Below are 55,700 nucleotides of genomic sequence, written 5' to 3' on the forward strand. Positions count from 1 at the left end.
GCCGGTGTGGCCAGGGCCGGGTGCAGCCGGGCCAGGCAGGCCACGATCACGCCGTCGTAGCCGTAGCCCACGGCCACGCCTTGTTGCAGGCGGTAGTGGATGCCCGTGACCTCGGCCATGCCCGCAAGCCCGGCGATGGCCCCGGAGAACAGGAGCACCCAGAAGCCCCGGCGCGCGGCGTTCATGCCAGCGTAGGAGGCCGCCTTGGGGCCAAGGCCCATGACGGTCAGCTCGTAGCCCCAGCGGGTCTTGGCCAGGGCCCAGGCCAGCAGGACCGCGCCAGCGATGCCGGCCAGCAGGCCCGGATGCACGCGGGTGCCCGTCAGGCGCGGCAGCCGGGCGGCCTCGGCGAACATGGCCGTGCCGGGGAAGCCGAAGCCAGCCGGGTCGCGCCAGACGCCGAAATAGAGGTGCTCCATGAGCGCAATGGCCACGTAGTTGAGCAGGAGCGTGGTGATGATCTCGCTCACGCCCAGGCGGGAGCGCAGCCAGGCCGGGCCCGAGGCCCACACCGCCCCCCCGGCCATGCCGCACAGTGCCGCGCAGGGCAGCATCAGGGCGGGGGGCAGGGTGTCGCCCAGGTTCAGGGCGGCGGCCGTGGCGAACACCGCGCCCATGACCAGCTGGCCCTCGCAGCCGATGTTCCAGAGGTTCATGCGCGCCGCCAGGATCACGGCCAGGCCCGTGAGCGAGAGCGCCGAAGCCTTGACCAGCACCTCCGAGAAGCGCCCCCAGGAGCCGAAGGCCCCCTGGAACATCACGGAGTAGGCGGCCAGCGGGTCCGCGCCCATGACGGCGAAGACGGCGGCCCCGGCCAGCAGGGGCACGGCCAGGGCGAAGGCCCACAGGGCGATGGCCCGAGAATTCATGGCCCGCTGCCAGCTCATTGGCGCACCCCCGCCATCATGGGGCTGATGCGGGCCACCTGGTCCGGGTCGGAGACGTCGGCCACGCCGAGTATCCGCCCTGCGAAGATCACGGCCACCCGGTCCGCCAGGGTCAGGGCCTCGGTGAGGTCGCCTGTGACGAGCAGCACCCCGGCGTGCTCGCGGGCCTCCAACAGGCTCTTCCAGACGTCCTCGGACGCGCCGATGTCCAGGCCCTGGGTGGGCTGCTGCACCACGAGCACGCTCGGCAGGCGGCTCAGTTCGCGCGCCAGCAGGAGCTTCTGCAGATTGCCGCCGGAGAGTTCGCCGGAGGGCTGTTGCGGCCCCTCGGCCTTGATGGCGAAGCGCTCGATGGCCTTCCGCGTGGCCTCGGCCCCCCCGGTCCAGTCCAGGAGCAGGCCGCGCGTGAACGCCGAGAGCCGGGTCAGCAGGAAATTGTGGGTCATGGAGAGCTCGGGCACGCTGCCCTCGTGGTGGCGGTCCTCGGGCACGTAGGCCAGGGAGTCTTTCGGGGCGTCGGTCCAGGCTTTGGCCTCGTGGCGCGCGCCATCGAAGGCGACGCTCCCGGCCGTGAGCGGAGCCAGCCCGGCCAGGGCTTCCGCCAGCTCGGTCTGGCCGTTGCCCGCCACGCCCACCACGGCCAGCACCTCGCCGCGCCTTAGCGTCAGGTCAACGCCCGAGAAGGCCGGGCGGGCGGGATCGCTGCCGCCGCCGGTGAGGCCATCCAGGCGCAGCACCTCGGGGCCGGGCTCCACAGGGGGCTTGTCGATGGCGAAGATCACCTCGCGGCCCACCATCATGCGCGCCAGATTGCGCTTGCCTCCCGCTTCGGCGGGAGTCGTATGGGCCACCAGCCTGCCCCTGCGCAGGATGGAGATGCGGTCGGAAAGCTCCAGGGCCTCCTCCAGCTTGTGGGTGATGAAGACGATGGCCCGGCCCTCCTGGCGCAGGGTCTTGAGCACCTGGCAGAAACGCTCGATCTCGGTTGGGGTCAGCACGGAGGTGGGCTCGTCGAAGATGAGCACGCGCGCGCCCTGGCGCAGGAGCTTCAGGATCTCCACGCGCTGGCGCTCGCCCATGGAGAGGGTGTGCACCGGGCGGTCCGGGTCGGCGTCCAGGCCGAAGCGGTCGGAGAGCTCGCGGATGCGCGCGGCCTCGGCCTTGAGGTCCAGCATGGCGGAGCCCCCGGCGGCCAGGCAGACGTTCTCGGCCACGGTGAAGGCGTCCACCAGCATGAAGCGCTGGTGCACCATGCCCACGCCCCTGGCCAGGGCGTGCGCGGGGGAGGTGAAGCGCACCGGCTCCCCGGAGAGGCGTATCTCGCCCTCGTCGGGCTGGTAGCGCCCCGAGAGGATGGACATCAGCGTGGACTTGCCCGCCCCGTTCTCGCCCAGCAGGGCGTGGATCTCCCCGCCGTGGGCGGTGAGGCTCACGTGGTCGTTGGCCAGGGTGGGCCCGAAGCGCTTGGTGATGTTCACCAGTTCCAGGTTCAGGCTCATGAGGCCTCGCGCTTCACGGGGGTGGGCAGGCTGGTCAGGTAGACCAGGGGACGCAGGGCGGGCGTGCCTTCAACGGCAGCGCAGGCCATGGCCAGGATGGGCGGGGCCTGCTCCAGGCGGGCGAAGCGGGCGGCCTGCTCCACCAGGGCCTGCATGGCCAGCATGGTGGAGCCGGTGGATATCACGTCATCGAAGAGGATGATGCCGTCCACGGCCTCGGTGACGATGGAGAGCGAGCGCTCGTAGAGGGCCAGGAACTTGTCCCCGCTGGTGATGGAGTCCGCGCCCACCTGGATCACGGGGCGCTTGCCAGGCTCCATGTGCGGCTTCACGCGGTTGTGGGCCACGGCGATCTCGTCCAGGCCCAGCTCCTGTGCGGTGACCTGGGCCAGCTGCAGTGCCTTCTCCACGGCGGCGAGGATGGCCACTTTCTTGCCGCCTGCCAGCAGGGGGCGCAGCTTGGCGGCCAGCAGGCGGCCCATGTCCTGGTTGAGGCGGGTCTGGCCCACCAGGTCCAGCGAGGCGATGCGCACCTCGCCGCCGTCGGCGGGCAGCCAGACGTAGGGCAGCAGAATGTCGTAATCCAGGCCTTCCACGCGCAGCGTGTACTTCTCGCCGGATTCGCGCACGGGGCGTTCGTAGTGCATACGGGCCTCTCTCGATGATCGCGTGCTTGAGGGCCGGGCGCGCGGGGGCGCGCAAGGTCCTGCCGGGTCCTATGAAACGGCGGGGAGGATGTAAAGGGGATAGGGGACGCTGGGGGCGGGCTGGCGAGAAAATTTTGGGCGGCGGGGGGGAGTCGGCGCGAGAGGGCGCGCTCGGGATGGCTGCCCTGGCTGAGAGTGTTGTGGCTGTTGCTATAAATTATGCAAAACGGTATAGGCGAAATCGAACTGCGCGTTGCCGCGCAGCCAGCTCCGGCCTCCCGTCCGGGGCTTGGAAGGCAAGGCTTATTCTGTGAGTCGTGAGGTGAGCAATGAACCGTCGCGCTTTGTGCCACGCGTTGGCTATTGAAGGGGTGAAGCTGCTGATCGCCAATGCGCCGATCGCAGTCGTGTATGCATTAATCAAATGGAGGTTTGGTTGAAATGCATAAGTGGTTGATGTACACGGATGACGAAGTGGATGTATACTGTCAGAAAATATCACGTATTGTCAAAAATACAATGTGGGTTGTGTTGCTTTGTATCTGGTATATTTATCCAAAATGTTAATGTTGCATTGATAGTGAATGGAGGTGAAGCGTGAGCCGGAAAGAAATGTCCCCGGTAGGCAGGTTTTGGTACGACACGTCTGTTTATTTTTTGGTTTCTGTAGTGCTTTGGCTTGCTATACCGATATTGATCAGTGGTAAGTGCAAGTGAAGGGGGGCATGTTCTGCCATGCCCCCATGCTTCTGGCTGCATTAGTCCCAGTAGGGTTTGTTGTTCTCCTCCCGGATTGAATCCACCCGGGAGTTGTTCGCAATTCTCTCTTGCTCGGAGCGTTGCAAGTCCGATCTGCGGATATAGAAATCCTTCGGTGTATCCATGTATTTCAGCAGCAACGGCGCGGCAACATCCTCGACTACAAACTGGGCTACTCCGCCGTTACTGATGCTTCCCCTCCCGACTGACGTCAGGGCATTCGCCCACAACCCCGCGTGAGCGGCCCCTCGGGCGATCTCCTGAGGAGTGTTGGGGCGCCATTCGACTTCAGCAGTGCCTCCGACAATTTTGATGACTTCTGGCTAGGGGCTGCCAGTTGTTGCAATGAATTATGTACAATGGTATAAGTGTAATCGAACTGCGCGTTCCCGCGCAGCCAGTTCCGGCCACCGTCCGGGGCTTGGTAGGGCAAGGCTTATCCTGTGAGTCGTGAGGTGAGCAATGAACCGTCGCGCTTTGTGCCACGCGTTGGCTATTGAAGGGGTGAAGCTGCTGATCGCCAATGCGGTGATTGCGGCAGTCTACATAACATTAAAAGTGTAGGTGGGTTGTCATGTTTAAGTGGTTGATTTCTCCCGAGGAAGACGTGGAGAAACAGTGTCGTATAATAAGGGAAACCATAGGGTGTATCATGGGGTTAACTTTTCTTTTTGTGGGGCTTGTGTATCCTGGCTGTTTTATTCCGTAATATGTTTATTTGAGGTATCCTGTGAACAGAAAAGAACTGACTCCTGGCAAGAGATTCTGGTATGATGTATTTACGTATTTATGGATGTCCACGGTATTCTGGGGCAGCGTCAACATGCTGATTAATGGTAAGTGCAAGTAAAATGAGGGCATGTTCTGCCATGCCCCCATGCTTTTGGCTGCACTAGTCCCAGTAGGGCTTGTTGTTCTCCTCCCGGATTGAATCCACCCGGGAATTGTTCGCAATTCTGTCCTGCTCGGATCGTTGCAAGTCCGATCTGCGGATATAGAAATCCTTCGGTGTCTCTGTGTGTTTCAACACCCACGGTGCGGTAAGGTCTTCGACTACAAACTGGGCTACTCCGCCGTTACTGATGCTGCCGGTCCCGGCAGTTGTCAGGGCATTTGTCCACAACCCCGCGTGAGCGGCCCCTCGGGCGATCTCCTGGGGCGTGTTGGGGCGCCATTCGACTTCAGCATTGCTTCCGACAATTTTGATGTCTCCTAGCAGAGGGCTGTCAGTTGTTGCAATGAATTATGTGTAATGGTATAAGCATCATCGAACTGCGCGTTGCCGCGCAGCCACTTTCGGCCTTCCGGCCGGGGCTTGGTAGGGCAAGGCTTATCCTGTGAGTCGTGAGGTGAGCAATGAACCGTCGTGCTTTGTGCCACGCGTTGGCTATTGAAGGGGTGAAGCTGCTGATCGCCAATGCGCCGATCGCAGTCGTGTATGCATTATTTAAGTGGGGGTTTGGGTGGCATGTATAAGTGGTTGATGTACCCGGATGATGAAGTAAAGCGGTATGCCCACTGGATCCATCAAGCGATTGAGGGAGTCCTGGCCGCGATCATACTCTATATGTTCTTTTTCCTGCCCAGATGTTAACTCCCACTGTTCTGCAGATGCTTTTTTGGAGTTGTTATGCCCGAGAAAATTAAGAGCGGACCAGATAAATTTTGGCGCGATGTGAGGTGGTATTTTTTGCTGAGTGCTGCTGCATGGGGTGCGATTCCTCGAATACTTGAAGGGCGTTGTTGGTGAAAGAGGGCGTTGCTTCATTGCAATGCCCTCTCTGAGATTACAGCTAGTCCCAATAGGGCTTGTTATTCTCATCCCTAAAAGATTCAGCGGCCTTCCCGTAATCAGCCAAGCCCTGCTCAAACTTTTGTATGTCCCCCCTGCGGATGTAGAGGTTTTTGGGAGTCTCGGTTCTCTCCAGCAAAGGTCTGGCGAGGACCTCGCCAGCAACCCATCCTGCAGTGCTGCCTGAGCCTATATTTTGAGTTTGAATTGCAGTCGGAATTGCGGTTGCCAAAGCAACAGATCCAACTCCTTGTTCAACTTCCTGGGGGGATCGGGACCGCCACTCAACCTCATCCTTTGTATCAATGATTTTGACACCGAGCGGGGAGGCATCCGTCGGCTGTGTTGTTGCCGCTTTGTACCATTTGCCATAGGTGTCTGCGGCCTTGGCGACCCCCCCTAGTTGAAAGGCCGTCTGTACTTTATTCTCCTTCATCTTCTCCCACGCCTCCCCCACCTTGTCCTTGATCGCCCCCATGTCCAATCCGTTCTGCTGTCCTGCCTGTCCACCAAGCAGCGCCATCCCGAACATGGCCTGGTCCGGCGTGAAGCCTTTGCCTGCGCCTTCGCCATTCTGTTGTCCGGGAGGGGCATTCTGCTCCGGCTGCTGATTCGGCGCGACCGGCTGCGGCGTCTTCCCGTCCTGTGGGTCGGGGGTGGCGCTCTGCGTTCCCTCCAGCGTGAAAGGGTTCTTGAATTCAATGGCGTCCGCCATTTTGTTCAGTTCAGGGTTCCAATCGTCTGACATGGTTACCTCCCATGTATATTGCGGTGAGTGTTGCGTGTGCCGCCCGGCGGGTTTTCCCGCCGGGCGGAATCCAAACCAAGGACGCAGGCGCTTACACCTGACGGCTATGTGCCCATCATCAGCTCGATGTAGCGCAGCAGGTCGCCGTCGCGGGCCTTGCCCGACCTGGCGCGCGCCTTGAGCTCGGCCAGTTCGCCTCCGCGCGTGGCGGCAGGCTGGCGGTCGTCGATGCTGCCCGCGCTTTCCAGGTGCGGCGGACTGGGGCGTGAGGCGCTGTCGGGCCGGAACATGCGGCCGGAACCCGCCCCCGTGGGCGAGGCCACCCTGTGGGCGCAAGCCAGCCCGGCGGTTTCGGCGAAGTCGCGGATGTGCTCGTAGAGCTCCAGGAACATGCCCGGGTGCGTGTCCGCGGCGGCGAGCATGTGTTGAGCGAGCATGCCGGGAAGGTGGCGGATGTACTCCTTGACGAGCGGGTACACGCGTTCGAACAGCGGGTCGGTGGCGGCCAGAGTGCTCAGGAGCGTGGCATTCTTCCTGCGAACACGATGCGCACGCGCGGCGGGATGCTGCCCACGACCGTTCAACGGCGGCTGGCTGAACCCGATGAAGGGGGCTCCTGGCTGGGGAACGAAGAGATCCGGCTGGCCATCGTCGTCCAGGTCGATGCCGCAAAGGTGCTCAGCCATACCGGGCATGGTCATGATTCCTTGCTTGATGGCCTTGAAGCTCTGCCGGGGTCTTCCGGCGTCGGGTGATACGGAATGAAGCATTCGAGGGTCCTCCTGTGAGGGTGGTTTATTTCCTGGCGTCCCGCGCCAAGATTCCCCGAATTGTATGCAGGTAGTTTTAAATTTCACCCCACATAGGGCTATGTGGGAAGAAAGTTAAAAAAAAGGGAGCCCCCGGCGGGGCTCCCCTGTGAACAGTCCTCTCTCGGGCTCTAGTCAGGCAGCTTGCCGTTCACGCCCTTGGTCAGCCAGCGCATGGTCAGCAGTTCCTTGTCCGTGGCCCTCTGGCCTTCGGGAATCATCACCTTGCCTTGCTGGTCCGTGACCGGTCCCAGGAAGGAGTCGTCCACGCCCTTCTTCATCTTCTCCAACTCGGCCAGCACCTTCTCCCGCACGGAGGCGGGCACCTTGGCGTTGAACTCGGAGAGGCGCAGGGCGTCCTGCTCGAACCCGCCGTACCACTCCTGGGGCTTCCAGGTGCCGTCCAGCTTGGCCTGTATCGACTTCTCGTAGAATCCGCTCCAGTTCCACAGGGTGGAGACCAGCACGCAGGAGGCCCCGAAACGGGCGGCGTCCGCGCCGTAGCCGATGGCGGGCACGCCCTTGGCGCAGGCGGCCAGGGAGCTGTCGGGCGTGTCGGCCATCTGGCGGATCAGGGTGGAGCCGCGCTGGGCCAGGGTTTCGGCCAGGGTGGTCTCGCCCACGGGGTCGCGCCAGCTCTTGAGCCAGGCCACGGTGTTCACCTTGGAGGGGTCGAACGCGGTGCCTGATTCCTTGAGGCCCTTGAGCAGGCCCAGGGTGAAGGCGTTGATGCCGCGGATGGGCTCCGGGATGGGGTTGGTGGCCACGGTGCCCACCTTGGCGTAGCCCATGAGCCCGGCCATGTAGCCAGCCAGGTAGTCGGCCTGCTCCATGCGCCCCATGTAGTTGCCCATGTTGGGGGCGGTCTTGTAGCCGGAGCAGTGCTCGAAGGAGACGTCGGGGAAGTCCTTGGCGACCTGGAGCATGGGGTCCATGTGCTCGAAGGTGGTGCCGTAGATGAGCTTGTAGCCGTCCTGGGCGTACTGGCGGAGCACGCGCTCGGCGTCGCCAGCGCCCACGTTCTCGGTGTAGCTGACCTCAATCTTGTTGCCGAATTGCTTTTTGATCTTCTCGATGGCTTCGTAGTGGGCGTAGTTCCAGCCCTGGTCGTTGACGGTGCCGAGCAGGGCGAAGGCGACCTTCAGCCCTGCGGCCCTGGCCGGGGACGCAAGCAAGGCGAGCAGCGCCAAGCAGGCGAGGATGCGCGGGAAGGGTGTGCTCATGGAGCCTCCTGAGGGGGGGACGCCTGGGTGTATGGTCCCTTCTGGTTGCAGCATTTGGCGTCGCTTGTAAACGGCGGCCCGATACGGGCGGGCCTGGCCGAAAAAAAGGGAGGCCCCGGAGGGCCTCCCTTGGAAGTCGCGAGCATAAAGCAGGCGGCCGTTATTCCGGCAGCTTGCCGTTCACGCCCTTGGAGAGCCAGCGCATGGTGTAGAGTTCCTTGTCCGTGGCGCGCTGCCCGGCGGGGATCATCACCTTGCCCTCCTGGTCGGTCATGGGGCCCAGGAAGGAATCGTCCACGCCCTTTTTCATCTTCTCCATCTCGGCCAGCACCTTCTCGCGCACGGGGGCGGGCACCTTCTCGTTGAAGGCGGAGAGGCGCAGGGCGTCCTGGTCGAAGCCGGCGTACCACTCCTGGGGCTTCCAGGTGCCGTCCAGCTTGGCCTTCACGGCCTTCTCGTAATAGACGCCCCAGTTCCAGATGGTGGAGACCAGCACGCACTTGGCCCCGAACTCCACGGCGTCCGCGCCGTAGCCGATGGCGGGCACGCCCTTGGCGCAGGCGGCCAGGGAGGCGTCAGGGGTGTCGGCCATCTGGCGGATCAGGGTGGAGCCGCGCTGCACCAGGGCCTCGCTCATGGCGGTCTCGCCGATGGGGTCGCGCCAGCTCTTGAGCCAGACAACGGTGTTCAGGGTGGCCGGGTCGTACTTGGTGCCGGATTCGTCCAGCCCGCGCATCAGGCCGTGGGTGAAGGCGTTGATGCCGCGGATGGGCTCGGGGATGGGGTTGGTGGCCACGGTGCCCACCTTGGTATAGCCCATCAGGCCCGCCATGTAGCCCACCAGGTACTCGCCCTGCTCGATGCGGGCCATGTAGTTGCCCAGGTTGGGGGCGGTCTTGTAGCCGGAGCAGTGCTCGAAGGAGACGTCGGGGAAGTCCTTGGCGACCTGGAGCATGGGGTCCATGTGCTCGAAGGTGGTGCCGAAGATCAGTTTGTAGCCGTCCTGGGCGTACTGGCGGAACACGCGCTCGCCGTCGGCAGCGCCCACGTTCTCGGTGTAGCTGACCTCGATCTGGTCGCCGAACTGCTTCTTGAGCTTCTCGATGCCCACGTAATGGGCATAGTTCCAGCCCTGGTCGTTGACGGTGCCGACCAGCGCGAACGCCACCTTCAGCTTGGCGGCCATGGCCGTGCCGGGCAGCACGGCGAGAACCGCCAGACAGCAAAGAACACTCAGAAAACGCCTGCTCATGGAGCCTCCTCGAACGTGAATGTCGGATTGTTGCAAACCAGCACTGGATGCCGGATTTCCACGGGGTTGTAAATCCCGCACGGGGGAATCACTACCTCTCCAGCACCTCGTCGAACGCCTCCTGCAACTTGAACTCGTTGTAGTAGGCGCACTCCACGTCGGAGAGGATCTCCATCACCTTGGCGGCCTGGGCTTCGCAGCCGGGGGCCGGGTTCTCTTTGAAGTGCGCGCCGAGCGCGGCGCGCAGGGCATCGAAGATGTGGGCAGTGGAGGTCTTCACCACTTCCTTGGCCACGAACTGGGCGTACTGCCTGGAGTAGGACTCGCAACTGTTCTCTGTCATGTGTCTAGGCGTCCAGCCGGAGGGGGTTCCCGGCGTAGAAGGTTTGGGGTTCCAGGGGAAGCTTCACGGTGCAGGCCACGTCCTGCCCTGTCTGGGCCAGGCTCACCTGCCCCCGGCATTTGCGGGCCGCCAGCAGGGCGATGGGCAGGCCGAAGCCGGTGCCCTGGGGCTTGGAGGAGTTGAAGGGCAGGAAGAGCGCATCCACCTCCTGGTCCCGCGGGAGCGCGCCCGGGCCGCTGACCACGATGCTCAGGTGCGAGGGCGTGGCGGCGTCCACGCGGGTGGCCACGCGCAGGGCCGGAGCCTCGGGCGGCATGGCCTCCAGCGCGTTGACCAGCACCTGCTTGAGGATCTCCCGCAGCAGGGACGGATCGGCCTGGAGCGTGGGGTGGGCCGGGTCCAGGCTGGTCTCGGGCGTGAGCCCTTGCGGCCACAGGGGACCGGTGCGCAGGCCCTCCAGGGCCTCGCCGATCATGGCCGAAGCGTCCAGCGTGGCGATGGAAGGCTCGGACAGGCCGATGGAGTTCAGCGTCGAGATGTCGCGCGTCATGCGCTCCAGGCGCAGGGCCTCGTCCAGGATGGCGTGCGCGCTCTCGCGTACCGCCGGGTCAGCGTTGCGGGCCAGGCGCGTGGCCATGCCGCCGATCACGGTGAGAGGGTTGCGGGTCTGGTGGAAGATGCCCTGCATCAGGGACTGGTCCACGTGGGAGCGGTGGTACACGTGGCCCTTGGAGCGCACGATCAGGCACAGGTCCAGCAGGTCGTTCACGGCCAGGACGACGGGGGCGCGCATCTCCATGGGAACCTCGTCGCGGATGGCCCGCAGGAAGAGCTGGCGGCTCTTGACCTCGCCCAGCATCACGTACTGCAGGTCGATGCCCATGCGCGCGGAGGTGACGCCCTGGCGCCAGAGCTCAGCCAGGAAGTCCTCGTCCCAGGGCCTGTCCCACAGGCGGGAGTACCAGCGGAACCAGAAATCCTGCAGGGTGCCGCCGAAATACTCGGTGATGATCTCCATCTGTGGCTTGGGGATGACCATGCGGTAGAGCTCGCCCAGATAGGATCCGGCGGCTTCGCTGTGGGCGGTCAGCATGGCGGCGTAGGGGCGGATGGCCGCCAGGCGGGATTCATCCAGCCCGATCTCGTTGCGGAAATAGTTCAGCTGGGAGAGGGGGAGGTACTCGTCCATGGGCCCTCCGGGGCGCTGAGGCGGCTGCCCGGCTTAGCTGCCTGTTGCAAAAATCGACTTTTGCAGCCTGTTCAAAAAGCCCGCAGGCAAGGCGCACGAAAAAGTCAAGGCCGATGTGTAGTTGGCATACGCGAGGGTTTGACTTTTTCGGGGCAACCCAGCCAGCGGGAATTTTTCAACAGGCTGTTAGAGGGCCTGACCGGCGGCGTAGGCCGAGGCCCAGGCCCAGTGCAGGTTGTAGCCGCCCAGGTGCCCGGTGACGTCCACGATCTCGCCGATGAAGAAGAGCCCCGGGCAGCAGAGGCTCTCCATGGTCTTGGAGGAGAGCCCCTTGGTGTTCACGCCGCCCCCGGTCACCTCGGCCTTCTTGTAGCCGTCCAGCTCCTTGGGGGTCACCTCCCAGTTGCCGATGCGCCTGGCGAGCATGGCGGCCTCCTCCTTGCGCAGCTGGGCCACGGGCTTGGCCGAAAGCTCCGGCGGCACGACGGCCGACGCCAGCCGGGAAGGCAGCAGGCGCGAGACCACCGTCTTCACCTGGGACTTGGTGGTGCGCGCCGCGGCCAGGGCCTCGTCCACGGGGTTGCCCGGGGAGAGGTCGACGCTGATGGGCTTGCCGGGCTGCCAGTAGTTGGAAATCTGCAGGATGGCCGGGCCGGAGAGCCCCTTGTGCGTGAACAGCATGGCCTCCTCGAAGGACTGGGCGCCGCAGCTGACCCGCACCGGCAGGGAGAGGCCCGACAGGGAGGAGAGCGCCCAGCTGGGGCCCATGGTCAACGGCGTGAGCGCGGGGCGCGGCTCCACCAGCTGGAGCCCGAAGTTCTCGGCCACGCCGTAGCCGAAGCAGGAGGAGCCCACCTGCGGCCAGGCCAGGCCGCCCGCCGCCACCACCAGCTTCTTGCCGGGGATGGTGCCGCCGGGGTGCGTGACGCGGAAGTCCCCGTTGCGCTCGATGTTCTTGATGCGCACGCCCATGAAGAAGCAGACGCCCGCCGCGCGGCAGAGCCTCTCCAGCAGGTCGGCCACGGCCACCGCGCCCTCGCGGCAGAACATCTGGCCGTGGTCCTCCTCCACGGAGTGCAGGCCGTTGTCCTCCAGGAATTCCTTGAAGGCCAGGGGGCCGAAGCGGCTGATGGCGGAGACGCAGAAGTGCGGATTCTCGCTGATGAAGTTCTCAGGGCCCACCCGGGTGTTGCCGAAGTTGCAGCGGCCGCCGCCGGTGACCTTGAGCTTCTTCCCGGATTGGTTGTTGTGGTCGATGACGGCCACGGACAAGCCCTTGCGGGCCGCGGTGAGGGCGCAGAACAGACCCGAGGCCCCTGCGCCGATGATGACGACGTCGTATCCGAGCATCTGGCCTTGATACGCCATCGCCGCCCGGCGGGCAAGGGGAGGGGTGGGCGGAGAGGCCCGGGGAAAGGCGGGATCAGATCACCCGGCGCGCCCCGGCGAACTGGTTCTTCCAGACCGGCTCGTCCAGGGAGCTCACCCTGACGCTCTTGCCCGAGGAGGCCGAGTGGATGAACCGGCCGTCCTCCAGGTAGATGCCCACGTGGTGAACGCCCTTCTTCCCGAAGAACACCAGGTCGCCCTTGCGCAAATCCTCCCGGTTCACGGGCTGGCCGTGGCGGAACTGCTCGCGGGAGCTGCGGGGCAGCTCCACGCCGTCCTTACCGTAGACGTAGCTTGTCAGGCCCGAGCAGTCGAAGCCGCGCTTGGGGCTCTCGCCGCCCACGGCGTAGCGTTTGCCGATCTGGGCGGAGGCGGTTTCGGCCAGGCTCTCGGGGCTGGCGTTCATAGCCCGGGCCACCTGGGAGGGCGGGTCGGAGAGCGCCAGTTCGTTGACGCCTTTGACGCCCGTGGGCAGGGGGCGGTCCTGGGTTTGGCGCTGGGCGCGGGGCTTCACCCGCTGGGAGGCGCTCCAGGCCGAGAGGGCGGCCTCGTCGGACTCGGTGAACTGGGCGGCGGTCTGCGGGGCCGGGGGCTTGCGCTCGATGACGGTGCGCACCTCGGTGCTCTGGATGCGCGTGGTGACAGTGGGGGACGCGAGCGGGGCGACGGCTGCGGCCTGCTCCGGCGCGGGAGTCGCGCTGCCGGGCAGGTGCCTGGGCATGGGGGCTTGGAGCAACAGGGGCGCCGGCGGGGGGCTGGACTGACCCACGCTCCCGGCTGCCTGGGCCTGGGGAGCTGCCTGATGGATGCTCTCCTCCAGGGCCTGGGCGAAGCCGCGCACCGCCACGGGCCTGGGCTGCAGCCTGGGCTGGAAGGGTGCGTGGGGCGCCTGGGTCTTTTCAACTGCCATGCCGGGTCCTCCGCATGGCAGTAAGCAAACCCCGTGCCTAGACGTCCAGCTCCAGGCCCACGGGGCAGTGGTCCGAGCCCATGACCCCGTCGTCGATCCAGGCCCGCTTCACCAGGGGGCGCAGCTCCTCGGAGACGAAGAAGTAGTCGATACGCCAGCCCACGTTGCGGCTGCGGGCCTGGAAGCGGTAGTCCCACCAGGTGTAGTGGCCGCCGCCCTGCTCGAAGAGGCGGAAGGTGTCCACGTAGCCCGCCGCGATGAAGCGGTCCAGCCAGGCGCGTTCCTCGGGCAGGAAGCCGGAGGTCTTCTCGTTGGATTTGGCGTTCTTGAGGTCCAGTTCGGTGTGGGCGGTGTTGAAGTCCCCGCAGGCCACCACGGGCTTGCTGGCGCGCAGGGCCTGGGCGTGGGCCAGGAAGGCCTCGTAGTAGCCCATCTTGAACTCCAGGCGGCCCGGGCCGTTCTGCCCGTTGGGGAAGTAGACGTTGAGGAAGTGGAAATCCGGGTATTCCAGGTGCAGCAGCCGCCCCTCGGCGTTGAACTGCGGGTCCGGCAGCTCCGCGTTGACGGCCAGGTGCCCGCCCCGGTGGAACACGCCCACCCCGGAGTAGCCCTTGCGCGTGGTGCAGGAGGAGAACACGCCCTGGTACCCGTTCAGCGTGGCGAAGTCCGCCTCGTGCCCGGCCTGGATCTTGGTCTCCTGCAGGCCCACCACGTCCGCGCGGCTGGCCTCCAGCCAGTCGGCGAAACCCTTGCCGGAAACGGCCCGCAACCCGTTGACGTTCCAGGAATACAGGATCACGGGCGCCCCCCGCCTATGGTTTTCAGCTCCGCCGTGAAGCCGTCCGCTCCCAGGCGCAGGAGCACGTAGCCCCCGGCGGCCAGCTCGCCGGGGTTGACGATCACGGTGCGGCCCAGGCGGTCCGTGCAGCGGGCCTCGTGGATGTGGCCCGTGACGCAGACCTCGGGCTGCACCCGCTCGATGAACTCGCGCACCGCCGGGGAGCCGACATGCGCGCCGCTCCCGATCACGTCCGCCAGGGTGCCGTAGGGAGGCGTGTGGGAGATGAGCGCCAGGTGCCCGAAGCCCCTGGCCTGATCGTAGGCCTCCACCAGCCACTGCGCGATCTGCGTTTCCGGGGCTTCGGCCGGAGTGCCGAAGGGCGTCGGCGGCGACCAGCCCACCCCCATGATTCCCGCGCCAGGGGCCAGTTCCACGGCGCGGGCGTGAATGCCCTGGCCGCGTCCGTCCAGCCAGGTCTGCACCGGGGGCTTGTCCATGTTGCCGATCTGGGCCAGCACGCGCGGGTTGATGGCGGCCACGGCGTCCAGCACGGCGCTGGCCTCGGGCACGCCGCCGCGTATGGTCATGTCTCCGGTGACGATGACGCCCGCCGCGCCGGGCAGTTCCGGTATGGAGGCCAGGGGGGCGGTGTGGCCGTGGATGTCGCCGACGGCGATCCAGTAGGGGGCGTGTGCGCTCATAGGGTGTGACTCCGGCGGGGGATTCTTTGCTCCCGTCGGGTTTCATGCTAGCACGGTTCGCCATGCCCGACAACGCGAACGCCCAGATACACACCCCGGCAGGGGACAAGCCCGCCCTGCGCGCGGCCATGCTGGCCCGGCGCAAGGCCCTGGCCCCGGCTGCCGTGCTTCAGGCCGGGCGGTCCGCAAACGCCTTGCTGGACACGGTGCCGCGCTGGCGCGAGGCCCGCGAGGTGCTGGTGTACCTCGATTTCGGCGGCGAGGTGGCCACCCGCCCCGTGATCGAGGCCTTGCTGGAGCGCGGCGTGCGCGTGCTGGCTCCGCGCTGCCGCCCCGGCGAGGCCGGGGTGTTGGACGTGGCCTGCCTGAGCTGCCTCTCGGAACTCTCGCCCGGGGCCTACGGCATCCTCGAGCCGGACCCGGCGCGCTGCCCGGCCCTGGAGTGCGTCCGCCCCGACGCCGCCCTGATCCCGGCCGTGGCCTTCGACCTGCGCGGCGGCAGGCTGGGCTTCGGCCAGGGCTACTACGACCGGCTGCTGGCCTCCCCCGGCTTCGAGCACACCTTCCTGGCCGGGCTGGCCCACGCCTTCCAGGTGGTGGCGGCCCTGCCCCTTGACCCCTGGGACAGGCCCGTGCACGCCGTGGTCACCGAAAAGGAAATCCTATGGCCCATCCCATAATACACACCACGATCCCCTTCGCCTTCCCCGGCCTGCCTCAGGTGGGCGTGGCCTTCACCACGGCGCTCACCGGCAACATCTCGCATGCCGTGGGCGACGACCCGGAGGGGGTGGACGCCGCGCGCGAGGCCCTCGGCGAGGCCCTGGGCTTCGACAGCTGGCACTCCCTCAAGCAGGTGCACGGCGTGGACATGGCCTTCGACGCGCCAGAGTCCCCCACGGGCGAGCCCTCGGCCGTGGTGGCCGACGGCCAGGCCACGGACCGGCCCGGGCGCGCCCTGGTGGTCAAGACGGCGGATTGCCAGCCCATCCTGCTGGCCCACGAGAGCGGCAGGTTCGTGGCCGGGCTGCACGTGGGCTGGCGCGGCAACGTGCAGGAATTCCCCCAGGCGGGCGTGCACGCCTTCTGCGAACGCTACGGCCTGCGCCCGCAGGAGCTTCTGGCCGTGCGCGGCCCGAGCCTTGGCCCCGGCGCATCGGAGTTCACCAATTTCGAGATGGAGTTCGGCGACCGTTTCCGCCCCTTCCACGACCCGGCCACCAGCAGGGTGAACCTCTGGCGGCTGGTGGCGGCGCAACTCGAGGAGGCGGGCCTGCTGCCCGAACGCATCTTCGGGCTGGACCTGTGCACCTTTGACCTGCCGCTGTTCTTCTCCTACCGCAGGGAAAAGAACCTGGGCCGGCAGGCCAGCCTGATCTGGATCAGAAAGCAACCCTGAAGCGCTTGCCCAGCGGGCGGGAAAGCTGCATAAGGCCATTATGAACACCACACGCCGCTCCACCCACTCCGCGATGCTCTTGGTCGCCGCGTTTCTTACGGCCTCCGTGCTCATCCCGGCCACTGGCGGGCTCGCCCAGACGGGGTCGTCCTCCACCTCCGGCCCGGTGCTCACCCTGGAGCAGCAGGTCGCCATATGGGACCCCGTGCTGCAGGACGTGCAGTCCGGCAAGACGCCCACCGCCGCCCAGATCATCTCCCTGGTGCCGCAGTACGGCAACTGGTGCGGGCTGCAGCCCACAGCCGCCGGGACCATCCCCGTGGACTGCCTGGACGGGGCCTGCATGCAGCACGACCTCTCCCCGGGCTACAGCCTGAAGAACCCCACGCTTGAGCAGGTGGTGGCGGCGGACCGCAATTTCATCTGGCAGCTCAGCAATATACACGCCTCCACACCCTATGGCGAACTCTTCAGGATCGAGGCCATCGACCTCTTCACCTCCAAGACGAACTACGAGCAGGCCAACAGCACCACCCTGATCACCGGCTGCTCGGACTGCCTCAAGACGCCGTAACAGTCCTTTCGCTTGTCAAGAGGCATTTCGGTCCGTATGGAGGTGCTCCCAATTCATCAAGAGAGCACCCGTATGACCACCAAGATCAACGAGAACATACGCAACATCGCCATCATCGCCCACGTCGACCACGGCAAGACCACCCTGGTGGACGCCCTGTTCCGTCAGTCCGGCCTGTATCGCGACAACCAGGCCATGGACGACCGCGTGATGGACTCCATGGACCTCGAACGCGAGCGCGGCATCACCATCGCGGCCAAGAACTGCGCGGTGAGCTACGGCTCCGTGAAGATCAACATCATCGACACCCCTGGCCACGCCGACTTCGGCGGCGAGGTTGAGCGCTCCCTGGCCATGGCCGACGGCGCGGTCCTGCTGGTGGACGCCTCCGAAGGCCCGCTGCCGCAGACCCGTTTCGTGCTGAAGAAGGCCCTGGACCGCGAGCTGACCATCATCGTGGTGGTCAACAAGATCGACCGCAAGGACGCCCGCACCCAGGAAGTTCTCAACGAGGTCTACGACCTCTTCATCGACCTGGACGCCACCGAAAAGCAGCTGGACTTCCCCGTGCTTTACGCCATCGGCCGCGAGGGCATCGCCAAGACCGAGTTGGACGGCGAAGGCACGGACCTCAAGCCCCTGTTCGAGGCCCTGGTCAACAACATCCCGGCCCCCAAGTTCAACCCCGACGAGCCCTTCCAGATGCTCGTGGCGGACCTGGGCTACTCCGACTTCCTGGGCCGTCTGGCCATCGGGCGCATCATGGCCGGGCAGGCCAAGCAGAACGACTCCCTGGTCTGCCTGGGCGAGGGCGGCAGCGTCACGACGCTTCGCGTCTCCCGCCTGCAGACCTACCGCGGCCCCTCGCTCATCGACGCCGCCGAGGCCAACGCGGGCGACATCATCGTGCTGGCGGGCATCGAGGACGTGAAGATCGGCGACACCATCTGCACCAAGGACGCCCCCAAGGCCCTGCCGCGCATCACCGTGGACGAGCCCACCGTGGCCATGAAGTTCGGCATCAACACCTCCCCCCTGGCCGGGCGCGAAGGCAAGCTGGTGCAGTCCCGCAAGATTCTTGAGCGCCTGGAGAAGGAAATGCTCTCCAACGTGGCCATCAAGGTGGAGCCGAGCACCGAAGGCGAGAGCTTCGTGGTCAAGGGGCGCGGCGAGTTCCAGATGGCCATCCTGGTGGAAACCATGCGCCGCGAAGGCTTCGAGCTCTCTATCGGCCGCCCCGAGGTCATCCTCAAGAAGGGCGCGGACGGGCAGCGCCTTGAGCCCATCGAGCGCGTCTTCGTGGACTGCGACGAAGCCTTCATGGGCGTGGTCACGGAGAAGCTCTCCGTGCGCAAGGGCCGCATGGTGAACATGGTCAACAACGGCAAGGGCCGCGTGCGCCTTGAATTCTCCGTGCCCTCGCGCGGGCTCATCGGCTACCGCGACGAGTTCCTGACCGACACCAAGGGCACCGGCATCCTGAACGCCTACCTGGAGGGCTACGAGCCCTTCCGGGGCGAGATCCCCAGCCGCTTCACCGGCTCCCTGGTGGCGGACCGCGCCGGCGTGGGCGTGGCCTACGGCATCTACAACCTGGAGCCGCGCGGCGAGATGTTCATCAAGGCGGGCGACCCGGTGTATGAAGGCATGATCATCGGCGAGCACAACCGCGACAATGACCTGGACGTGAACCCCGCCAAGGAGAAGAAGCTCACCAACATGCGCGCCTCCGGCAAGGACGAGGCCACCACCCTGACCCCCATCCGGCCCATGACGCTGGAGAGGGCCATCCACTTCGTGCGCGAAGACGAACTGGTGGAGGTCACGCCGCTTTCCATCCGCCTGCGTAAGGCCGAGCTTTCCGCCACCAAGCGCCACCTGCTGCACGGGCAGAAGAAGCGCGCCAAGGCCGAATAGCCAGCGCTTCGCATTGAACGATTGATAAGCCCCCGGCCGCGATTACGCGCGGTCGGGGGCTTTTGGTTGGGGTCAGGGAGGTGCTCCAGCCCGGGCAATTGCATCGCCCGATGCGATTGATCGGCTCAGCCGGTTCGGATACGAGGGGCGCAGGCCCGGAGATGCCGCCGTCGATGACTGGGCCTTCACGCGGCTCCCGAGCGCCGCTTCGGCGTGACAACATCTGGATATGGAGACACTCCCAGTGCCTATGAGGCAGATCATACTCACAGTGATGTTCCTCCTCGCTGCCGCCCCGGCCTCAGCGGCCGACCTGACCTCAAAGGCGGACCAGCTCCTGGGCATCCCCTACCGCCCGGACGGCGTGCGCGACCCCTCCGGCCGCTGGACCACCTTCGAGCACCCGGAGCAATCCTTCGCCACGCCCGGCCTCAACTGCTCCGGGCTGGACTTCACCCTCATGCGCCTCCTTGGCGCCACCACGGCCGACCCCCGCCAGGCCGCGCGCGACCGCCTGGGCGACTCCGGCCCCGGCGCGCCCAACGGTCAGGACTGGGACTTCGGCTTCGACATCATCCTGAACCTAACGGACCAGCTCCCCAGGCGCTGGCTGCTGCCACAGGCCAGGGCCGTGTCCCCGCCGGACACCGGCGAGACCATGCGCGGCTTCCCCGTGGACGACCGCGCCGCCTGGAAGAGCGCGCTCAACCAGATCGCTCCCAATCAGGCCGCGCCCAGCCAGGCGGCCTTGGTCAGCTTCAGCCAGCCTGGGCGGCGCAAGGGCTACGGCCTCCAGCACTACCACGTGGGCCTGATACTGCCGGACGCTACGGGCGGGCGCTGGCTCTACCAGGCCACCCCAAAGTCCGGCGCGCACAAGCTGAACCTGGCCTCGCCCGAGGGCATGGAGCGCTTCCAGCGCTTCTTCGCCGGGCCGGACAGGCGTGCCTTGCTGCTGGGCGTCACGCTACCCTAGGGCGTTGCCCCCGGAGCGCAAACAGGCTACATCCCCCGCCACCGCAATCCGCCGCAAGGAGCATCCCGTGGGCAAGGAAAACATGAGCCTGGACAAGATCCAGACCCAACCCGAGTTCGACCTGGAATACTACATGGAAATCAGCGGGCTCATGCGCATCGAGCATGAGCTGGCCGAACTGCTGGAGAAGTACTGGACCACCTGGGAGAAGGAGCTGAAGGCCTTCCGCATGGAGCCCACCAAGGCCGACGCGGACGACGGCTTCCTGCTGGTCTACCTGGACGAGGACACCGAGAACGCGGTGCAGCGCGCCTTCGAGGAGAACACCAAGTTCGGCTTCGCCTTCCACAACCTGGCCATCACCCTGGTGATGAGCGCCGCCCAGAGCGTGATGCCCGAACTCATCGGGGCCTGCGTGCCCCTGCCCACCCCCTCGCGCGAGGCCAAGAAGAAGTTCAAGAAGCTCGGCCTGGAATGGGACGACTCGGGCAAGATGAACCGCAACTACGCCGTGTTCACGCCCTATCCCTACAAGGGCGGCTGCGAGGTCTGCCACTCCTGCGACACCTGCCCCTCCAGCCAGATGAGGGAAATCGGCAAGACCCCCGAATAAAACTCCCGCCCCCAAGCTGTTTCTTCAGGCCCGCGCGGCGTCCCCTTGGGGAGCCGCGCGGGCTTTTTGTCATTCGCGGCCGTCCGGGCATGTCAGGGACGGCAATTCGTCTATCGGTCTCATTTGTTCTCATGATAACAAACGATTTGTCCTTTCCCCGCGCATGGATTCCAATGCCCGATCATTACGACGGGGGGCCTCCGGGCCGGACAGGGCGGAGAAGACCATGCGCGCCGACATACCATCAAGCTGGGCTTTCGACGACGAGTTCGACGGCGGCGAGGAGACTTGCGGCCGGGTGATCATCAACCTGCACACGTACGTGCGGGGGCTGGCTCCGGGCACGAGGATAGTGCTGATATCGGAAGATCCGGCCGCGCCAGTGGAGTTTCCGGCCTGGTGCCGCATGACCAGGAACGCCCTGCTGGACATGGCCCACCCTTACTATCTGGTTGAGCTCAAACCCCATCTCGTCCCGGATGGCGACAAGGAGACCCGACATGGCTGATACGTTCTGCGTGACCATCACCCACTGCCGCACCGACGGCGACAAGGCGACCCTGGGCTTCGTGGTGGCCAACGCCGCCCTGGGCAGCGAGAAGGACACCATGATCTTCCTGAGCACCGACGGCGTGTACTGCGCCGTGAAGGGCGAGGCGGAGAAGATCGACGAGGGCGCGCCCTTCGCACCCCTGAAGGAGCTCATCAACAAGTTCGTGGCCGCCGGCGGCAAGATCTACGTCTGCACGCCGTGCCTGAAGAAGCGCGGCCTCTCCGAGACGGACCTCATCGAGGGCGCGACCCCGGCGGGCGGCGCGGTGCTGGTGGAGTGGCTGAGCAACGGCTCCCCTTGCGTGGCGTATTAGCGGCGGGGTGGCATGTGACCGCTGGGGGGGGGAAGGCCTCCGGCGGCCAAGGGGCTTCGCCCCTTGGAATCCCTTCCCGGTCTAGGGCGGTGGCAGCTGGCGCGGGACCGGCGCACAGGCAGATGAAAAGTGAGAATAAAGCCCCATGAGCGCGACTGAAACAACGTTGGCGGCCCTTCGGCCCGACCGGGTGTTCGACGGCGGCGACCTGGACTGCGGCTCCGGCCTGGCCCTGATGATCCGCGAGCACATGCTGGCCGTGCCTCCGGGCGGCGTGCTGGAGATGCTCAGCCGAGAGCCCACCGTGGCCGACGACCTGCCGCCCTGGTGCAGGCTCTCGGGCCACCAGTACCTGGGCAGCCTGCCCGGGGAGGGCCGCACCCGCTACTTCATGCGCCGGGGCGAGGCCGCCGGGTCGGCGAACGCCGCGGATGCGGAGCGCAAGGCCCTGGAGGAGGACAAGCGCCGCGCCAAGGCCTACGAGTGGCGTCTGCGCGTTCGCGCCGGGGCCAACCTCTCCAGCACCGCCTACTGCCGCAACTTCTCCTGGAAGCTCGGCCAGCCCGCCAGCTTCGAGGAGCGCGACGAGCACCCGAGCGCCGTGGAGGCCCTGCTGGGCGCGCTCGGCGGCGCGCTGGCCACGGGCTACGCCACGGAGTGCTCTCGGGACGGCCTGGAGATGGACGACATCGAGATCACCGTCAAAGGCAGGCTGGGCAACATCCTGGCCCACCTGGGCCTGGAGGAGGGCGACCCTTCCTTCAGCGGCATCGAGGTGCGCTGCTTCGCCTCCACCTTGGATGATGAAACAAAGGCCCGCGCCGCCTGGGACCGGGCCGTGGCCCGCTCCCCCCTGGCGGCCACCCTGGCCAAAGCGCTGGACCTGAAAACGAGCTTCACCACCGTATGACCACCTTCACCACCACCCAAGTGGGCAGCTGGCCCCGCTCCAAGAGGATGCTGCGCGCCCTGCGCGACCGCCGCACCGGCGCCATGAACCGCGCGGCCTTCGATGCCGTGGCCGAGGACGAGATCCGCCGCACCGTGCGCATCCAGGAGCGGGCCGGGCTGGACGTGCTCGTGGACGGCGAGCACCGCCGAGACAATTTCTACTCCTTCATCACGGACAAGGTGGAAGGGACGCGGCTCATGTCCCTGGCCGAGATGCTCGACGAGATGGAGGACAAGTCCGGCTTCGAGGAGATGCTCACCACCCTGGACGTGCCCGCCTCGGCCATACGCAACCCCACCTGCATCGGCAGGCTCGCGCGCCGTGAACCCCTGGCCGTGGACGACCTGCGCTTCATGCGCACCCTCACGGACAAGCCTGTGAAGATCACCTTGCCGGGGCCGTATCTGCTCACGCGCTCCATGTGGGTGGGGGCCTACACGCGTAAGGTCTACGCCAGCCAGCGGGAGATGGGCGACGACGTGGTGCGCCTGCTGCGCGAGGAGCTGTTGGAGCTGGCCGCCGAGGGCTGCGAGTTCGTGCAGTTCGACGAGCCCGTGCTCACCGAGGTGGTCATGAGCGGGGAGTGCGGCCGACGAACATTCATGTGAGCGACGCTCGCCACCCGCCGGGACGTGGGTGAAGAACTTGGCTACGCAGCGGAGCTTATCAACCGGGTGGTGGAGGGTGTCGAAGGCACCCGCACCGGCCTGCACATCTGCCGGGGCAACTGGAGCACCCGCGAGGAGGTGCTGCTCACGGGCGACTATCGCCCCCTGCTGCCCGCGCTGACGAAAATGCGCGTGCGACAGTTCGTGCTGGAGTACGCCACCCCGCGCGCGGGGGAGATCGAGGTGGTTGGGGCGGCCTTGTCCGGCGCGGTGCCCGGTTCGCGGACGCCCCGTGAGCTGGGGCTGGGCGTGGTCAACCCCCGCACCGTGGAAGTGGAAACCCCGGAGGAGATCGCCGCTCACGCCGAGGAGGCGCTGCGCTTCTACAGACCGGACCAGCTGTTCCTGAACACGGACTGCGGGTTCGGCTGCTTCGCTAGCCGCTGCGTCAACGTGGAGGAGGTGGCGGCGGCCAAGATCGCCTCCATCGCCCAGGCAGCCCGGCTGCTGCGGGAGCGCCACGGCTGAGACGGGCGTCAGGTTCCAGCCTGGTGGGGCGGGGGGCGCCCCACCGCCCCGATGAAGTCATTCCAGGGCGCCATCAAGCAAGCCTGGGCAGGCTCGTGAATGCTCCGCCCGGAGCGTGTGAAGCTGCCCGGGCGGAGTGCGCTCTCAGTTCAGCAGTTCCAGGGCGGGGCCACGAGTTCAGCGTCCCAGCCGTGTCCGAGCAGCCTGGCCCGGGCCTCCACGTAGCGGGAGAAGGTCTCGATGGCCTCCTTGAGTTCCGCCAGCGGTACGGCTTCCTGGCAGCACGGATGCTTGGTGATGGTCTCCAGCAGATGCACGTCGTCGAGCGAGACTTCGAACTTGCTGCCGCACTTGCATTTGATCTTCAGCAGGTGCGGAATGAGCGGGGTGGTGGTCACGAAATCTGTTTCCCTTGGCACGGACGGCATGGAGTCGGGCATGGTGGCCTCCTTGGCTTGTCGCGGGACGGACGCCCGGGACGTGGCGGGGTGGAACGCGGCCTTCGGGATCCTGCTTTGCGGCTGGGGCCGGAATGCACGGCACGCAAGGCGCGGCGAGACTCTGCGTGTGGCCAGTCCGGCCGCGCGAGCATTTGAAAGAACCAGGGCTGACCCAAGCGGCCGGGACTCAGGAGCGCTCGCTTTAGTGCGATGCGGAGCGCGAGAGCCTTCGCCGGCCGCGTGCGCTTGGTGATACAGCACGACAATATCGCACGCGACATGACTGTAATATGCAACACATTGATATTGTTATTTATCTATCATTGTCACCTTTTGTAGCATATAACGGGGGATTGTCAACGGCGTGTTGCTGAAATGGCGTGCGGGCCGTCATTGTCCAGGGTGTCGCACTTAACTGGACCAGGCAAAATAATCGCTCCCGACGCGCGTATGTTGATGTTGTGCAGGCTCATTGCATGGCGATCAATTTGATTATGTTCAGGATGCATCACCCCGTTGCGGTTGTGGCCAGGGCGGCCCGCCTCCTTCGGCCAAGGCTGGCCGAAAAAACAAGCCCCGACGGACCCGAAGGTCCGGCGGGGCTTGCCAGCGATCGAGGGAGCCGAAGCGGTTCCCTGTGAAAGCTCTTTGATAAAGAACTAGGCGGTCTTGGGGGCCTTTTTCTTTTTCTTCTTCTTGGCCATCTGCTCGATGGAGGAGCCCTTCTCGGAAGAGGTGGAGGGGGTCTCGAAAGCGAAGGCGACGGAGGTCATCAGCAGGCAGGAAGCCACAGCCATCAGGACGGCTTTCTTCATTGTAATCTCCTTGGGGTTGTTGCCATGTCGTAATGCGTTGAACTCCGCGATGCGACGCGCGTGGTGGGGACGCATCGCATCACGTGGGAAGTGGCTACGCCGTCCTGCATTACCGCTCCCTTTCGCTCGGGTTACAGAACTGTAAGACTTGCGCCGTTCTGAAACCACCGGCGCATTGACACCCGTAAGGGCGAGGACTAATTTGCCTGTCATGCGCATTCTGCTTGTCGAAGACGACCCCAAAATCGCCGCGTTCATCTCCCAGGGCCTCAAACAGAACGGCTTCGCTGTGGATCAGTGCGCCACCGGAACCGACGGCCTGCATCTGGCCCTGACGGAGTCCTACTCGGCCGCCGTGGTGGACGTGATGCTCCCCGAGCTCGACGGGCTCAAGCTCATCGAGGAGATGCGCAAGCAGCGCGTGAACACCCCGGTGATCATTCTTTCCGCCAAGCGCTCTGTGGACGACCGCGTCCGGGGCCTCCAGTCCGGCGGGGACGACTACCTCTCCAAGCCGTTCTCCTTCGCGGAGCTGCTGGCCAGGCTCCAGGCGCTCATCCGGCGCTCCACCAGCACCGCCGAGACCACCCACCTGAGCGTCGGCGCCCTGAGCATGAACCTGCTCACCCGCGACGTGACCCGCGACGGCTCGGCCATCAGCCTGCAGCCGCGCGAGTTCTCACTGCTGGAGTTCTTCATGCGCAACCCGGGCAAGGTGCTCTCCAAGACCATGATCATGGAGCACGTCTGGAACTACAACTTCGATCCCCAGACCAACGTGGTGGACGTGCTGGTCTGCCGCCTGCGCAACAAGATCGACCGCGATTTCAATCCCAAGATGCTCTCCACGCTGCGGGGGGTTGGCTATGTCCTCAAGCCTCCTCGCAACGATTAGGCGCAGCACCGGCTTTCGCCTCACAGTCCGCTACGCCGTCGTCTTCATCCTGAGCTCCCTGGTGCTCTTTGTGCTGGCCTACATGCTGCTGGCCAACGCCGTGCGCACGCAGGATCAAAAGCTCATCACTGAAAAGCTCAACGAGTACAGTTATATCGAGCGCACCAAGGGGCTCGCCGCGCTGGTGGAGCTGGTGCGGCGCGACTTGGAAGACTACGAAGAGCCGGATTCCTTCGTGCGCATCCTGGACAGCAAGGGCGCCGAACTGCTCACCCTGGCCCCGCAGACATGGCGCGGCGTGCCGGCCAAGGCCCTGGAGGACAGGCTCCACGAGGGCGGGCAGTGGCTGCTCTGGAAGTCCGAGGAGACGGGCGAGGTCTACGAGTTCGGGCTGCGTAGGCTCTCCAGCGGCGCGGCCATCATCGTGGGCGGCGACGCCCGCTCCCGCGAGGCCCTGCTGAGCGAGTTCCAGCGCATCTTCCTGGGCATCACGGTCACGGTTGTGGCGCTGGGCGTCATCGTGGGCACGGTGCTCTCCTACCGCAGCCTGGCCCCCATCCGCGACCTCATCGCCACGGTGAAGTCCATCGAGCAGGGCAGCCTTGGGGTCCGCGTGCCCACGCGCGGCACCGGCGACGAACTGGACGAGCTGGCCAGCCTGTTCAACTCCATGCTGGGGCGCATCTCCACGCTCATCCAGGGCATGCGCGACGCCCTGGACAACGTGGCGCACGACCTGCGCACCCCCTTGACCAGGGCCAAGGCCGTCATCGAGACGGCGTTGCAGGCCGACCTGAACGAGACGGGGCTGCGCGAAGCGCTTATGGACTGCGCCGAGGAGAACGAGCGCATCCGCACCACGCTCAACACCCTCATGGACATCTCCGAGGCCGAGACGGGCACCATGCGCCTGGACATCCGGCGCGAGGACCTGGCCCTGCTCATCGAGGAGAGCGCCGAGGTCTACGAGTACCTGGCCATGGAGAAGGGCGTCGCCCTCGTCACCGACGCCACGCCCGGGTTGTACGCCCTGGTGGACGGCGGGCGCGTGCGCCAGGTGCTGGCCAACCTGCTGGACAACGCCCTCAAGTACTCCAAGCCCGGCGGCAGGGTGCAGTTGCGCGGGTGGAGCGAGGGGGGGCACGTACGCGTGATGGTGAGCGACGAGGGGGAGGGCATCCCCGCCCAGGACATGCCGAGGATCTTCGAACGGCTCTACCGGGGCGACAAGAGCCGCACCCACCGGGGGCTTGGGCTCGGGCTGTCGCTGGTGCGGGCGGTGCTCAAGGCCCACGGCGGGGATGTGAGCGTGCGGAGCGTTGTGGGGAAGGGCAGCGAGTTTGAGTTCACGCTGCCGGGGGCGGCGTAGGGCCGCGCCTACTCGAACGGCCCCTTGGGCCAGTGCTCGCTGCGGTCCTTGAACACCTTCTCCAGCGCGGCGTATTCCTTCCTATCCTCTTCGGTGCGGGCGTAGCTCCTGGCCTTTTCCATCTGGAAGCGGGTCTGGCGGCGGTCGCCGGTGTAGACCGCGCTGTAGGCCAGGTTCAGGTGGGCGTGGAAGAGGTCGCCGGCCTCGCCGTAGGTGCGCCCGAGCTGCTGCCTCACGTCGGGCGATTCGGGCATGGCCATCACCACCCTGCGCATCAGGTCCAGCGACTCCTTGTAGCGGCGCTCCTGCGCCAGAATCTGCGAATACTCGGCCAGGGCCACCATGTCCCTGGGGTTGGCCTCCACGGCGCGGCGCAGCAGGTTCGAGGCCCGGTCGAACTCCCGAACCTTCAGGTAGAACTGCCCGGCTTCGCGCAGCCAGAGCGCGTCGTTGCCGCCCTCCTTGAGCGCCGCCTCGAAGGCCGCGCGGGCCTTGTCGTTCTCGTTGGTGCGGCCCAGGGCCATGGCCAGGCCCAGGCGGTCCAGCTTGGTCATGGAGGCGCCCTTCTTGCCGTAGTAGCCGATGGCCAGGGCCGGGTCGCCGTAGCGGCTGCGGATGATGGTCTGCACGCGCAGGAAGCGCTCGTCGCGGTTGGGCCGGGCGGCGATGTCCTTGCTCATGCGGGTGACCCGTTCGGTGAGGTAGCCGATGCGCTCGTTGATGTCCGGGTGCGTGGACAGGTAGGAGGGGATGGACCCGTACCCCTTGAATATCTTCATGCGCTGCATGATCTCGAAGGCGTGGGGCAGGCCGCCCGGAGGATAGCCCGCGCCAACCAGGTAGTTCATGCCCACTTCGTCGGCTTCGCGCTCGTCGTCCCGGGAGTAGTTGAGCATGGCCTGCTGGGCGGCGGCCTGGCTGCCCATCATCAGGGCCGCGCCGCCCTCCCTGGAGCCGCCCGCGGCGCCCAGGGCGAAGCCCGCCAGCACCCCCAGCATCGTGGCGATGCTCATGGCGCGACCCGTCTCGATGCGTTTGGCGATGTGGCGCTGCGTCACGTGGGCCAGTTCGTGCCCCAGCACGCCCGCCACCTCGGATTCGTGCTCCATGTTCAGGATCAGGCCGGTGAACACGAACACGTAGCCCGCGGGCGCGGCGAAGGCGTTGACGGCGTTGTCCTTGACCACGGCCACGGTGAACTTGAAAGGCTGGGGCGGCATCTGGCGCACCAGGCTGGCCACGATGTCGCGGGTGTAGTCCACCACCTCGGAGTCGTCGATCATGGGCAGCTTGGAGCGGATGAGCACGTTGAACTTGTCGCCGAGCTCCTTCTCGTCCTTGATGCCGAAGCTGAAATATCCGGCCTGGGCCTGGGGAGCGCCCAACCAGGCGGGGAAAACCGTCACCAGCGCCAGGGCGAGGGCCATGGCGCGGGCGAAAGGCCCGAAACTGCGGGAATGGGCGGAGTGCATGGGAGGTTTATAAACCCTTTGCTGGCGTTGGCAACAGCGGAGCGCAAGCGGCGGAGGCGCGGGCTCCGTCTGCTAGTCGCCCTTTGGGGGGAGAAGGTTACCGGCGCTTGCCGGTTCCCGAACGGGCGGGCTCAAGTGTGGCGTTCCAGACGTTCAAACCTTCGAACAAGCATGGATGTGCGGGGCCCAGGCTTCCCGCGCGAGAATGGTTGTGCGATTCTCCGTATGCACACACATCCGTACGCGTTACGGCGCCAGGGAGCAGACAACGAAAAATCCCCCCGGAGCGGGCTCCGGGGGGATCGAAAAGACACAAGGACGGGAGCGAACCTAGCGGTTCATCATGTCCAGGAACTCCTTGTTGCTCTTGGTGCCGCGCATCTTGTCCAGCAGGAACTCCATGGAGTCGATGGGGCTCATGGGGGCCAGGAACTTGCGCAGGATCCACACGCGGTTCAGCTGGTCCTCGGGGAGCAGCAGCTCCTCCTTGCGGGTGCCGGAGCGGTTCAGGTCGATGGCGGGGTAGACGCGCTTCTCGGAGAGGTGGCGGTCCAGGTAGAGCTCCATGTTGCCGGTGCCCTTGAACTCCTCGAAGATGACCTCGTCCATGCGCGAGCCGGTGTCGATGAGCGCGGTGGCGATGATGGTCAGGGAGCCGCCTTCCTCGATGTTGCGCGCCGCGCCGAAGAAGCGCTTGGGGCGCTGCAGGGCGTTGGCGTCCAGGCCGCCGGAGAGCACGCGGCCGGAGGAGGGGGTCACGGCGTTGTAGGCGCGGCCCAGGCGGGTGATGGAGTCCAGCAGGACCACCACGTCGCGCTTGCGCTCGACCAGGCGCTTGGCCTTCTCCATGACCATCTCGGCCACCTGCACGTGGCGCTGGGGCGGTTCGTCGAAGGTGGAGCTGACAACCTCGGCGCGCACGGTGCGTTCCATGTCGGTCACTTCCTCCGGGCGCTCGTCGATGAGCAGCACGATGAGGTAGACGTCGGGGTTGTTGGCGTTGATGGAGTTGGCGATGGTCTGCAGCAGCATGGTCTTGCCGGTGCGGGGCGGGGCCACGATCAGGCCGCGCTGCCCGTGGCCGATGGGGGCCAGAAGGTCGATCACCCGGGAGGAGTAGTTCTTGTCCCCGTTCTCCATGACCAGGCGGCGGTTGGGATAGAGCGGGGTCAGGTTGTCGAAGAGCACCAGGTTCTTGGAGGCCTCGGGGGGCTGGAAGCCGATCTCGGAGACTCGCAGCAGTGCGAAGTAGCGCTCGCCCTCTTTGGGGGGGCGGATCTGGCCCGAGACGACGTCGCCCTTGCGCAGGCCGAAGCGGCGGATCTGCGAGGGGGAGACGTAGATGTCGTCGGGGCCCGGCATGTAGCTGTACATGGGGGAGCGGAGGAAACCGAAGCCGTCAGGCAGGATTTCCAGCACGCCCTCCCCGAAGATGGAGCCGTTCTGCGAGGCGCAGTTCTGCAGGATGCCGAAGATGAGCTCCTGCTTGCGCATGCCGCTGGGGTTTTCAACATTGAATTGGATGGCCAATTCCATGAGCTCGGGCATGCTTTTCAGCTTGAGATCGGAGAGATTCATCGAGAACTCCGTGCGGATGTGATTGGAGAGCTGAAGGCCGCCGCCAGGGGCACGAGCCCGGCGGAGAGGGTGCCTGCGTCATTAATGTCGACGCAATACGACGTGGATACGATCAAAGGCATAGAGTGCGTTGATGGACGAAAGCCGCCGATTGTTGTGGGGGTATTCCACCCTTCATCATACAGAGGTGGAAATCAAGTCCTGCCTGTTCGCCTATGTGCAAGCTCCGCACATTCCGCGCCCGAAGGGGGACGCTTCGTGCGCCACAGCCCGCCATGCAGAGTACCGCATATCGCAGTGTATCTCTTAAGGTGCTGGATGCTTTATGAACGCGGTGTGAGTGAATTTATGGCTTGCCCAGGACGGTCCATATATCATTTTGAAATGGTGTCAAGGGCGGGCCGGTCTCCGTGTGAAAAAATGCTCAATTACCGCATCATTCGGGAGTCTTGGGCTTCAGCACGTCCTCAAAGAGGGCGTTGATCTCGTCTTTCACGGAATCCTGGGGGATCTCCAGCGAATAGGCGACTTCCAGGGTCAGCAGGCCGGTAGCCTGCTCCAGCAGCCTGCGCTCCCCGAAGGAGAGCTCCTTGCCGCCGCCTATGAGCAGCAGCTCCTTGAGCACGTAAGCCACATCGCCCAGGTTGCCGCTTTTGAGCTTTTCGGAATATTCGCGGTAACGCCTGTTCCAGTTCTGCCCGGTGTAGCCGGTGAAGGTGGAGCGGTCCTTGAGGGACTCCATGATGGCCCGGGCCTCATCAGGCGGGCAGACGTGGCGCAGGCCCACGTTCACGGCGTTCTTCACGGGGACCATCAGCGTGACGTTGTTGGTCAGAATCCGGACGATGTAGAAGTCAACGGCTTGGCCCCCCACGGTCTGGGACTCGATCCGCTCGACTTTGCCCACACCCTGGGCAGGGTAAACCACTAACTCGTCCAGAGAAAACACGTGGGCGAAACTCCTTGCTGTCACATGAGCCAGGGGATTGCTGAGGGATGCCCGAGGCGGATTTGCCAGACGCCGCCCCCGGTGGGAGTCACAGAAAAGGCGGCCTGTTCAAAGCGCGAGTCAGCACACATTTCTGATATCCCAACCGCCCCAAAGAGTCCAGTATTCAGAGGTTCGGGATGGCACTCTCTTCAGGTCGCGGGCTGGAATGCCCCGGCCTCGCGCATGGCGATGTCGAGGCCTTTCCCTAAATAGAGACGCAGCGCGGCTGCTGCGGCGGGCAGAACGGCGCGCACGGCGGCCTCTTCAGAGGATGAAAAGTCCTGCAGCACGTAGGCGGCCACGTCCATCTTGCCCTCGGGGCGGCCGATGCCCAGGCGCAGCCGGACGAAATCCTGCGATCCGGTTTCCGCCGCGATGGACTTGAGCCCGTTGTGCCCGGCCAGGCCCCCGCCTTTCTTCATGCGCATGCGCCCCAGGGGGAGGTCCAGTTCGTCGTGGACCACCACGAGGTCCTCCACGGTGAGCTTGTAGTAGCGCAGCGCGTGGGCCACGGCCCTGCCGGAGAGGTTCATGAAGGTCATGGGCTTGAGCACGAGCACTTCGCCCTCGACCCCGGGCAGGCGCAGGGCGTGGAGCACGCCGTCCTTGCCCATGGAGAGCTCGCGCGAGGAGCCGGACTCCAGGAGGGCGTCCACCGCCATGAACCCGAAATTGTGGCGGGTGCCGCGATATCTGGGGCCGGGGTTGCCAAGCCCCGCGATGAGGGTGTGCGCTGCCATGGGTCCTCAAAAAAATCTTGGCCGGGGTCACCGTCGGGACCCCGGCCAAGGAGACGGAACTGGGGGAGTGTTATTTCCCGCCTTCGCCCTCGGCTTCGGCAGTCGGGGAGATGACGGCCACCACGGCGAAGTTGCTGTCGAACACGGCCTTGACGCCCTCGGGCAGGACCACGTCCTTGATCTGGATGGCCTGGTTGATCTCCAGCCCGGCCACGTCGATGACGATCTTGTCGGGGATGTTGGCGGGCAGGCAGACCACTTCCAGGTCCTCGTGATAGATTTCCAGCTTGCCGCCCACGACCACGCCCTTGGGCTTGCCCTTGACCTCAACTTCCACGCGGACGTGGATCTGCTTGGTCGGGTCGACGCCGTAGAAGTCCACGTGGTCGATCTGGTTCTTGTAGGGGTGGGCGTCCACGACCCAGATCAGGCTGGGGTGGGTCTCGGTCTTGCCGTCGTGGTCGATGATCAGGTCGAACACGCGGGAGGAGCCAACCTTCTGGAAGACCTTGCGGAAGGGCAGGTCGGCCACCACCACGGGAATGTTCACGCCTTTGTCGTCATAGTAGACGCCGGGGACCATCTTCTGTGCGCGCAGGCGGCTGTTGGGGCCTTTGCCTCTCTCGGCGCGGCCCTGGACGGTGAGGCTCAGTTGTTCCTTCATGTCGATATCTCCTTGTTCCGCCTGGCGGCGATGACTAGCTGGTCTTGTTGAAAAGCACGCTCACCGAGGACTCGGTGTGGATGTTGTGGATGGCCTTGGCCAGCAACCCCGCCACGGAGAGCACCTTGATCTTGTCGCAGGCCTGGGCCTCGGCGGAGAGCGGGATGGTGTTGGTGACCACCACCTCCTTGAAGGGGGAGGCGCTGAGGCGGTCGATGGCGGGGCCGGAGAGCACGGGGTGCGTCACGCAGGCCATCACCTCGCGGGCGCCGTTTTCCAGGAGCACCTGAGCGCCCTGGACCATGGTGCCCGCCGTGTCGATCATGTCGTCGATGAGCACGCAGGTCTTGCCCTCGACATTGCCGATGACGTGCATGGCCTTGGCCTGGTTGGGCGCGTCGCGGCGCTTGTCCACGATGGCGAGGCCGCAGTTCAGGCGCTTGGCGAAGCTGCGGGCGCGCTCCACGCCGCCGGCGTCCGGGCTGACCACCACCACGTCGCCTTCAACGGCGTCGCGCACGTACTCGGCCAGGATTCCCATGGCGTAGAGGTTGTCCACCGGCAGGTTGAAGAATCCCTGGATCTGGCCCGCGTGCAGGTCCACCGTGAGCAGGCGGTGCATGCCCGTGACCTGCAGGATGTCGGCGACGAGCTTGGCGCTGATGGGCGCGCGCGGCGAGACCTTACGGTCCTGCCGGGAATAGCCGTAGTAGGGCACCACGGCCGTCACGCGGGAGGCGCTGGCGCGCTTGAGCGCGTCGAGGATCAGGGCCAACTCCATGAGGTGGAAGTTCACCGGCAGGCAGGTGGGCTGGATCACGAAAACGTCTGACCCGCGCACGTTGGCGCCGATCTCCACCCGGATCTCGCCATCGGAAAAGGTGCTGACCATGGAGGGCAGCAGAGTGCAGCCCAGATGGTCGCAAATGGCCCGGGCAAGCTCCGGGTTGGCGTTGCCGGTGAGAATTTTCAGATCCCCGTGGGTGGCCATAGTGTTCCCGTATAGAAAGTTGTGGCTGGGGAGGAAGGACTTGAACCCTCGAATGCGGGGACCAAAACCCCGTGCCTTACCGCTTGGCGACTCCCCAACATGTGCCGCTACAACCGCGACAACCAGACCGAATGGCCTTCGCCGGCCAGCGCGTCCCGGGCGAGGCCCGCTTGCGGCTGGTCACGGAAAAGGCCGAAAACAGCGGAACCGGACCCGCTCATGCAGCTCGCCGCGGCGCCCAGGACCGTCATGCGCTGCTTGAGGCGGCGCACGCCGGGGAAATCCCTGAAGACTGCGGACTCGAAACTGTTGGCTATAAAGGTGCCGGAAACGCAAAACGGTCGCATACTCGCAGGACAGCCGCTTGTCAAGCGGGGGGTGCCTGTTTGGGTGGCGTCGCCAAGGTGCATGGCGTCCCAGGCGCGGTAGGCCCAGGCCGTGTTCACACGCTCCGCGGGCACCGCCAGCACCAGGTGCATCCCGGCGAGCATCGTCTCGACAGGTTCGAGCATCTCGCCCACGCCCGTGGCCCAGGCAGGGCGGCCCAACAGGAAGAAGGGCACGTCCGCCCCCAGGGAGGCCGCCAGGGCGGAGAGCTCCGCGCGGCCCAGGGCCGCCGCGCCGGCGTGGCCGTTGAGCCAGGTCAGCATGGCAGCCGCGTCCGCGCTGCCGCCCCCCAGGCCCGCGCCCGAGGGGATGGACTTCTCAAGGTGCGCATCCAGCCCAGAGCGACTGCCCGTGCGCAGGGCGAAGGCCTCGTAGGCCCTGGCCACCAGGTTGTCGGGTCCGGCCAGGGTCTGGTCCGAGCAGGTGAGGCGCAGCCCGGGCTCCCCCCCGGGGGTCAGCCGCAGCACGTCATGCGGTTCGGCAACGGGGAGGAACAGCGAGCGCAGCTCGTGGTAGCCGTCGGGGCGCACCTCGACGATCTCCAGATAGATGTTGACCTTGCAGCTGATCCGCAGGGTGTCGCTCATTGCTTCTCCGGCAGGGCCACGGCGCGGAAGAGATTCTGCTGGCCGCGCTTGATCAGCAGCAGGACCACGCCCTTCTTGCGCGCGTCGCCCTCGATCACCTTGGTGAAGTCGGCCACGGAGTCGATGGGCGTCTGGTTGGCCTCCAGAAGCACGTCGCCCGCCTTGACCTCGGCGTCGGCCGCCGGGGAACCAGGCGTCACTTCGGCCACCAGCAGGCCCTTTCCTGCGGGCATCCCCGCGGCGAGCGCCTCCTCGGGCTTCAGCGGGCGTAGGCCCAGGCCCACCTGGGAGGCCGCCTTGGATTCCGTCGTGATTTCGGTCTTGGCCGCGCTGAGCTTGGCGGCGTCGCGCTGGCCCAGGGTGGCCGTGAGGGTCAGGGCCTTGCCCTTGCGCCACACGCCCAGCTCGGTCTTGCTGCCGGGCCTGAGAGCGGCCACCGCGCGCAGCATGGCGGCGGAGTCCTTGACCTCGCGGCCGCCCACGGACGTGATCACGTCGCCTACCTGCACCCCGGCCTTGGCCGCGGGTTCGTTCTCCATGACGGAGGTGATCAGCGCTCCCTTGGCTTCGTCCATGCCCAGGGCCTTGGCGGCGTTCTCGTCCACGTCCTGGATGGAGACTCCCAGCCAGCCGCGCTTGATCTCCTTGTGCTCGCGAAGGTCCGCGATGACGGAGGCGGCCATGCTCGACGGGATGGCGAAGCCGATGCCCTGGCCCGAGGCCACGATGGCCGTGTTGATGCCCACGACCTTGCCGTCGAGGTTGAGCAGCGGACCGCCGGAGTTGCCGGGGTTGATGGAGGCGTCCGTCTGCAGGAAGTTGTCGAAGGGGCCCGCGCCGATCACGCGGCCCTTGGCGCTCAGGATGCCGGCGGTGACCGTGTTGTTCAGCCCGAAGGGATTGCCGATGGCCACCACCCAGGCCCCGACCTTGAGGGCTTCGGAATCGCCGAACTCCAGGAAGGGCAGGTCGCCGCCGTTCTCGATCTTGACCACGGCCAGGTCCAGTTCGGGGTCGCGCCCGATCACCTTGGCGGGCAGGGGTTTGTCCTTGCCGCGCAGTTGGACCTTGATCTCCTCGGCGTCCTCGACGACGTGGTTGTTGGTGACGATGAAGCCGTCCTTGGAGATGACGAACCCCGTGCCCATGGAGCGCTGCCGCTTGGAGGGGGCCTCGTCTTTGAAACGGCGCTGGAACTGGTCGAAGAAGTCGTCAAACGGGCCGCCGCGCGGGTGGTTCTTGAGGAAGTCGCGCAGCTTGTCCTCGGTGTTCACCGAGCGCACGGTGCTCAGGTTGACCACGGCTGCACCGGCGGTGTCGGCAAGTTCGGAAAAATCGGGCAGATTCACCCGGGCCTGGGCAGGGAGGCAGAGGCCCAGGCAGAGGACGATCATGGCTGCTGCGGTCCACCGTGACATTGGAGGCTCCTGGAGTCGCGCATGCGCGGAAGTGTGTTGCGGCCGATGACTATACCCCTCCCGCGCGGAATGTAAACCGCACTCTCGCGCCAGACCGCACAGGGGGTTGACCCGGGGCGGCCCCCTCGACTATCAAGACGGTCCTTGCATGGTCCCGTAGCTCAGGTGGATAGAGCGATCGCCTCCTAAGCGATAGGCCACAGGTTCGAATCCTGTCGGGACCACCACGCATGAAAGGGAGCCGGCGTAGCGCCGGGCTCCCTTTTTTCGTCTCGGACTTATGGCGCGCTTGGTCCCTACAACGGTGGCGCGCCTGTCCTTTTTTCTGCCTGGCGCCGGTTGGGCGGCAGTCTCGCGGTACACCCTGGATGATCCGTCCAGGATGCCCGGCCGGTTCATGTGGCCCGCCACGGCAGGCATTGCGCGCCGTGATGCTGTGGCATCCGGTGCCGGGATTCACCCGGGGCATTGCCATAACACGCCGCAGGGGTCACCCTCTGTTGAACAACTTGCTGAGAAAGCTCCCTTGTTTCGGTTGGTGCGTTGGCACGACAGAGATATGGTTTGCAGTCAACTTGGTGACCATCTCGGTGAATGCCTTGGTGATCTTGGCGTCGGGATGGTCCTCATAAAGCAAGGCCCCGCTTTGGCAGCAAGAGCTGACGCGCTTGTAGTCGTTCGGGATCGTGTGAAAAACATCAGTTCCGACAAATTTTGCAATGTCTTCGAGGCTCAGCTTCGAGTTCGAGTCATACCTGTTGACGATGAAGTGTATTTTTGAGGGGAACGTTTCATTGTAGTCCGTGAGGAACTTGATCAGAAGCTTGGCGTTGCGCAGTGATTGGACATCGGCCTGGATGACGATCATGATGTAATCGGATGAGTTCAGGAGGGCGATGTCGATTTCGCTGAGGCCAGAGCCGTGGTCGATGGTGATGTATTGGTAATACCCCCGGGCGACTTCGAGGATTGAAGACATGGCCTCGATGGACGCCAGGGGGATTTCGTTGTGGTGTGAGATCGGCGGCAGCACACTGAGGCCGGAGCGGTGCTTGGCCGCAACGTTGGTCAGCAAGGATGTGTCGAGGCGGTGCACTTCGCGGACAAGATAGCCGATGGTGTGGACGGGGGTCATGTCCAGAATGACATGGGCATCGCCGAGGGGTTGGTGCAAGTCCATGAGCAACGTGTTCCGTTCGCTCAGTTGCAGCAGCAACGCGGTGTTGGTGCATATCGACGTGGTTCCGACGCCGCCTTTCGCGCCAAGGAACGATACGACCCGGCACGGCATGTCGACGCGGCTTCTGTCCTTCTTGAACCGTTTGATGAATACGTCGAGCGAGGCTTCAAATTTATTCGCGGATAAGGGCAGGAGGAAATAGCCGCGGGCCCCGGCGTTGACGAACTCCAAAATGCGGGAGTGGCTGGCCTCTCCTGAAATGACGAAGATCTCAAGGGCAGGGTTTATCTCCAGGAAGTTACGCAGATCCATCAGCGCCTTGCCGAAGTCGTTGCCGATTTCGATGATATAAATGTCAGCGTAATATGGATATGTTGTGATGATAGAGAACTCAGGGTGTGCCGCCATGTACCCGTAGATGATCTTGGATGCGGCCTTGTCTGCGACTTCTATGCAAACCTTAATCTGCGTGTCCATTGTGTCTCCTGAAGAATGCAATTAGTCGCGCGCATTGCAGCGCCAGCGATTGACAACGTCCGATATGAGCGATCTTCTGAAACATTCCTTTTCCCAGGATTGCGAAACCGGGAGGGATTGTCTTTGTGGCATCTGGTTCGGCTGCAGCATGTTGAAGCGGAGCCGCATGGGCATCGACACTGCGTCTCCGACTACAACCGCATCGCGGGTCCGCAGGGACGGCAACATCTTGAACAGGCTCAGGTCGTTCTCGGGAAGCGCGGTGTTGACGAACTCCTGGTCTGCGGAGGTGGTCAGCCGCAGGCAGAACAATGTGTTGCACTGCGACAATATGCGCTGGGATATGTCGGCAGGGCGCTGGGTGACGATGCCAAGCCCTATGCCGTACTTTCTTCCCTCCTGGGCGATCCGCGCGATGGCACGCCCTGCGGGGAGCATGGAGGTCTGCTCGTCCCTCGAGACGTACCGGTGCGCCTCTTCGCAGACCAGCAGGACGGGAGGGGTGTTGGCCTTGTCACTCCAGACTGCGAAGTCGAAAATGATGCGGGCTACGAGTGAGATGAGTACGTTGACAATGTCGCTAGGTGCCCCGGCAAGGTTCAGGATGGTGATGGGTTTGCCGTCCGACGGTATGCGCAGTATTCGCGACAGGATTTCAGCAAAGTTGTCGTGTACGATGAAGTCCGAGAACATGAAGTCAAAGCGCTTGTCGGATTTGAGTTGCTCGATGCGGGCAAGGATGGCCAGATAAGGCAAGGAACTTCCAGGCTTGTCCAGCTTCCCCATCTCCTCGTTGATCAACTCCTGGACCCGGCTCAAACGATAGGGCGTCGGCGTGTCGACAGTTATGTTGAAAGGGCGGTTGTCAGAACTGAGATATTCCAGTTTCGCGGATGTTATGCAGTTGAACAGGATTTGTGATTGCAAGTCCACCTGGGTTGAGTCGCCTTGGCATAAAACGCGCTTGGTTTCCTCAAAGTTCAAGAGCCAGTATGGGAGGGAAATGGATCTGACGTCGATGTATTCTGATCGATCTTGAAAAGCGGTTTTGTATTCATCATGCGGGTCGATCAAAATGACGTGCCCGTGTGGGTATTTGTCGAGGATGGCTTGGAGCACGACTACGAGGGAGCAGGACTTCCCCGCGCCGGTGGAGCCAAGTATCGCAAAATGTTTGCTGATAAGCTCGTCGACGTCGATGTTGATGGGGATGTCTTTGTTCTGGTGGAGCACTCCGACTTTGACGGATCTGCGGAATGGCAAGCCGTATACTTCGTTCAGATCGTCGCGCGTCACGGCTTGAATGCTCTGCCCAAAGGTTGGGTATGAGGATATGCCACGTTTGAAGCGAAAGTTGCCGGTTGCGGACAGGGCTGTTTCGCCGAACAATTCGACGCGGAACTGGTAGCTGGTTCGCGGCAGCCCGCACTGCCCTGGCTCGATGGCGTTGCACTCGGCTATCATTCCGTACACAACTGAGCTGGTTGTTTGTATTTTTACGATATTCCCTATGTATATTGAATTCGGGATGCCGCCATCATCACCTTGAGTGAACAGGCCAGTGATGGAAGAGCTTGATGTCGCCGTGACGTGCCCCAGGTGATTGTCTTCTTTGTCAGGCCCGTTCTGAGTACCATTTGTGTTCATTGCATTGTTCATAATGTGATAATGTCGAGTGCAATCCGTGAGGGATGTGCATCATCCATACCTTGGTTTCCGTTTCGTTATCGTGTTGCGGACGTTGCCTTGCAATCGTTGCCATTTTCCAGCACTTTCATTGACTGACCAGGGGGACAGGTGTCCTCGTCGGGGCAATTGGAGCAGGCGGCTCGACATTGATGGACGGGGGCGCAGGCTGCACAGAAGGTGAGGCGGCACCCTTCGCGTCGGGAGGCGGCACCGGTCCGGGTTCCTCCGTGGGCATCTGGAGCGGCTTGACGGATGCGGATTCCTTCTGGATTGCGCCATAACGGATGATGTTTTCGTGGGCAGGTTTGTAGACCGTAGGGCTGGCGCTGATGGCCTTGTTGAACATCTCCATGGCCTTCTGGTGGTCGCCTGCGTCGATGAAACAACACCCCGTATTGTTGAGGGCGAATGCCTCGCCGCCACTCGCCTTGAACGCTTTGAAGGCATCGTCGAATCGTTTGAGGCGGCAATATGTCAAAGCCAGGTTGTTCATCGTGCGTTTCGAATTGCCAAAACTCAACGATCGAACGAACGCATCCCGGGCGTTGTCGTACTGACCGAGGATGAAAAACGATATTCCCAAGTTGTTGAGTATGTTCTGGTTGCCGCCGGTTTGCGCGATCACCGCTTGAAATTCCTTGACGGCCAGGTTTGCCTTGCCAGTCTTGTTGTAGGTCGCCCCGAGAAGATATCTTGCGTAACTGTTGCCCTGGTCTTTCGGGACGAGGTCGGCCAGCCTGGCCTCGGCTGCCGCATAATCTCCCGCCATGTAGGCGGAGTATCCGCCTAATGTCGCGGCTTCGTGATTGTCCGGCGCGATTCGGGAGACCTCCTCGAAGCTCTTCACAGCCTTTGCATACGCGCCAACCGACAAATATGCTTTCCCCTTGCGTAATTCTGCGGCATCCTTGGGGAATCCAGCTTTCACGGCCTGGTCCAGAAGCTCGATGGCCACGGCGATTTGGTCCGCCGCGAGCGCCGCGTCCGCCTGGGCCACCAGTTGGGTGTATGCTTCCTTGCCCTGCCCTGCCTTTAATTTGTCAGCGTCTGTTTTGTGCTGAAGTTTCGAGCAGCCCTGCATGGCGACCGTGGCGGCCAGGAGAGCAAGCAACGGGAGAATGGCACTCATGCATCTGGCGTACGTAAGGTTACTTCTAATCATCTGTACAACCTTATTTTGCGAATATTTTCGAAATTTGTATCACCGCTGGCCCCATGATGATTATGAACAACGGCGGCAATATGAACAGGATGAGTGGGAAGAGCAGCTTTACAGGCAGCTTCATGGCAATTTCTTCGGCACGCTGAAAACGTTGGGTCCGCATGCTGTCTGAATACGTCCTGAGCGACTGGGCCATGCTTGTGCCGAATATATCGGATTGAATTATCAATGTAGCCAGGTTGTTCACTTCCATCAACCCGATCCTGTTGGACAGCCTTTTCAGGGAGTCTGCTCGTGACTTGCCGGCCTGGAGTTCCAGGTTCATCAACCTGAACTCATCGCTCAACTCGGGGTGGCCTGTACGAAGTTCCTCGCTGATCCTGTAGATCGCCTGGTCAAGCCCCATGCCTGACTCCACGCAGACCACCATCATGTCCAGAGCGTCCGGCAGTGAGTGCAAAATGTTCGTTTGCCTGCGTTTGCCCATCTGGTCGAGAATTAAGATGGGCAGATAATAGCCTGTCCCCGCAGGAATAAGGTACAACAGGATGAGAACATGCAACTTCAAGGGGATGGGCGATGCTGAATGAAGCAGGCCGGCCATAAGGAGGCCCAGGGCGAACAACCCCAGTCTGCAGCCCAGAAATGTCGCTTTGGCGCTTGATTTTCTGAACCCTGCCCGGATCAGTTTGTGGTCAATATCAGAGCCTGTTTCCTCGTCGATGAGCTTCAACTGGGTTCCGACCTTGCTGATCGTGTGCGCCACAAGTTGTGCCGCAGAAATATCCGATGAACCCAGCACATGCAATTCGTTGTCGATTTGTGAATGCCTGTGGAGCCTTGAACTCAGGACGCGGCGTTGCTTGTCCTTGTGCGATGCATAGAACAGCATGGCGAACGATACCATGACCAGGACGAAAGCGCCTGTGGCGAACATCAACTCTGTGGGCTGGAGGTCGTTAAACACGGATGTCCACCATCCTCTTTATTACAGCCATCCCGGCTAAAAGCAACCCGCCCGAGGCATACAACAGATAATGCCCAAGTTCTGAGTCAAACAAGACGGACATGTATCGCGGGTTAAGGAACATGAGTACTCCCAACATCAACGGTGGGAGCAGGAACATGACGTAGCCGGAGTATCTCCCTTCAGCGGAGAGCGCCGCCACTTTCCCTTTGAGTTTCGCCCTTTCGCGGATGAGGTAGGAGATGGAGTCCATTATCTCAGTCAACTTTCCGCCTGTCTCGCTTTGGATTTTCACCGAGGCGACGAAGAACAAAAGGTCCGGCGTATCGAGCCTATCCGCCAGGTTGTCCAGGGCGTCATGGAGATGGCCGCCGAAATTGATCTCCTCAATGGTCAGCTTGAACTCTTCTCGCATGGGGTCGTCGAATTCCTGGGCCACCATGGTCATGCCGCTGGTGAAGGTATGGCCTGCCTTGAGGGAACGCCCTATCAGGTCCAGCGCTTCAGGGAATTGTTCTTCAAACTTGGCAGCCCGTTGGGCCGCCTTCCGGTGCACCCACCAGCCTGGTGCGAGCAGGAAGGCCAATGCGACGCCCACCTGCGCCAGAAAGCTCCATCCCAGGAGTTTGGCCAGGAGTCCTCCGAACAGACCCAGCGTGACGGACAGCATGATGAACGAGCCAAGCGACATGCCAACCTTTGCCTTGCGTATCATCTTCCAGAGGCTCTCGGCCCAGCCCTCCCTGAACAGAAGCAGCTTGACCCACCAACTGTGTTTGACCTGGTCGCTTTTCAGGAAGTTTTCGGAGCCGGCAGGCATTGCGGCGGCGTTGAACGAATCAAGCCTGGCGCGCAAGGCTTCCTTCTCCCTGTCTAGCATCGCGTTGGCGATCTGGAAGACACAATACCCAAGGGCGGCACAACCCACGAGTATTACGAGATAGATCCAGGTCGGCATGGTGTTGTCCCTATATGTCGAGCATGGTGCGCTGCACGAAGAGGTTTCCTGGGAGCTTGAAACCTTTGGCCTCGATGCGTTCCGAGAAGCGCGGCCTGATCCCCCTGCTGACATACCTCCCGCGTACCTTGCCATCCGCGGCCAGGCCATGTTGCTCGAAGGCGAAGATTTCCTGCATGGTGATGACTTCGCCCTCCATGCCTGTGATCTCCTGGAAGCTGATCATCTTGCGGGTGCCGTCGGAGAGGCGGGCGATCTGCACCACCACGTCGATAGCCGAGCTGATGTAGCGTTTGAGCGAGCTGGAGGTCATATTGAAGCCGGCCATGTACATCATGGTCTCGAGGCGCATCAGCGCGTCCCGGGGCGTGTTGGCGTGGACGGTGGCCAGGGAGCCGTCGTGGCCTGTGTTCATGGCCTGAAGCATGTCGAGGGCTTCCGCGCCGCGCACCTCGCCCACGATGATCCTGTCCGGACGCATGCGCAGCGAGTTCCTGACCAGATCGCGCTGGGCGACCTCGCCTTTGCCCTCCAGGTTGGCGGGCCTGGTTTCGAGGCGCACGACGTGCTCCTGCTTGAGCTGCAATTCCGCGGCGTCCTCGATGGTGACGATGCGCTCGTCGTTGGGGATGAACCGCGAGAGGCAGTTGAGGAGTGTGGTTTTTCCGCTGCCTGTGCCGCCCGAGATGAGGATATTCATCCTGCCCCTGACGATGCTCTGGAGGATTTCGCTCATTTCTTGCGGAATGGATTTGAACCGGATCAGGTCCGAAAGCTCCAGCGGGTCCTTGGAGAACTTGCGGATGGAGAGCACTGGCCCGTCGATAGACAGCGGAGGGATGATGACGTTGACGCGCGAACCGTCGGGCAGGCGGGCGTCCACCATGGGCGTTGTTTCGTCAACCCGACGGCCCACCCTGTTCACTATGCGGTCGATGATCTTTTTGAGGTGCGAATTGTCCTTGAAACGTGCCTCGGTGAGTTCCAGCTTGCCGTTGCGCTCAACGTAGACGCGGTCGAACGTGTTGACGAGTATGTCGTTGACCGTGGGATCGTGCAGGAAGGGCTCCAGGGGGCCGTGTCCCCGCATCTCGTCGTGGATTTCCCTCACCAGGCGCTCGCGCTCGCCCTGGTTCAAAGGCACGTCGCGGAAGTCATCGTTCAGAAGCTTCTCGGACAGTTTGGCCACCTCCGACCTGAACACCTCGGGCGGCATGGACTCGAGGCGCGTGAGATCCATGAGCTCGATCAGGCGGTCGTGCAGCCGCATCTTGATGTCGTGATACGTCTCGGCATTCTTCGCCACTTCGGGGCGTGGCGGCATTCCTCCCGGGGAAGGTGAGGGTGCGTGGTTGTTGATGAAAGCCATGTGCTTGTACGCTCTTCCTGTGTTCGCCCGGCGGTGCGCCTAGCGGCTCGAGTCCCTGACGAGGCCAACGCCGAACAGTGTGCCGCAGTTGCCCGCGGGCTCCGGTGAAGGGGCTGTGGCCATGTCCTTGATGAACCGAGCCGTTACGTCGCCGCTGCCGTTTATGCCTTCGATGAATACCGCGCCCAACTGATAGACCTTCACGGTGTCGCGCCCCGATGATGGAGGATCCCGGGGGTCGTAGAAGGCGATCATGCCCACTCTGGGGCTGTTGAGAGGGTCTGTCTGGTTGCTGCCGACAATGGACTTGGTGGCGGAGTCCCAGTGCGCGCCCGGGTCCGATGCGATGAGGTCTTCGATGCCCTGCTTGGTGGGGCCTGTCATGTTGCCGGGTTCCATCTTGAGGAAATCGCCTACGGACACGTCGGAATTGCTGGAGCCCGTGCATCCTGAGATGTTGGTCCTGTATTCGTTGCCGCCGGGGACGGGATTGCCCCTGTTGGCCGGCGGAAAATCAATGGGGTTGTACTGGCCCGGGGCGATTGTGTCCTGCGGGTCTCCCTGTTTGAGGACGATCTGCGTGCCGACATCCGCCTCGGAATACCCTTGAACATTCACCGAGGCCATCTCAAGATTGCTCTTGGTGTCCAGCTTGCCGTTGTTGTTGTATTTCTTGGCTGGATCGGCCAAGTCGTTCCAGGTGAACTTGGTGGGTACCACCCACGGCTTGAGACAGCGCGAGTTGGTGACGCAGTAGATCGCCGCCCTGGCTGTGGCGGACACGTCGGCGAAGTTCTTGCCGAGCACCGGGCCGAGGAAGAGGGATACCGGATTGCCCCTTGCCGCGGTGAGCCCCGCGGTCACCTCGACATAGCCCGCGACGGTGTCGATGGTCACGTCCTGGGTGCGCACGGCTGCGCCGGGGCTGTCGGCGGCTTGGACGTTGGCCTGACCGAAGTTCACTGCCTCGGCACTGATTTTCGCCGTGTCGGTGCCGAATGAGACCAGTGACGCCGCCCCTGCCATGGCCGCGGCGTCAGCCGCCGCCTGCATCTGGCCGCGCTTCCATTTGAGGTATCCCAGGTCGACTGCGAATGCGCCGAATCCCGCAAGCACGACCAGCGCCAAGGCCACAACCACGGCCACGGAGCCACCCTGCCTGGTATCTGTCTGGAACTCCTTCATGATGGTTTGTCCTCCTAAAGATGGCGGACCGTGGCAGTCGCCGTTGCAGTAGTGAGGCTTTGCATGAAGTTCGGCCACGGGAAAAACACCAGTCCTGAAAGGTTGTAGGTCACGGTCACCGCTACGGGCGAGCCTTGCGTGCCTGTAAGGGAACCGGCGGAGATGCTCGTTGACGCCAATGCCGTGTCCAGGCCGGCGCTGGCGAGCATGCTGTTCACCACTGGGCCGGGCGGATCGGCGTTCCCCGCGGCCATGGCGCCTTGTTCGGCGGCGCGGGTGATGATGTTCTGCACGTTCAGTATCTGCCCGTAATCGATGATCATCGCCGTCAACGGGCCGAGAATGAACAGGGCCATCAGCACAAACTCGATGGCTGCGGTCCCGTTTTCACCCGGGTTGGTATGGCTGTGCGGTTTCATGGCTGCCCCACCATGATCGAAGAACCGGACACCTGGGTGACCCCCAGCATTCCCGGCACGAAACCGCCGAGGGCGATGACCTCGTACGGGACGCTCACCGTGACGGTGATGGGTTGCCCCGGGGACCTGGCGGAGATGGAATATGACGGCGTGGCCTGGATTCCTCCGTCGCTGACGACCTGCTCTATGCGCGCGCCCACCTCGCCGTCGGTGACATCGCTCAGGATCGCCATGCGCGCACCTTCTGCCGCGGCGGAGCTCAACACGTGCTGCGCCCAGAAATAGCGGCCGAACTCCATGCACCCCAGCAGCAGAAGAAGCAGCGGCAACAGGATCAAGGCGAACTCCACAACCGTCGCCCCACCCATGTTCTTCCGTTTTTCCTCGAGTGTTTTCATGTTCTTCACCCGTGGGGGCATCACTTCGAATCCTGCTTCGCCCCCCCGTACAGATCGACCATGTTCTCCAACACGCCCTGCGATTTCTTTTCCTCGCCGCGTTTCTCGTAGCGCTTGACGGCCTGCATGGCGGCGACGCCGTCCATGCCGGTCACGGGCTTGTCGCCGCCGGCGTCGGGATTGAGCCGCTGCGCTTCCATGTTGGCCCGCACGCTCTCGCCGGGTTTCCATTCCGCGTAGCGGTCGGACTCGGCGCAAGCGCAGAGCAGCGCCGATGCAAGGACAGCCCAGAGCATGGCTATGACAGCTTTCATGGATCAGCCCCCCTGTTTGGTCGTGTTGGAGGTCTTGCCGGCTCCGCTCGGGGCCGCGGCCGGCGAATACGAGGGCGGAGGGGCGACCGTCTGGCCGAATTCGCCGTCAAAGGAGTCCTTGGTGACCCCCACCGGTCCGTTCTGGGCGGGCGGAGGGCTCTTCTTGAGCTTGTTCTTGTCGATGCCCAGGTAGAACTCCAGGTCGTCGGGCTCCTTGGGGAAGTTGTCCGTGGGCAGCTTCACGTTCTTGGTGTCGATCGGCTTGGCCAGCCTCGGCGTGACCACGATGACCAGTTCGGTCTGGTTCTTCTGGTACTCCGAACTCTTGAACAGGCTGCCCAGCACGGGCACGTCGCCAATGGCCGGGAACTTCTTGGAGGCGTCCCTGGCGTCCTCGCGCAGCATGCCCGCGATGGCGAAGCTTTGCCCGTCGCCGAGCTCGACCACGGTGGACGTGCTGCGCTTGAGGATGGAGGGAATCTGGAAAGAGCCAATCTGGATGCTGCGGGTGTAGTCCAGGTCTGAAACGGAAGGCTGCACCTTCATGCTGATCTTGTCGCCGGAGAGCACGTGGGGGGTGAAGCTCAACTCCACGCCGAACTTCTTCCATTCGATGGTGACCGTGCCCAGGGCCTGGGGAATAGGCACGGGAATCTCGCCGCCGGCCAGGAAGTCCGCCGTCTGCCCGTTGAGGCACACCAGGGTGGGCTCGGCCAGGATCTTGGCCAGGCCGTTGTCCTTGAGGATGTCGATGAAGCCGGTCCAGGTCACGGGCCGGTTGTTGATGGTGGTGTTCACGTTGAAGATGCCCTGGACCTTCTGGTCGATGGTCAGTGGGACGTTGCCGAAGAACCTGGTGGGGTCGTTCACCGGGACGCCGGTGTTTGAGATCACGTTCGCAAGCCCGGACAGGTTGGTGAGGGCGCCCAGGAAGGTGTAGATGAAGTCGCCCTGGGAGAGCGCGTTGATGTTGATGCCCAGGCGCTTGATCAGGGCCCGCTGCATCTCGGCCACGCGGACTTCCAGCATGACCTGCTGCACGCCGCCCACCTGCATGAGGTTGAGCACCTTGCCGTGGGCGGAGGCCATGGTCAGCACACGCTGCACGTTCAGCTCGTTCTTGACCGTGCCGGAGAGTGCGATGGCGTCGTTGGCCGAGCGCACCTCGATCCCCGGTTCGTCGGGCAGCACTTCCGCGATGAGCATCTTGAGCCGCTGGATGTCAGGGGAGACCTCCACGTCATACAGGCCGCGCACCTGGTTGTTGGCGTCCCACAGGGTCAAGTTGGTGACGCCCGTGCTCTTGGCGGCCACGTAGAGTTGGTTGGGCGGGATCAGCACGTAGTCGGCCACGTTGGGGTCGGCCACCGAGACGCGGGCGATATCCGCGGGACAACGGACAATGGCGGATTTGCCGGTGGTGATGCGGATGCGCTGGGCACCCTGGACCCGCGCTTCCGCCGCAAGGGCTTCGGGGCGGACGCTCAGGGCAGCGATGACCAGAATCAGGGCCAGCACGAGAAGAGTACGATGTGTGCGCTGCATGTGTTTCACTGCTTCTTCTTGAGGGTGGAGCCGTCCACGGCCATTTTCTCCACGGTTGTTCCCCGGATGGTCTCGATCATCCTGGGTTCGGCCTTCGCGCCTGTTGCGCTGTCCCCCCTGAAGGAGGCGAGGTTGGTCCTCACGTCGGCGCCCATGGTGTTGACCACGGCCTTGTCCAGGGGGTTGCGAAGGGCGAAATTCAATTGCCCCTGGTGCGCGGCGAGGGCCAGCTTCTCGCCGTCCTCCGGCGAAACCTCCAGGGTGTAGTGGTCGTAGGAGGCCTCTTCGGGCTGGCCTTTGACGTTGACCTTTTTTTCGGCTTCCGCGCCGGTGGCGAGCACCTTCACATCCTCAAGGACCACCTTGGTGACCTTGCTGTCCGTCTTGCCTTCGGTCTTGCCTTCGGCGGTCACCGTGCCGGACGGGACGTCCACGGTCATGAGCACGTCCACCCGTGAGCCGGGCAGGATGAGCCCGCCCATGCCCATCACCTTGTTGCCCTTCACGGCAACGGCGCGCATGCCCGGGCTGACCATGGCTTCCAGGCCGCCGGTCGTCCCCGGCGGGAAGAGCTTTGCGGAGGTGACGGGCTCGTTGCCGCCCAGGGGGACCATGAGCACACGGCCTTCCAGGTCCTTGAAGTCGGTGAAGCTGCCCTGGGGGACCGCATCGGCGAAGTAGGGGGCCATCTTGAGGCTGGAGGGGTCGAGCTTGGCGCCCCTTGGCAGGTCCGCCCTGGAGACGACGATGTCCGCCATGGGCTTCTGCGGCGTAACTTCGGCAGTATTGATCTTGGCCGTCCTGCTCTGCATCCAGAGCAGGACCAGGAAACCGGCCGCGAGAGACACGACCAAGGCCACGACGGCGTTGAGCAGGATGCGTCCTCGGTTCATGTCACGTCCCGTATGGTTAGTGTTGCAGCCTGCGGCCGGTACGCGCCCGGCGCCTTAAAAAAGGCTGATGTACTCGTGCCCCGTGGCGCGCCAGGCCAGTGTGCCCATCGTGCCCGCCGCGATGGCTATGGCGTAACAGGCCTTGCGCCCCCCAAGCAGCGTGCCCATCGACCCCGCTTCGTTCCTGGCCAGGTAGACCTTGACAATGATCAACCCGGCCTGGACTCCGCCCGCCAGGGCCACGAAGATCCAGACCGTGAGCAAAGCCCCCGCGCCCAGGGCCGCGCCCACCACGCAAAGCAGTTTCACGTCCCCCGCGCCCAACGCGCCCCAGACGAAAAGCAGAAAGTGCGCGGCGAAGGCGCACACGAGCCCGAGCAACGATGCAATGAGGCCGTCGAGCGAACCGAAAACATAGTTGAGGCCCAGCATGGCGATGGTCCCCGACGCGGTGAGCGCATTGGGGATGCGGCGGTATTTGATGTCGAAAAATGCCGCAAATGCAACAGTCGCTGCGAGGGCAACGTAAATAGGAGTTTCACTTGCAAACATGCCTAACATAATGAATCCAAATGCAAAAACATGCTATTAGAAAAATGCGTGTCTATGGCCGTTGTTGTGTTGTCGCATAAGTTCATGCAGATTCAGGTCGTGCGACATGCCTGGCATACATGTGTGTTTGCCAGGCATGCCGCTCGATTATCAAGTCGGTGCTGAACGTTGAATTGACGCTCGTCAGCTGGCTGCAGGCAGCTGGTCGGAAACTGTCTGGAACGCTGATTGAATCTGACCACCGAGAGTCGCAACAATGCCGACGATCACTGCCGCGATCAGCGCAACGAGCAGGCCGTATTCCACGGCGCTCGCGCCATCCTCTTCCTTCACAAAACGCTTAATCAGTTCCAGCATGATGTAACCCTCCCGCCCCGAGGGGCATGATTTGTTTTCAGAGCCGGGAAACAAGCTCCGACTACACATCTATTACGTATAATTAATAAGAAGTACAGGTAGGGTTTCCCGTATTCGAAGGAAGAATTTCACTCGCCTGCATGTTGTACGTCCGTTTCGCATGCGTGTAGGACAGTTTTATAACATGCCGAAATTGCTTTTATTTTTCTCCGTCTCTGGCCGGGCCGCTTGGAGGCTCAAAGTCGGGTTGTGTCAATATTACACATGGCCCTCGTCGATATGGAGTTGATGAACATTGGCATTGCTTTCCTCGGCCTGCATCGACCTGCGGGCCGGGGTGCGACTCCAGCCACTGTGAGTCGTTCGCGCGCAGCGTGCCGGGGCGGAGTAGCCGTTGCCGCACCCTAGGGCCGGTCAGAAGCGGGCCAGGGCAAAGGGCCGCGTCGCGGACTGAGCGTGTACGGGGACGCGCGGCCGCACCTCTTGCATCGCGACGGATACGCGCCAGCCCGACCGGCGCACCCAGGCGAGTCCGCCCCGTCACGTCGTCACCCGTCCGTCTTGATGCGTTGCGCATCGATGAAATCGAGAAACTTGAAGGGGCTGTACACTTCGCCCACCGGCTCGCCCCGCTGGATGATGGCGCGCTCCGACAGCGGCCCGTAGCGCCTGGCCAGCTTCAGGTAGGGAACCTTCCACGGGTCCGCCCCCATGATCCGGGCGCAGGTGGCGTCCACGCTGACCGGGTTCTCCCCCACGACAATCACCCCGGCGTGCTTGGGCGTGCCCATGATGGGGCCGTCGCCTTCCATGCCGACGATGCCGTCGACGATGGCCAGGTGGGGCTTCACGGTGGCGAAGATGTCCACGATGGAGTTCGGGATCCCCTCGGCGTGGAGCACGTTCTTGGGCCAGCCGTAGACCGTGCCCGGCATGACGCCGAAGAGGTTCTTCATGGAAAGCGTCACCCCGGCCCAGTGGTGGGTTTTCATCTTCGCCACGGAGACGATCAGGTCCGCGGCCAACAGGGGATTGGGCAGGAAAAGCTTCTTGAGCGAGGTAAGGCCGCTGGCGTTGGTCACGGCGGACAGCTCGCAGGCGTTGAAATCCATGAAGGGGATGCGGTCCTCCCGGAGGGCGTGGCCCAAGCCCGAGAGTTCGAGCACCTCGTGGGTGTCGCGCCGGTGTCCGGCCGCCTCCGCGACGACGACCCGACCGGCTCCCAGGGAGAGGAAGGCCTCGGCCGCCGCGGCCACGACCGCCGGGTGGGTGTTGATGTGGCCCGCGCCGCTGTGCGGCTCCACCAGGTTGGGCTTGAGCAGGACGGTTTTCCCGGCGATGCGCGCGGGGTCGAAACGCAACCCGGCGAGCGCCTGCTTGAGCAGGCCCGGGATGTCGGCCTGGTAGCTGGCTGCCTTGCCGATGAACACCGGCGTCTCGGCGTGGGAGTCGCGTCCCATGAAGACGTAGGCCCCGGAGGCGACGGCTGCCCCGGCCGTGGCGAGTTTGAGGAAATTACGCCGCTCCATGTGCGCCCTCCGCGGTTTTGCCGGACAGGAGCTTCGCCAGGCCCCCTTCGGCCAGCCCCGCCAGGAGGAGCAGCGCAAGGTGCCACGTCTCGTAGGGGCCAAGGCTCTCCTGCATCCAAAGGCAATGGTCGATGAGTCTGACGGAATCGGCAGGCCGCCTGTTCCAGGCGCTGAGCCCGAGCAGGGCCCAGGAGAGCGCGAGGGGTGTCCGCAGCCCGGGCGTCTCCCGCTCGAGCCAGTCGAGGCTGTTGGCGATGTCGCCCTGTGCGCAGCCACCGGCCAGGGCGGCCAGGGCCAACCCCGCGCATTCCGGGTTCGGGAGCAGCTCCTGCCCGTAGACCATGACGTTGCCGTAGTTCCACCCCCCGGCGGGCAGCTGGCGGTCGAGAATCATCCGGCGGCCTTCCGCCACGCGGGCGTGGCCGCCTTCCCCTGCGGCTCCGAGCGCCAGGATGGCCAGCGCCGTCGGTTCGATCCAGGAGTGGGTCTTCAGCGTCCAGGGCCAGCCCTTCAGGCCCGGGTCGTGGCTGATCGGGGAGTCGGGTTTGCGCTGCCAATGCTTGCCGCTCGTCTTCAGCAGGTATGCCGCCGCGGACCGCATGTTTCCATCGAAGCCCGGTGCGCCGAGCCAGGCGAACATGGCGAGCTGGGTCGGCCAGACCGCGTCGGGGGTCTCGGGGAGCAGGGGGACGGCCCCTTGGGCCGTCTGACAGGAGGCGAGCCTGCGCCTGGCGGGCAGGAGTATGGGGTCGCCTGGCGCGGCGGAGTTGAGGGCAGTTACGGCCCATGCGGTGGCGTCCACCCGGAATCCGGCGTCACCGGAGAGGGCGAAGCCCCCCTCGGGCAATGCCCGCCCCCTGATGGCGGCTGTCAGTTCGTCCAGTCCCTGCATGGTCCCTTCCCGTGCGCCTACGGCGGACCACCCCCGCCGCAACATGGCCGGATCGCCACCGCCACTGGGGCCTGTCAGGCGTCAAGGAGGACGCTGCTTCCAGGGTGCTCGGCGTTGCCCGGCATCCCAGGCCGGTTGCAAACCCTGGCGATCATGAACGCAAGCATCCAGGCCGACGCAATGATGTAATTCCGAGCGATTCCGGAGAGGACGTTAGCAGAACTCCTCGTATGTACATATGCGGGTTTCACCCAATAGAGTGTTCATAAGACAGGAAGTCAGGGGTGGGGCTTGACGGGCGCTGGACGAGAGGGGGCGCAGGCGCGATGTGGATCGCCGATGCTGGCCGGGCGATAGAGGCGCAGGGGTCGGGGCGAGTCGCAGCCCTGGCCCCGGGTCTGGCGGCGATGGAGAGCCCGAAGCGGGGCGCGGTCAGCCGGGCCTCAGGCTCAGAACAGCTCGACGTTGCCGTCGTCCGGCTGGCAGAGGGGCGTCTCGCTCATGAGCTCGGACGAGTGCCGTATCGCTTCGAGGTAGGCGTCCCCCACGTGCTTGACGTTGAGGTTCAGGGTGGAGGCGGCCTTTTCGGTCGAGTCCCAGTCGCCTCCGTCGATGTGGTCCAGGAATTCGAGGATGTTGCGGCAGGGGTTGCCCGGTTCCAGAATGGCGCGCTTGACGTTGTTGGCCAAGGGCAGCTCAGCGAGGATCTTGGCGATGGGCTTGTCGAAGATGGCGTCTATCTTGGAGAACAAGCCCGCGAGGAAAAGCTCGTCCGCCGTCATGTGAAGATGGAGTCTGTTGGACAGTATCTGGAGGAAGAACGCGCGCTGAACGGCCAGCCAGGAAGCTTCCACGGCCTTGTTGGACTGCTTCGTGTCGGACAATACGGCGGCCATGAGCCATTTTCTGAGCTTCTTGGTGCCGAGCACCGTGGCAGCACGTTCAATGGACCCGATTTTTACGTTGTACCCGAATGTCGCGGAGTTGAGAAAACGCAGCAGGCGGTAGGTGAGTGATACGTCGCTGCTGATGATGCACGTGATCCTGTCGAAATTGATGTCGTCGTTACAGAGCTCCGACAGAATGCGGATGCGTGAGCTGTCGTTTGAGGAAATCTTTTTGCCGGATATCATTTCAGGGCGGGAGAAGTAGAAACCCTGGAAGAGCTTGAAGCCGAGCGACTTGGTGTATTGCATCACCTCGGCGCTCTCCACCTTCTCGGCAAGCATGGTGATGTTGCGGCGCAGGAACGGCCGGGCCATCTCGTAGATTTCCTGGTTCGACTTCCCCAGCACGTCGAACTTTATGATGTCCACCACGTCCATGTAGGCTGCCAGCCTGGAGTCGCCCGCGTAGTCGTCGATGGCCAGAGTGTAGCCCTGGCTTTTGAGCTCCCTGCATTTCGCCAGCACTTTCTCGGTGGGTTCGATGCGCTCCAGGATCTCCACCACGGCCTTCTTCGGCGGCAGCGCGTAGGCGAAGTCCTCCATCAGGAGCTGCTCCGTGAAGTTGATGAAGAATCGAGACGTGTTGTGGAATGGCCCCGTATGGGCGAGCAGGAAACCGTCGGCGATCACCTTCTGGGTGGCCAGGTTGGCGTCCTTGCTGAAATAGCTGGTCGCGCCGACGTCATGACGAAACAGGAGCTCGTAGCCGAAAACGTTGCCATCCGCGTCATAGATCGGCTGGCGTGCGACACAGATGGGATCTGATACTTCGTTGGCGACGATGATCATACAGCAGTTCCTTGAATCGGCAGAGGCTATGCCGGGCGATTGATACCAGGGGGGTATCGAACCAGGCAAGGGAATTACGTCCTGAAAAAAACCATCGCCCGGAATAGTGTCAGGGATTCCGGTCCGGCGCTCTTTACTTTTTCGGGCCACGGCGTAGGTGTGACGATACGGAGGTGGCCCATGAAAGGAGAACACGAGCACAGCCACGAGCACGAGCACGCCCACAGCCACGAGCATGAACACGAGCACGAGCACCCCGGAATCGGCATGCACGCCCACAGGCATGTGCATACCCACAGCCACGAGCACGGTCATGCCCATGTTCATCCCCATGAGCACAGCCACGGGGAGCAGGTTCACGACCACGAGCACACCGGGGAGCACGGGCGGCACGACCACCAGCACGACCTCTCCGGCGAGCCGCACGAACACGCCCATTGAGGGCTAGCCGCGCTACCGGAAGTAGAGGCCCACTGGCGTGACGGACTGGATGGTGATGGCGCTGCCCTTGACCACGATGAATTCGCTGCCGCCCACGGGGTCGGCGGCGGCCGGGTTCCAGTCGTAAGTGTAGCCCAGGCCGGTCCAGGGGTAGGGGCCGCCGGACACCGCCGGGTTGTAGATGGCGCTCTCGCGGTTGGCGAACCACACGGGATAGTCGGGCGCGGTCCCGAAGCCCGGGGCGGGCGCGCTCTGGGGCAGGGGCACGGCCGCCACGTTGGCCACGGTCTGCAGGGTGAGGGGGAACGCCGCCTCAGCCTGGTGGGAATCTATGGCCGGGTCGATTGCGGGGCGCAGCATGGCCGAGGGCGAGGCCCAGAACGTCAGCACCGTGTCGTTGGTGTTGCGGGCGGGCAGGCCAAGGTACATGGAGGCGGCCAGCTTGCCGTTGGCGGAGGCCAGCTCAGGTGCCTCGGCCCGCACGTCCTGAAGCATCTGGGGCGCTGGCGTGACCCAGAGATCCACCGCGGCCGGAATGGTCTGGCCGGGCTTGTTTGCGGCGTAATAAACGGCTTTTGTGAACGTGGCCAGGAGCACGTCGCTCTTGCCGGGCTCGCCGCTCCAGATCAGGTTGGGGTTGGAGGCGTCGATATCCCAGACCGTGGCGGCCGAGGGAGGGGCCTGCACGTGCAGCAGGTTGGCCTGGGCCTGGGGGACGGAAGCTGCGTAGAGGGCGTCGAAAGGCGCGAAGAGCTGGTCTTCCAGGCTTGGCAGGGCGAAGGCGGGCGCGGCCAGAATGAACCACAGGCACGCCAGCAGCGCCAGGAATCCGGCCCGGGCCGGCATTGCGCCGGGCGACCGGACAGGCGAAAAAATCCCGAAAAGGAAAACTCCGCGTAGGGCTCGGCAAAACCAGGCCGCTCTGGGCGGGGCGCTCGTCACGCGGTCGCGGCGTCCCGGGGCGCGGCCATTTTCTCGCAGTAGCGGATGAATTTATGGGCTTCGGCGAATTCGGGGTTGAGCTCCGTGGCCTTGCTCAACACGCCGATGCACTGCTGCATGTCCCCTTTGTCGAAATGAACGCGGGCCAGGTTGAAGTAGATGTGCTCGTCGTTGTCGCGAATCTGCAGAGCCCTGCTGAAGAACTGGATGGATTCGTCCAGCAGTCCCTTCTTGCGCAGGTTGATGCCGAAGCTGTTGAGCTTCTGGCTGTATTCCGCGGTGAAGGCGTCGTCGAGACCCATGAGCACGGAGAGCACCTTGTGCAGCTTCGCGAACTCGCCCTGCTCGGTGTAGACGTCGCCCAGGCCGTAGTTGGCGGGCACGCTCAGCTCGTCCACCATCAGGGCCTTGAGGAAGGCGCGCTCCGCGTCGTCGAGCAGCCCCATTGAGAAGAACTTCTCGCCCTGGTCGATCTTGGCCTTGAGGGTTCTCAGGGCGGGCACGGTGTTGGCTTCGTAGTAGCGCGGCTCCGGGGTGTGGGTGCGCATGAACTCGTCGAGCTGCATGGCTTTCCTGATGCCGGAGGGCACGTGGTAGGTGTTGAGCGGCTGCGTCTCCACCTTGGCGGGGTCGAGCTGGCGGGCGTACCAGTAGGTGACCTGTTCGTGCTTGCTTTGTGTTGCGCCTGTGCCGACGTCTTCGATCTTTTGAAGCGAGAACACGCCGAGAATAACCGGAAAATCGCTCATTAGACTCACCAGAGGCAGGGCTGGGATGTGATCGTCTCGCCGGGTGCGTACGCCGCCTAAACTGAAATCATCCTATTGCAGAACGCATCGCGTGTCCAGACGCATGCGCCGGGGTGATTCCGGACAGGCGAATGTGGACTACGCCGGTATGGTATGGATGTCTGATGAGCGCAAGTCGGCTTCAGGGGACCAGGAAACGTCCGGTGATGGACTCCGGGTCAGCCATGATGGCCTCGG

The 55,700-nt window shown here is 64.0% G+C and carries 56 protein-coding genes and 2 tRNA genes (2 of these 58 cut by a window edge); 14 read left to right on the plus strand and 44 right to left on the minus strand.

The window, feature by feature from the left end:
• The 13 genes from MLE18_RS05815 to MLE18_RS05875 all read right to left on the minus strand — a co-directional run.
• Positions 1-887, minus strand: partial view of an ABC transporter permease gene (locus MLE18_RS05815; RefSeq protein ID WP_243368191.1) — the 5' portion only. Its footprint begins 139 nt before the window's first position; the window shows 887 of its 1,026 coding nt (coding positions 1-887); its start codon is at positions 885-887; the stop codon falls past the left edge of the window.
• Positions 884-2,386, minus strand: coding sequence for an ABC transporter ATP-binding protein (locus MLE18_RS05820; RefSeq protein ID WP_243368193.1), 1,503 nt, complete (start codon positions 2,384-2,386; stop codon positions 884-886). The genes MLE18_RS05815 and MLE18_RS05820 overlap by 4 nt, the downstream gene beginning before the upstream one ends.
• Positions 2,383-3,033, minus strand: a complete 651-nt coding sequence (locus MLE18_RS05825; protein WP_243368195.1) for a type I phosphoribosyltransferase — start codon at positions 3,031-3,033, stop codon at positions 2,383-2,385. Before MLE18_RS05825 ends, MLE18_RS05820 begins: the two co-directional genes overlap by 4 nt.
• Positions 3,034-5,585: 2,552 nt before the next feature.
• Positions 5,586-6,332 (minus strand): hypothetical protein, encoded by a 747-nt coding sequence (locus MLE18_RS05830; protein ID WP_243368196.1) that lies wholly within the window; start codon positions 6,330-6,332, stop codon positions 5,586-5,588.
• A 104-nt stretch (positions 6,333-6,436) separates the two neighbouring features.
• Positions 6,437-7,102, minus strand: coding sequence for a hypothetical protein (locus MLE18_RS05835; protein WP_243368197.1), 666 nt, complete (start codon positions 7,100-7,102; stop codon positions 6,437-6,439).
• A 170-nt stretch (positions 7,103-7,272) separates the two neighbouring features.
• On the minus strand, positions 7,273-8,364 hold the full coding sequence (locus MLE18_RS05840; protein WP_243368199.1) for a BMP family ABC transporter substrate-binding protein: 1,092 nt from the start codon (positions 8,362-8,364) through the stop codon (positions 7,273-7,275).
• Between the two features lie 160 nt (positions 8,365-8,524).
• Entirely contained in the window at positions 8,525-9,616 is a 1,092-nt protein-coding gene (locus MLE18_RS05845; RefSeq protein ID WP_243368200.1) for a BMP family ABC transporter substrate-binding protein, read from the minus strand.
• Positions 9,617-9,707: 91 nt separating this feature from the next.
• Entirely contained in the window at positions 9,708-9,959 is a 252-nt protein-coding gene (locus MLE18_RS05850) for a hypothetical protein (RefSeq protein WP_243368202.1), read from the minus strand.
• A gap of 4 nt (positions 9,960-9,963) precedes the next feature.
• Complete coding sequence (locus tag MLE18_RS05855; protein ID WP_243368205.1) at positions 9,964-11,148, minus strand: ATP-binding protein; 1,185 nt, start codon at positions 11,146-11,148, stop codon at positions 9,964-9,966.
• A 186-nt stretch (positions 11,149-11,334) separates the two neighbouring features.
• The gene (locus tag MLE18_RS05860) at positions 11,335-12,498 is read right to left on the minus strand and encodes a BaiN/RdsA family NAD(P)/FAD-dependent oxidoreductase (RefSeq protein WP_243368208.1); all 1,164 of its coding nucleotides are present in this window, start codon (positions 12,496-12,498) and stop codon (positions 11,335-11,337) included.
• Positions 12,499-12,571: 73 nt separating this feature from the next.
• A complete protein-coding gene (locus MLE18_RS05865; RefSeq protein WP_243368210.1) occupies positions 12,572-13,447 on the minus strand; it encodes a C40 family peptidase in 876 nt (291 codons plus the stop codon).
• 37 nt (positions 13,448-13,484) lie between these two features.
• Entirely contained in the window at positions 13,485-14,246 is a 762-nt protein-coding gene (locus MLE18_RS05870; RefSeq protein ID WP_243368212.1) for an exodeoxyribonuclease III, read from the minus strand.
• Positions 14,243-14,929: a metallophosphoesterase gene (locus MLE18_RS05875; protein ID WP_243368214.1), complete on the minus strand. Its 687-nt coding sequence runs from the start codon at positions 14,927-14,929 to the stop codon at positions 14,243-14,245. Before MLE18_RS05875 ends, MLE18_RS05870 begins: the two co-directional genes overlap by 4 nt.
• Before the next feature lie 62 nt (positions 14,930-14,991).
• Between MLE18_RS05875 and MLE18_RS05880 the strand changes: the two genes are divergently transcribed.
• The 10 genes from MLE18_RS05880 to MLE18_RS05925 all read left to right on the plus strand — a co-directional run bounded on the left by MLE18_RS05880 (position 14,992) and on the right by MLE18_RS05925 (position 23,362).
• A complete protein-coding gene (locus MLE18_RS05880; RefSeq protein WP_243368216.1) occupies positions 14,992-15,609 on the plus strand; it encodes a 5-formyltetrahydrofolate cyclo-ligase in 618 nt (205 codons plus the stop codon).
• Positions 15,594-16,328, plus strand: coding sequence for a purine nucleoside phosphorylase YfiH/LACC1 family protein (locus tag MLE18_RS05885; protein ID WP_243368217.1), 735 nt, complete (start codon positions 15,594-15,596; stop codon positions 16,326-16,328). The genes MLE18_RS05880 and MLE18_RS05885 overlap by 16 nt, the downstream gene beginning before the upstream one ends.
• A gap of 40 nt (positions 16,329-16,368) precedes the next feature.
• Entirely contained in the window at positions 16,369-16,902 is a 534-nt protein-coding gene (locus MLE18_RS05890) for a phospholipase A2 family protein (protein WP_243368219.1), read from the plus strand.
• A gap of 72 nt (positions 16,903-16,974) precedes the next feature.
• A complete protein-coding gene (gene typA / locus MLE18_RS05895; RefSeq protein WP_243368221.1) occupies positions 16,975-18,819 on the plus strand; it encodes a translational GTPase TypA in 1,845 nt (614 codons plus the stop codon).
• Between the two features lie 250 nt (positions 18,820-19,069).
• Complete coding sequence (locus MLE18_RS05900) at positions 19,070-19,795, plus strand: hypothetical protein (protein WP_243368223.1); 726 nt, start codon at positions 19,070-19,072, stop codon at positions 19,793-19,795.
• 67 nt (positions 19,796-19,862) lie between these two features.
• Entirely contained in the window at positions 19,863-20,408 is a 546-nt protein-coding gene (locus MLE18_RS05905) for a hypothetical protein (RefSeq protein WP_243368225.1), read from the plus strand.
• A 226-nt stretch (positions 20,409-20,634) separates the two neighbouring features.
• A complete protein-coding gene (locus MLE18_RS05910) occupies positions 20,635-20,916 on the plus strand; it encodes a sulfurtransferase TusA family protein (RefSeq protein WP_243368227.1) in 282 nt (93 codons plus the stop codon).
• Positions 20,909-21,274: a DsrE family protein gene (locus MLE18_RS05915; RefSeq protein WP_243368229.1), complete on the plus strand. Its 366-nt coding sequence runs from the start codon at positions 20,909-20,911 to the stop codon at positions 21,272-21,274. The genes MLE18_RS05910 and MLE18_RS05915 overlap by 8 nt, the downstream gene beginning before the upstream one ends.
• Positions 21,275-21,419: 145 nt before the next feature.
• Positions 21,420-22,184, plus strand: a complete 765-nt coding sequence (locus MLE18_RS05920) for a sulfurtransferase TusA family protein (RefSeq protein ID WP_243368231.1) — start codon at positions 21,420-21,422, stop codon at positions 22,182-22,184.
• Positions 22,181-23,362: a cobalamin-independent methionine synthase II family protein gene (locus tag MLE18_RS05925; RefSeq protein ID WP_272881505.1), complete on the plus strand. Its 1,182-nt coding sequence runs from the start codon at positions 22,181-22,183 to the stop codon at positions 23,360-23,362. The genes MLE18_RS05920 and MLE18_RS05925 overlap by 4 nt, the downstream gene beginning before the upstream one ends.
• A 149-nt stretch (positions 23,363-23,511) precedes the next feature.
• On the opposite strand, the gene MLE18_RS05930 is transcribed toward MLE18_RS05925, so the two are convergent.
• The gene (locus tag MLE18_RS05930; RefSeq protein WP_243368233.1) at positions 23,512-23,802 is read right to left on the minus strand and encodes a hypothetical protein; all 291 of its coding nucleotides are present in this window, start codon (positions 23,800-23,802) and stop codon (positions 23,512-23,514) included.
• 659 nt (positions 23,803-24,461) lie between these two features.
• Entirely contained in the window at positions 24,462-24,617 is a 156-nt protein-coding gene (locus tag MLE18_RS05935) for a hypothetical protein (RefSeq protein WP_243368235.1), read from the minus strand.
• 211 nt (positions 24,618-24,828) lie between these two features.
• Between MLE18_RS05935 and MLE18_RS05940 the strand changes: the two genes are divergently transcribed.
• Both MLE18_RS05940 and MLE18_RS05945 read left to right on the plus strand, forming a co-directional pair.
• On the plus strand, positions 24,829-25,512 hold the full coding sequence (locus MLE18_RS05940; RefSeq protein ID WP_243368237.1) for a response regulator transcription factor: 684 nt from the start codon (positions 24,829-24,831) through the stop codon (positions 25,510-25,512).
• Positions 25,484-26,881 (plus strand): sensor histidine kinase, encoded by a 1,398-nt coding sequence (locus MLE18_RS05945; RefSeq protein ID WP_243368239.1) that lies wholly within the window; start codon positions 25,484-25,486, stop codon positions 26,879-26,881. Before MLE18_RS05940 ends, MLE18_RS05945 begins: the two co-directional genes overlap by 29 nt.
• Before the next feature lie 8 nt (positions 26,882-26,889).
• On the opposite strand, the gene MLE18_RS05950 is transcribed toward MLE18_RS05945, so the two are convergent.
• From MLE18_RS05950 to MLE18_RS05990, 9 genes are all read right to left on the minus strand, one after another.
• The gene (locus MLE18_RS05950) at positions 26,890-28,353 is read right to left on the minus strand and encodes a M48 family metallopeptidase (protein WP_243368241.1); all 1,464 of its coding nucleotides are present in this window, start codon (positions 28,351-28,353) and stop codon (positions 26,890-26,892) included.
• Positions 28,354-28,683: 330 nt separating this feature from the next.
• On the minus strand, positions 28,684-29,931 hold the full coding sequence (rho, locus tag MLE18_RS05955; protein WP_243310489.1) for a transcription termination factor Rho: 1,248 nt from the start codon (positions 29,929-29,931) through the stop codon (positions 28,684-28,686).
• A gap of 436 nt (positions 29,932-30,367) precedes the next feature.
• On the minus strand, positions 30,368-30,880 hold the full coding sequence (locus tag MLE18_RS05960; RefSeq protein WP_243368243.1) for a CarD family transcriptional regulator: 513 nt from the start codon (positions 30,878-30,880) through the stop codon (positions 30,368-30,370).
• Between the two features lie 191 nt (positions 30,881-31,071).
• Entirely contained in the window at positions 31,072-31,662 is a 591-nt protein-coding gene (gene pth, locus MLE18_RS05965) for an aminoacyl-tRNA hydrolase (RefSeq protein ID WP_243368245.1), read from the minus strand.
• Between the two features lie 70 nt (positions 31,663-31,732).
• On the minus strand, positions 31,733-32,326 hold the full coding sequence (locus MLE18_RS05970) for a 50S ribosomal protein L25/general stress protein Ctc (protein ID WP_243368247.1): 594 nt from the start codon (positions 32,324-32,326) through the stop codon (positions 31,733-31,735).
• A gap of 34 nt (positions 32,327-32,360) precedes the next feature.
• Positions 32,361-33,317 (minus strand): ribose-phosphate diphosphokinase, encoded by a 957-nt coding sequence (locus tag MLE18_RS05975; protein WP_243368249.1) that lies wholly within the window; start codon positions 33,315-33,317, stop codon positions 32,361-32,363.
• A gap of 22 nt (positions 33,318-33,339) precedes the next feature.
• Positions 33,340-33,414: transfer RNA gene (locus tag MLE18_RS05980), tRNA-Gln, on the minus strand.
• Between the two features lie 10 nt (positions 33,415-33,424).
• Positions 33,425-34,291, minus strand: a complete 867-nt coding sequence (ispE, locus tag MLE18_RS05985; protein WP_243368251.1) for a 4-(cytidine 5'-diphospho)-2-C-methyl-D-erythritol kinase — start codon at positions 34,289-34,291, stop codon at positions 33,425-33,427.
• A complete protein-coding gene (locus tag MLE18_RS05990) occupies positions 34,288-35,709 on the minus strand; it encodes a DegQ family serine endoprotease (RefSeq protein ID WP_243368253.1) in 1,422 nt (473 codons plus the stop codon). The genes ispE and MLE18_RS05990 overlap by 4 nt, the downstream gene beginning before the upstream one ends.
• A gap of 150 nt (positions 35,710-35,859) precedes the next feature.
• Between MLE18_RS05990 and MLE18_RS05995 the strand changes: the two genes are divergently transcribed.
• Positions 35,860-35,936 (plus strand) — tRNA-Arg (locus tag MLE18_RS05995).
• Between the two features lie 263 nt (positions 35,937-36,199).
• Here MLE18_RS05995 and MLE18_RS06000 read toward each other — a convergent pair.
• The 17 genes from MLE18_RS06000 to MLE18_RS06080 form a co-directional block, all read right to left on the minus strand.
• Complete coding sequence (locus MLE18_RS06000) at positions 36,200-37,366, minus strand: CpaE/TadZ family protein (protein WP_243368255.1); 1,167 nt, start codon at positions 37,364-37,366, stop codon at positions 36,200-36,202.
• Between the two features lie 21 nt (positions 37,367-37,387).
• Positions 37,388-39,013 carry an ATP-binding protein gene (locus tag MLE18_RS06005; RefSeq protein WP_243368257.1) on the minus strand — a complete coding sequence of 542 codons (1,626 nt, stop codon included), beginning with the start codon at positions 39,011-39,013 and terminating at the stop codon, positions 37,388-37,390.
• Between the two features lie 127 nt (positions 39,014-39,140).
• Complete coding sequence (locus MLE18_RS06010; RefSeq protein ID WP_243368259.1) at positions 39,141-40,184, minus strand: tetratricopeptide repeat protein; 1,044 nt, start codon at positions 40,182-40,184, stop codon at positions 39,141-39,143.
• Between the two features lie 43 nt (positions 40,185-40,227).
• Positions 40,228-41,184 carry a type II secretion system F family protein gene (locus MLE18_RS18080; protein WP_243368261.1) on the minus strand — a complete coding sequence of 319 codons (957 nt, stop codon included), beginning with the start codon at positions 41,182-41,184 and terminating at the stop codon, positions 40,228-40,230.
• Complete coding sequence (locus MLE18_RS06020; RefSeq protein WP_243368263.1) at positions 41,177-42,142, minus strand: type II secretion system F family protein; 966 nt, start codon at positions 42,140-42,142, stop codon at positions 41,177-41,179. The genes MLE18_RS18080 and MLE18_RS06020 overlap by 8 nt, the downstream gene beginning before the upstream one ends.
• Positions 42,143-42,152: 10 nt before the next feature.
• Positions 42,153-43,466: a TadA family conjugal transfer-associated ATPase gene (locus MLE18_RS06025; protein ID WP_243368265.1), complete on the minus strand. Its 1,314-nt coding sequence runs from the start codon at positions 43,464-43,466 to the stop codon at positions 42,153-42,155.
• Positions 43,467-43,550: 84 nt separating this feature from the next.
• Positions 43,551-44,696, minus strand: a complete 1,146-nt coding sequence (locus tag MLE18_RS06030) for a pilus assembly protein TadG-related protein (RefSeq protein ID WP_243368267.1) — start codon at positions 44,694-44,696, stop codon at positions 43,551-43,553.
• A 14-nt stretch (positions 44,697-44,710) separates the two neighbouring features.
• Positions 44,711-45,115, minus strand: coding sequence for a TadE/TadG family type IV pilus assembly protein (locus tag MLE18_RS06035; RefSeq protein ID WP_243368269.1), 405 nt, complete (start codon positions 45,113-45,115; stop codon positions 44,711-44,713).
• Complete coding sequence (locus MLE18_RS06040) at positions 45,112-45,513, minus strand: TadE/TadG family type IV pilus assembly protein (protein ID WP_243368271.1); 402 nt, start codon at positions 45,511-45,513, stop codon at positions 45,112-45,114. Before MLE18_RS06040 ends, MLE18_RS06035 begins: the two co-directional genes overlap by 4 nt.
• A gap of 20 nt (positions 45,514-45,533) precedes the next feature.
• Entirely contained in the window at positions 45,534-45,827 is a 294-nt protein-coding gene (locus MLE18_RS06045; protein WP_243368273.1) for a hypothetical protein, read from the minus strand.
• Between the two features lie 3 nt (positions 45,828-45,830).
• Positions 45,831-47,372 carry a type II and III secretion system protein family protein gene (locus MLE18_RS06050; protein ID WP_243368275.1) on the minus strand — a complete coding sequence of 514 codons (1,542 nt, stop codon included), beginning with the start codon at positions 47,370-47,372 and terminating at the stop codon, positions 45,831-45,833.
• Between the two features lie 5 nt (positions 47,373-47,377).
• A complete protein-coding gene (gene cpaB, locus MLE18_RS06055; protein ID WP_243368277.1) occupies positions 47,378-48,265 on the minus strand; it encodes a Flp pilus assembly protein CpaB in 888 nt (295 codons plus the stop codon).
• Positions 48,266-48,319: 54 nt separating this feature from the next.
• Positions 48,320-48,826, minus strand: a complete 507-nt coding sequence (locus MLE18_RS06060) for an A24 family peptidase (RefSeq protein WP_336605563.1) — start codon at positions 48,824-48,826, stop codon at positions 48,320-48,322.
• A gap of 174 nt (positions 48,827-49,000) precedes the next feature.
• Positions 49,001-49,174 carry a Flp family type IVb pilin gene (locus tag MLE18_RS06065; protein WP_243368282.1) on the minus strand — a complete coding sequence of 58 codons (174 nt, stop codon included), beginning with the start codon at positions 49,172-49,174 and terminating at the stop codon, positions 49,001-49,003.
• A 548-nt stretch (positions 49,175-49,722) separates the two neighbouring features.
• Positions 49,723-50,703, minus strand: coding sequence for a DUF362 domain-containing protein (locus tag MLE18_RS06070; protein WP_243368284.1), 981 nt, complete (start codon positions 50,701-50,703; stop codon positions 49,723-49,725).
• Positions 50,690-51,595 (minus strand): hypothetical protein, encoded by a 906-nt coding sequence (locus MLE18_RS06075; protein WP_243368286.1) that lies wholly within the window; start codon positions 51,593-51,595, stop codon positions 50,690-50,692. Before MLE18_RS06075 ends, MLE18_RS06070 begins: the two co-directional genes overlap by 14 nt.
• Positions 51,596-52,044: 449 nt before the next feature.
• Entirely contained in the window at positions 52,045-53,331 is a 1,287-nt protein-coding gene (locus MLE18_RS06080; protein ID WP_243368288.1) for an EAL and HDOD domain-containing protein, read from the minus strand.
• 180 nt (positions 53,332-53,511) lie between these two features.
• Here MLE18_RS06080 and MLE18_RS06085 point away from each other — a divergent pair, with 180 nt between their 5' ends.
• Positions 53,512-53,772: a hypothetical protein gene (locus MLE18_RS06085; RefSeq protein ID WP_243368290.1), complete on the plus strand. Its 261-nt coding sequence runs from the start codon at positions 53,512-53,514 to the stop codon at positions 53,770-53,772.
• A 12-nt stretch (positions 53,773-53,784) separates the two neighbouring features.
• Here the strand turns inward: MLE18_RS06085 and MLE18_RS06090 are convergent, their stop codons facing one another.
• From MLE18_RS06090 to uvrA, 3 genes are all read right to left on the minus strand, one after another.
• The gene (locus MLE18_RS06090; protein WP_243368292.1) at positions 53,785-54,618 is read right to left on the minus strand and encodes a hypothetical protein; all 834 of its coding nucleotides are present in this window, start codon (positions 54,616-54,618) and stop codon (positions 53,785-53,787) included.
• Positions 54,619-54,710: 92 nt separating this feature from the next.
• A complete protein-coding gene (locus MLE18_RS06095; protein ID WP_243368294.1) occupies positions 54,711-55,463 on the minus strand; it encodes a tetratricopeptide repeat protein in 753 nt (250 codons plus the stop codon).
• A gap of 181 nt (positions 55,464-55,644) precedes the next feature.
• Positions 55,645-55,700, minus strand: the 3' portion of a protein-coding gene (gene uvrA / locus MLE18_RS06100; RefSeq protein WP_243368300.1) for an excinuclease ABC subunit UvrA. It continues 2,698 nt past the right edge of the window; the window shows 56 of its 2,754 coding nt (coding positions 2,699-2,754); the start codon falls outside the window, past its right edge — the gene reads right to left on this strand; it ends in the stop codon at positions 55,645-55,647.

Source organism: Fundidesulfovibrio soli (assembly GCF_022808695.1).
GTDB lineage: Bacteria > Desulfobacterota > Desulfovibrionia > Desulfovibrionales > Desulfovibrionaceae > Fundidesulfovibrio > Fundidesulfovibrio soli.

Coding starts and splice junctions, on each gene's coding strand:
- MLE18_RS06065 (WP_243368282.1), bottom strand. CDS start 49,174: ATGCTGGAACTGATTAAGCGTTTTGTGAAGGAAGAGGATGGCGCGAGC.
- MLE18_RS05945 (WP_243368239.1), top strand. CDS start 25,484: ATGTCCTCAAGCCTCCTCGCAACGATTAGGCGCAGCACCGGCTTTCGC.
- MLE18_RS05875 (WP_243368214.1), bottom strand. CDS start 14,929: ATGAGCGCACACGCCCCCTACTGGATCGCCGTCGGCGACATCCACGGC.
- MLE18_RS06090 (WP_243368292.1), bottom strand. CDS start 54,618: ATGCCGGCCCGGGCCGGATTCCTGGCGCTGCTGGCGTGCCTGTGGTTC.
- MLE18_RS05885 (WP_243368217.1), top strand. CDS start 15,594: ATGGCCCATCCCATAATACACACCACGATCCCCTTCGCCTTCCCCGGC.
- MLE18_RS05970 (WP_243368247.1), bottom strand. CDS start 32,326: ATGAAGGAACAACTGAGCCTCACCGTCCAGGGCCGCGCCGAGAGAGGC.
- MLE18_RS05890 (WP_243368219.1), top strand. CDS start 16,369: ATGAACACCACACGCCGCTCCACCCACTCCGCGATGCTCTTGGTCGCC.
- MLE18_RS05910 (WP_243368227.1), top strand. CDS start 20,635: ATGCGCGCCGACATACCATCAAGCTGGGCTTTCGACGACGAGTTCGAC.
- MLE18_RS05940 (WP_243368237.1), top strand. CDS start 24,829: ATGCGCATTCTGCTTGTCGAAGACGACCCCAAAATCGCCGCGTTCATC.
- MLE18_RS06085 (WP_243368290.1), top strand. CDS start 53,512: ATGAAAGGAGAACACGAGCACAGCCACGAGCACGAGCACGCCCACAGC.
- cpaB (WP_243368277.1), bottom strand. CDS start 48,265: ATGAACCGAGGACGCATCCTGCTCAACGCCGTCGTGGCCTTGGTCGTG.
- MLE18_RS05825 (WP_243368195.1), bottom strand. CDS start 3,033: ATGCACTACGAACGCCCCGTGCGCGAATCCGGCGAGAAGTACACGCTG.
- MLE18_RS06020 (WP_243368263.1), bottom strand. CDS start 42,142: ATGCCGACCTGGATCTATCTCGTAATACTCGTGGGTTGTGCCGCCCTT.
- MLE18_RS06010 (WP_243368259.1), bottom strand. CDS start 40,184: ATGAGTGCCATTCTCCCGTTGCTTGCTCTCCTGGCCGCCACGGTCGCC.
- MLE18_RS05855 (WP_243368205.1), bottom strand. CDS start 11,148: ATGGACGAGTACCTCCCCCTCTCCCAGCTGAACTATTTCCGCAACGAG.
- MLE18_RS06025 (WP_243368265.1), bottom strand. CDS start 43,466: ATGCCGCCACGCCCCGAAGTGGCGAAGAATGCCGAGACGTATCACGAC.
- MLE18_RS05845 (WP_243368200.1), bottom strand. CDS start 9,616: ATGAGCAGGCGTTTTCTGAGTGTTCTTTGCTGTCTGGCGGTTCTCGCC.
- MLE18_RS06075 (WP_243368286.1), bottom strand. CDS start 51,595: ATGCAGGGACTGGACGAACTGACAGCCGCCATCAGGGGGCGGGCATTG.
- MLE18_RS05990 (WP_243368253.1), bottom strand. CDS start 35,709: ATGTCACGGTGGACCGCAGCAGCCATGATCGTCCTCTGCCTGGGCCTC.
- MLE18_RS06005 (WP_243368257.1), bottom strand. CDS start 39,013: ATGAACACAAATGGTACTCAGAACGGGCCTGACAAAGAAGACAATCAC.
- MLE18_RS05860 (WP_243368208.1), bottom strand. CDS start 12,498: ATGCTCGGATACGACGTCGTCATCATCGGCGCAGGGGCCTCGGGTCTG.
- typA (WP_243368221.1), top strand. CDS start 16,975: ATGACCACCAAGATCAACGAGAACATACGCAACATCGCCATCATCGCC.
- MLE18_RS05880 (WP_243368216.1), top strand. CDS start 14,992: ATGCCCGACAACGCGAACGCCCAGATACACACCCCGGCAGGGGACAAG.
- MLE18_RS05820 (WP_243368193.1), bottom strand. CDS start 2,386: ATGAGCCTGAACCTGGAACTGGTGAACATCACCAAGCGCTTCGGGCCC.
- MLE18_RS05950 (WP_243368241.1), bottom strand. CDS start 28,353: ATGCACTCCGCCCATTCCCGCAGTTTCGGGCCTTTCGCCCGCGCCATG.
- MLE18_RS05840 (WP_243368199.1), bottom strand. CDS start 8,364: ATGAGCACACCCTTCCCGCGCATCCTCGCCTGCTTGGCGCTGCTCGCC.
- MLE18_RS06000 (WP_243368255.1), bottom strand. CDS start 37,366: ATGGACACGCAGATTAAGGTTTGCATAGAAGTCGCAGACAAGGCCGCA.
- MLE18_RS06070 (WP_243368284.1), bottom strand. CDS start 50,703: ATGGAGCGGCGTAATTTCCTCAAACTCGCCACGGCCGGGGCAGCCGTC.
- MLE18_RS05975 (WP_243368249.1), bottom strand. CDS start 33,317: ATGGCCACCCACGGGGATCTGAAAATTCTCACCGGCAACGCCAACCCG.
- MLE18_RS05935 (WP_243368235.1), bottom strand. CDS start 24,617: ATGAAGAAAGCCGTCCTGATGGCTGTGGCTTCCTGCCTGCTGATGACC.
- MLE18_RS05850 (WP_243368202.1), bottom strand. CDS start 9,959: ATGACAGAGAACAGTTGCGAGTCCTACTCCAGGCAGTACGCCCAGTTC.
- MLE18_RS06095 (WP_243368294.1), bottom strand. CDS start 55,463: ATGAGCGATTTTCCGGTTATTCTCGGCGTGTTCTCGCTTCAAAAGATC.
- MLE18_RS06050 (WP_243368275.1), bottom strand. CDS start 47,372: ATGCAGCGCACACATCGTACTCTTCTCGTGCTGGCCCTGATTCTGGTC.
- MLE18_RS05835 (WP_243368197.1), bottom strand. CDS start 7,102: ATGCTTCATTCCGTATCACCCGACGCCGGAAGACCCCGGCAGAGCTTC.
- MLE18_RS06035 (WP_243368269.1), bottom strand. CDS start 45,115: ATGAAACCGCACAGCCATACCAACCCGGGTGAAAACGGGACCGCAGCC.
- MLE18_RS05915 (WP_243368229.1), top strand. CDS start 20,909: ATGGCTGATACGTTCTGCGTGACCATCACCCACTGCCGCACCGACGGC.
- MLE18_RS06045 (WP_243368273.1), bottom strand. CDS start 45,827: ATGAAAGCTGTCATAGCCATGCTCTGGGCTGTCCTTGCATCGGCGCTG.
- MLE18_RS06060 (WP_336605563.1), bottom strand. CDS start 48,826: ATGTTAGGCATGTTTGCAAGTGAAACTCCTATTTACGTTGCCCTCGCA.
- MLE18_RS06040 (WP_243368271.1), bottom strand. CDS start 45,513: ATGAAAACACTCGAGGAAAAACGGAAGAACATGGGTGGGGCGACGGTT.
- MLE18_RS05930 (WP_243368233.1), bottom strand. CDS start 23,802: ATGCCCGACTCCATGCCGTCCGTGCCAAGGGAAACAGATTTCGTGACC.
- MLE18_RS05865 (WP_243368210.1), bottom strand. CDS start 13,447: ATGGCAGTTGAAAAGACCCAGGCGCCCCACGCACCCTTCCAGCCCAGG.
- pth (WP_243368245.1), bottom strand. CDS start 31,662: ATGGCAGCGCACACCCTCATCGCGGGGCTTGGCAACCCCGGCCCCAGA.
- MLE18_RS05920 (WP_243368231.1), top strand. CDS start 21,420: ATGAGCGCGACTGAAACAACGTTGGCGGCCCTTCGGCCCGACCGGGTG.
- ispE (WP_243368251.1), bottom strand. CDS start 34,291: ATGAGCGACACCCTGCGGATCAGCTGCAAGGTCAACATCTATCTGGAG.
- MLE18_RS05900 (WP_243368223.1), top strand. CDS start 19,070: ATGAGGCAGATCATACTCACAGTGATGTTCCTCCTCGCTGCCGCCCCG.
- rho (WP_243310489.1), bottom strand. CDS start 29,931: ATGAATCTCTCCGATCTCAAGCTGAAAAGCATGCCCGAGCTCATGGAA.
- MLE18_RS06080 (WP_243368288.1), bottom strand. CDS start 53,331: ATGATCATCGTCGCCAACGAAGTATCAGATCCCATCTGTGTCGCACGC.
- MLE18_RS06030 (WP_243368267.1), bottom strand. CDS start 44,696: ATGAAGGAGTTCCAGACAGATACCAGGCAGGGTGGCTCCGTGGCCGTG.
- MLE18_RS05830 (WP_243368196.1), bottom strand. CDS start 6,332: ATGTCAGACGATTGGAACCCTGAACTGAACAAAATGGCGGACGCCATT.